Annotated in this window: 50 protein-coding genes and 2 pseudogenes; 47 read left to right on the top strand and 5 right to left on the bottom strand. The window is 37.8% G+C overall.

Translation table 11 applies throughout. The features are described 5' to 3' along the window. Positions 1-129 precede the first annotated feature (129 nt). The 6 genes from trmFO to ADH31_RS05780 all read left to right on the top strand — a co-directional run bounded on the left by trmFO (position 130) and on the right by ADH31_RS05780 (position 5,187). Positions 130-1,464 (top strand): methylenetetrahydrofolate--tRNA-(uracil(54)-C(5))-methyltransferase (FADH(2)-oxidizing) TrmFO, encoded by a 1,335-nt coding sequence (gene trmFO, locus ADH31_RS05805; protein ID WP_049509504.1) that lies wholly within the window; start codon positions 130-132, stop codon positions 1,462-1,464. 86 nt (positions 1,465-1,550) lie between these two features. Beyond that, on the top strand, positions 1,551-2,285 hold the full coding sequence (pyrH, locus tag ADH31_RS05800) for a UMP kinase (protein ID WP_000433488.1): 735 nt from the start codon (positions 1,551-1,553) through the stop codon (positions 2,283-2,285). 9 nt (positions 2,286-2,294) lie between these two features. Then, entirely contained in the window at positions 2,295-2,852 is a 558-nt protein-coding gene (frr, locus tag ADH31_RS05795; RefSeq protein WP_049509501.1) for a ribosome recycling factor, read from the top strand. A gap of 60 nt (positions 2,853-2,912) precedes the next feature. Then, complete coding sequence (gene cvfB / locus ADH31_RS05790; protein WP_049509499.1) at positions 2,913-3,767, top strand: RNA-binding virulence regulatory protein CvfB; 855 nt, start codon at positions 2,913-2,915, stop codon at positions 3,765-3,767. Between the two features lie 7 nt (positions 3,768-3,774). Beyond that, on the top strand, positions 3,775-3,990 hold the full coding sequence (locus ADH31_RS05785) for a YozE family protein (protein ID WP_016465707.1): 216 nt from the start codon (positions 3,775-3,777) through the stop codon (positions 3,988-3,990). 210 nt (positions 3,991-4,200) lie between these two features. Beyond that, positions 4,201-5,187 (top strand): PhoH family protein, encoded by a 987-nt coding sequence (locus ADH31_RS05780; protein ID WP_049509524.1) that lies wholly within the window; start codon positions 4,201-4,203, stop codon positions 5,185-5,187. On the opposite strand, the pseudogene ADH31_RS05775 reads toward ADH31_RS05780, so the two are convergent. Next, a pseudogene (locus ADH31_RS05775) lies at positions 5,153-6,139 on the bottom strand (transposase). The gene ADH31_RS05780 and the pseudogene ADH31_RS05775 sit on opposite strands and share 35 nt — an antisense overlap. 272 nt (positions 6,140-6,411) lie before the next feature. Here ADH31_RS05775 and ADH31_RS05770 point away from each other — a divergent pair. Beyond that, positions 6,412-12,915, top strand: coding sequence for a S8 family serine peptidase (locus tag ADH31_RS05770; protein WP_049509492.1), 6,504 nt, complete (start codon positions 6,412-6,414; stop codon positions 12,913-12,915). Between the two features lie 352 nt (positions 12,916-13,267). Here ADH31_RS05770 and ald read toward each other — a convergent pair whose 3' ends face one another. Beyond that, positions 13,268-14,380, bottom strand: a complete 1,113-nt coding sequence (gene ald, locus ADH31_RS05765; RefSeq protein WP_049509490.1) for an alanine dehydrogenase — start codon at positions 14,378-14,380, stop codon at positions 13,268-13,270. Positions 14,381-14,548: 168 nt separating this feature from the next. On the opposite strand from ald, the gene ADH31_RS05760 reads away from it, so the two are divergent. From ADH31_RS05760 to ADH31_RS05700, 13 genes are all read left to right on the top strand, one after another. Continuing rightward, positions 14,549-15,118 (top strand): GNAT family N-acetyltransferase, encoded by a 570-nt coding sequence (locus tag ADH31_RS05760; RefSeq protein ID WP_049509488.1) that lies wholly within the window; start codon positions 14,549-14,551, stop codon positions 15,116-15,118. A 65-nt stretch (positions 15,119-15,183) separates the two neighbouring features. Beyond that, on the top strand, positions 15,184-15,825 hold the full coding sequence (locus tag ADH31_RS05755) for a helix-hairpin-helix domain-containing protein (protein WP_049509486.1): 642 nt from the start codon (positions 15,184-15,186) through the stop codon (positions 15,823-15,825). Next, positions 15,809-18,028 (top strand): ComEC/Rec2 family competence protein, encoded by a 2,220-nt coding sequence (locus ADH31_RS05750; protein WP_049509484.1) that lies wholly within the window; start codon positions 15,809-15,811, stop codon positions 18,026-18,028. The genes ADH31_RS05755 and ADH31_RS05750 overlap by 17 nt, the downstream gene beginning before the upstream one ends. A 125-nt stretch (positions 18,029-18,153) precedes the next feature. Beyond that, positions 18,154-19,440: a peptidase U32 family protein gene (locus tag ADH31_RS05745; protein ID WP_000169115.1), complete on the top strand. Its 1,287-nt coding sequence runs from the start codon at positions 18,154-18,156 to the stop codon at positions 19,438-19,440. Positions 19,441-19,453: 13 nt separating this feature from the next. Then, positions 19,454-19,765, top strand: coding sequence for a CHY zinc finger protein (locus tag ADH31_RS05740; RefSeq protein WP_006148664.1), 312 nt, complete (start codon positions 19,454-19,456; stop codon positions 19,763-19,765). A 229-nt stretch (positions 19,766-19,994) separates the two neighbouring features. Continuing rightward, entirely contained in the window at positions 19,995-20,195 is a 201-nt protein-coding gene (locus tag ADH31_RS05735) for a F0F1 ATP synthase subunit C (RefSeq protein ID WP_001054551.1), read from the top strand. A 32-nt stretch (positions 20,196-20,227) separates the two neighbouring features. Continuing rightward, a complete protein-coding gene (gene atpB, locus ADH31_RS05730) occupies positions 20,228-20,944 on the top strand; it encodes a F0F1 ATP synthase subunit A (RefSeq protein WP_000392935.1) in 717 nt (238 codons plus the stop codon). 18 nt (positions 20,945-20,962) lie between these two features. Then, entirely contained in the window at positions 20,963-21,457 is a 495-nt protein-coding gene (atpF, locus tag ADH31_RS05725) for a F0F1 ATP synthase subunit B (protein WP_000366310.1), read from the top strand. Beyond that, a complete protein-coding gene (locus ADH31_RS05720) occupies positions 21,457-21,993 on the top strand; it encodes a F0F1 ATP synthase subunit delta (RefSeq protein WP_049509479.1) in 537 nt (178 codons plus the stop codon). Before atpF ends, ADH31_RS05720 begins: the two co-directional genes overlap by 1 nt. A gap of 14 nt (positions 21,994-22,007) precedes the next feature. After that, positions 22,008-23,513, top strand: a complete 1,506-nt coding sequence (gene atpA / locus ADH31_RS05715) for a F0F1 ATP synthase subunit alpha (RefSeq protein ID WP_049503616.1) — start codon at positions 22,008-22,010, stop codon at positions 23,511-23,513. 15 nt (positions 23,514-23,528) lie between these two features. Beyond that, positions 23,529-24,407, top strand: a complete 879-nt coding sequence (locus ADH31_RS05710) for a F0F1 ATP synthase subunit gamma (protein ID WP_049509476.1) — start codon at positions 23,529-23,531, stop codon at positions 24,405-24,407. Positions 24,408-24,488: 81 nt separating this feature from the next. Next, on the top strand, positions 24,489-25,895 hold the full coding sequence (gene atpD, locus ADH31_RS05705) for a F0F1 ATP synthase subunit beta (protein ID WP_000094353.1): 1,407 nt from the start codon (positions 24,489-24,491) through the stop codon (positions 25,893-25,895). Positions 25,896-25,905: 10 nt separating this feature from the next. Beyond that, positions 25,906-26,325, top strand: coding sequence for a F0F1 ATP synthase subunit epsilon (locus ADH31_RS05700; RefSeq protein ID WP_049503620.1), 420 nt, complete (start codon positions 25,906-25,908; stop codon positions 26,323-26,325). A 188-nt stretch (positions 26,326-26,513) separates the two neighbouring features. Here the strand turns inward: ADH31_RS05700 and ADH31_RS05695 are convergent, their stop codons facing one another. Next, the gene (locus ADH31_RS05695) at positions 26,514-27,521 is read right to left on the bottom strand and encodes a lactonase family protein (RefSeq protein ID WP_049509474.1); all 1,008 of its coding nucleotides are present in this window, start codon (positions 27,519-27,521) and stop codon (positions 26,514-26,516) included. Positions 27,522-27,730: 209 nt separating this feature from the next. Between ADH31_RS05695 and ADH31_RS05690 the strand changes: the two genes are divergently transcribed. The 5 genes from ADH31_RS05690 (at position 27,731) to ADH31_RS05670 (ending at position 32,164) form a co-directional block, all read left to right on the top strand. Continuing rightward, a complete protein-coding gene (locus ADH31_RS05690; protein WP_049503623.1) occupies positions 27,731-28,894 on the top strand; it encodes an AI-2E family transporter in 1,164 nt (387 codons plus the stop codon). Then, positions 28,884-30,113 carry a tetratricopeptide repeat protein gene (locus ADH31_RS05685; RefSeq protein WP_049509471.1) on the top strand — a complete coding sequence of 410 codons (1,230 nt, stop codon included), beginning with the start codon at positions 28,884-28,886 and terminating at the stop codon, positions 30,111-30,113. The genes ADH31_RS05690 and ADH31_RS05685 overlap by 11 nt, the downstream gene beginning before the upstream one ends. A 182-nt stretch (positions 30,114-30,295) precedes the next feature. Beyond that, positions 30,296-31,132, top strand: coding sequence for a DegV family protein (locus ADH31_RS05680; RefSeq protein WP_049509469.1), 837 nt, complete (start codon positions 30,296-30,298; stop codon positions 31,130-31,132). 106 nt (positions 31,133-31,238) lie between these two features. Beyond that, positions 31,239-31,514 carry an HU family DNA-binding protein gene (locus ADH31_RS05675; RefSeq protein ID WP_001284633.1) on the top strand — a complete coding sequence of 92 codons (276 nt, stop codon included), beginning with the start codon at positions 31,239-31,241 and terminating at the stop codon, positions 31,512-31,514. Positions 31,515-31,843: 329 nt separating this feature from the next. Beyond that, positions 31,844-32,164, top strand: coding sequence for a heavy metal-binding domain-containing protein (locus tag ADH31_RS05670; protein WP_049509467.1), 321 nt, complete (start codon positions 31,844-31,846; stop codon positions 32,162-32,164). Positions 32,165-32,209: 45 nt separating this feature from the next. Here the strand turns inward: ADH31_RS05670 and ADH31_RS05665 are convergent, their stop codons facing one another. After that, entirely contained in the window at positions 32,210-32,452 is a 243-nt protein-coding gene (locus tag ADH31_RS05665) for a type B 50S ribosomal protein L31 (protein WP_000710764.1), read from the bottom strand. A 96-nt stretch (positions 32,453-32,548) separates the two neighbouring features. Beyond that, positions 32,549-33,484 carry a DHH family phosphoesterase gene (locus ADH31_RS05660; RefSeq protein ID WP_049509465.1) on the bottom strand — a complete coding sequence of 312 codons (936 nt, stop codon included), beginning with the start codon at positions 33,482-33,484 and terminating at the stop codon, positions 32,549-32,551. 103 nt (positions 33,485-33,587) lie between these two features. Here ADH31_RS05660 and ADH31_RS05655 point away from each other — a divergent pair, with 103 nt between their 5' ends. The 22 genes and pseudogenes from ADH31_RS05655 to ADH31_RS05550 all read left to right on the top strand — a co-directional run. Beyond that, entirely contained in the window at positions 33,588-34,031 is a 444-nt protein-coding gene (locus ADH31_RS05655; protein WP_001162134.1) for a flavodoxin, read from the top strand. 115 nt (positions 34,032-34,146) lie between these two features. Continuing rightward, entirely contained in the window at positions 34,147-34,413 is a 267-nt protein-coding gene (locus ADH31_RS05650; protein ID WP_049509463.1) for a chorismate mutase, read from the top strand. Continuing rightward, the gene (gene crcB, locus ADH31_RS05645; RefSeq protein WP_049509462.1) at positions 34,410-34,784 is read left to right on the top strand and encodes a fluoride efflux transporter CrcB; all 375 of its coding nucleotides are present in this window, start codon (positions 34,410-34,412) and stop codon (positions 34,782-34,784) included. The genes ADH31_RS05650 and crcB (ADH31_RS05645) overlap by 4 nt, the downstream gene beginning before the upstream one ends. Further along, positions 34,778-35,125, top strand: coding sequence for a fluoride efflux transporter CrcB (gene crcB / locus ADH31_RS05640; RefSeq protein ID WP_049509459.1), 348 nt, complete (start codon positions 34,778-34,780; stop codon positions 35,123-35,125). Before crcB (ADH31_RS05645) ends, crcB (ADH31_RS05640) begins: the two co-directional genes overlap by 7 nt. A 69-nt stretch (positions 35,126-35,194) precedes the next feature. Then, positions 35,195-35,362, top strand: a complete 168-nt coding sequence (locus tag ADH31_RS10100) for a hypothetical protein (protein ID WP_049509457.1) — start codon at positions 35,195-35,197, stop codon at positions 35,360-35,362. A gap of 3 nt (positions 35,363-35,365) precedes the next feature. Continuing rightward, positions 35,366-36,232 (top strand): replication initiator protein A, encoded by an 867-nt coding sequence (locus ADH31_RS05630; protein ID WP_049509455.1) that lies wholly within the window; start codon positions 35,366-35,368, stop codon positions 36,230-36,232. A gap of 321 nt (positions 36,233-36,553) precedes the next feature. Next, the gene (locus ADH31_RS05625; RefSeq protein WP_049509453.1) at positions 36,554-36,871 is read left to right on the top strand and encodes a hypothetical protein; all 318 of its coding nucleotides are present in this window, start codon (positions 36,554-36,556) and stop codon (positions 36,869-36,871) included. A gap of 253 nt (positions 36,872-37,124) precedes the next feature. Beyond that, complete coding sequence (locus ADH31_RS05620) at positions 37,125-39,710, top strand: SEC10/PgrA surface exclusion domain-containing protein (RefSeq protein WP_049509451.1); 2,586 nt, start codon at positions 37,125-37,127, stop codon at positions 39,708-39,710. Positions 39,711-39,845: 135 nt separating this feature from the next. Further along, positions 39,846-42,044 carry a MucBP domain-containing protein gene (locus ADH31_RS05615; protein ID WP_049509449.1) on the top strand — a complete coding sequence of 733 codons (2,199 nt, stop codon included), beginning with the start codon at positions 39,846-39,848 and terminating at the stop codon, positions 42,042-42,044. 16 nt (positions 42,045-42,060) lie between these two features. Then, positions 42,061-46,050, top strand: coding sequence for an SspB-related isopeptide-forming adhesin (locus ADH31_RS05610; RefSeq protein WP_049509447.1), 3,990 nt, complete (start codon positions 42,061-42,063; stop codon positions 46,048-46,050). Positions 46,051-46,121: 71 nt separating this feature from the next. Next, the gene (locus ADH31_RS05605) at positions 46,122-46,541 is read left to right on the top strand and encodes a hypothetical protein (RefSeq protein WP_049509446.1); all 420 of its coding nucleotides are present in this window, start codon (positions 46,122-46,124) and stop codon (positions 46,539-46,541) included. Positions 46,542-46,623: 82 nt separating this feature from the next. Continuing rightward, on the top strand, positions 46,624-46,851 hold the full coding sequence (locus ADH31_RS05600; RefSeq protein WP_049503652.1) for a hypothetical protein: 228 nt from the start codon (positions 46,624-46,626) through the stop codon (positions 46,849-46,851). Positions 46,852-46,860: 9 nt separating this feature from the next. Further along, complete coding sequence (locus ADH31_RS05595) at positions 46,861-47,610, top strand: hypothetical protein (protein ID WP_049509444.1); 750 nt, start codon at positions 46,861-46,863, stop codon at positions 47,608-47,610. A 56-nt stretch (positions 47,611-47,666) separates the two neighbouring features. Beyond that, positions 47,667-48,041: a hypothetical protein gene (locus ADH31_RS05590; RefSeq protein WP_049509442.1), complete on the top strand. Its 375-nt coding sequence runs from the start codon at positions 47,667-47,669 to the stop codon at positions 48,039-48,041. Continuing rightward, positions 47,983-50,346 (top strand): VirB4-like conjugal transfer ATPase, CD1110 family, encoded by a 2,364-nt coding sequence (locus ADH31_RS05585; protein WP_049509440.1) that lies wholly within the window; start codon positions 47,983-47,985, stop codon positions 50,344-50,346. Before ADH31_RS05590 ends, ADH31_RS05585 begins: the two co-directional genes overlap by 59 nt. A 10-nt stretch (positions 50,347-50,356) precedes the next feature. Continuing rightward, a complete protein-coding gene (locus ADH31_RS05580) occupies positions 50,357-53,125 on the top strand; it encodes a phage tail tip lysozyme (protein ID WP_049509438.1) in 2,769 nt (922 codons plus the stop codon). Between the two features lie 12 nt (positions 53,126-53,137). Beyond that, on the top strand, positions 53,138-53,818 hold the full coding sequence (locus ADH31_RS05575; protein ID WP_049509436.1) for a hypothetical protein: 681 nt from the start codon (positions 53,138-53,140) through the stop codon (positions 53,816-53,818). A 10-nt stretch (positions 53,819-53,828) separates the two neighbouring features. Further along, on the top strand, positions 53,829-54,068 hold the full coding sequence (locus tag ADH31_RS05570; RefSeq protein WP_049509434.1) for a hypothetical protein: 240 nt from the start codon (positions 53,829-53,831) through the stop codon (positions 54,066-54,068). After that, positions 54,061-54,963, top strand: a complete 903-nt coding sequence (locus ADH31_RS05565) for a hypothetical protein (protein ID WP_049509432.1) — start codon at positions 54,061-54,063, stop codon at positions 54,961-54,963. The genes ADH31_RS05570 and ADH31_RS05565 overlap by 8 nt, the downstream gene beginning before the upstream one ends. 1 nt (position 54,964) lies before the next feature. Next, entirely contained in the window at positions 54,965-55,513 is a 549-nt protein-coding gene (locus ADH31_RS05560) for a DUF3801 domain-containing protein (RefSeq protein ID WP_049509430.1), read from the top strand. Further along, positions 55,510-57,345: a VirD4-like conjugal transfer protein, CD1115 family gene (locus tag ADH31_RS05555; RefSeq protein WP_049509428.1), complete on the top strand. Its 1,836-nt coding sequence runs from the start codon at positions 55,510-55,512 to the stop codon at positions 57,343-57,345. The genes ADH31_RS05560 and ADH31_RS05555 overlap by 4 nt, the downstream gene beginning before the upstream one ends. 12 nt (positions 57,346-57,357) lie before the next feature. Then, a pseudogene (locus ADH31_RS05550) lies at positions 57,358-57,671 on the top strand (hypothetical protein); the annotation flags it as partial.

The raw sequence follows: 57,671 nt of genomic DNA, 5'->3' as shown, positions 1-57,671 counted from the left end.
AGATTTGTGGGAGTGAAAAAGTCCGGGGGACTTTTTCAGCCTGAGCCTGAAAACTCGAAAGCGAGAAAAGTTCGGTTGGCTTTTTTTATGTGAATCTTTACTTCGCACTCCCAAAGAGGTATTAGTGTCGTGTCTCAATCTTATATCAATGTTATCGGTGCGGGCTTGGCGGGTTCTGAAGCAGCCTACCAAATCGCAGAGCGTGGTATTCCAGTTAAACTTTATGAAATGCGTGGTGTCAAGTCAACACCGCAACACAAAACTGACAATTTTGCAGAATTAGTGTGTTCTAATTCCTTGCGTGGAGATGCTCTTACAAATGCTGTCGGCCTCCTCAAGGAAGAAATGCGTCGCCTAGGTTCTCTTATCTTGGAATCTGCTGAAGCAACTCGTGTTCCTGCTGGTGGTGCCCTTGCGGTGGACCGCGATGGTTTCTCTCAAATGGTTACTGAAAAGATTGCCAACCATCCCTTGATTGAGGTCGTTCGTGACGAAATTACAGAATTGCCAACGGATGCTATTACAGTTGTAGCGACTGGACCTTTGACTAGTGATACCCTTGCTGAGAAAATTCACGCTCTTAATGGCGGTGACGGTTTTTATTTCTACGATGCTGCAGCGCCTATTGTGGATGTCAACACCATTGATATGAGCAAGGTTTATCTCAAATCTCGTTATGATAAGGGAGAAGCAGCTTATCTCAATGCTCCGATGACCAAACAAGAGTTTATGGATTTCCATGAAGCCTTGGTCAATGCAGAAGAAGCTCCGTTGAATTCTTTCGAAAAAGAAAAATACTTCGAAGGCTGTATGCCAATCGAAGTCATGGCTAAACGGGGTATCAAAACCATGCTCTATGGTCCTATGAAACCAGTTGGTTTGGAGTATCCAGACGATTACACAGGTCCTCGTGATGGAGACTTTAAAACTCCTTATGCGGTCGTTCAGCTTCGTCAGGACAATGCTGCAGGTAGTCTTTATAACATCGTTGGTTTCCAAACTCACCTTAAATGGGGAGAGCAGAAGCGTGTTTTCCAAATGATTCCAGGTCTCGAAAACGCTGAGTTTGTTCGCTATGGAGTCATGCACCGCAATTCATATATGGATTCACCAAATCTTCTTGAACAGACTTATCGTTCTAAGAAACAACCAAATCTCTTCTTTGCTGGTCAAATGACGGGTGTGGAAGGCTATGTTGAGTCAGCGGCATCAGGTCTAGTAGCTGGTATTAACGCAGCTCGTCTTTTCAAGGGAGAAAGTCCTGCTATTTTCCCAGAAACGACTGCAATTGGCAGTCTAGCCCATTACATCACCCATGCGGACAGTAAACACTTCCAACCAATGAACGTCAATTTCGGAATTATCAAGGAATTGGAAGGCGACCGCATTCGTGATAAGAAGGCTCGTTATGAAAAAATCGCAGAGCGTGCCTTGGCTGATTTGGAAAACTTTTTATCCGTTTAAAATTTTCAAAAGAATAACTCATGAGACTATAAAATTCTCAAAAAATGTGATAAAATAGTTTGAATAAAATAAAGGAGCGAAGTCAGGTGGAACCCAAATATAAACGTATTTTGATTAAGTTATCAGGTGAGGCCCTTGCTGGCGAACGTGGTGTCGGAATTGATATCAAAACAGTTCAAGCAATGGCTCAAGAAATTCAAGAAGTACATAACTTAGGTATTGAGATTGCCCTCGTTATTGGTGGAGGAAATCTCTGGCGTGGAGAACCTGCTGCAGAAGCTGGAATGGATCGTGTACAAGCAGACTATACAGGAATGCTTGGAACCGTTATGAATGCTCTTGTTATGGCAGATTCATTGCAACAAGTTGGTGTGGATACACGTGTTCAAACAGCCATTGCTATGCAACAAGTAGCAGAACCTTACGTTCGTGGTCGTGCCCTTCGTCATCTTGAAAAAGGACGCATTGTTATCTTTGGTGCGGGAATTGGTTCACCATACTTCTCAACAGATACAACAGCGGCTCTTCGTGCAGCTGAGATTGAAGCGGATGCTATCTTGATGGCTAAGAATGGTGTCGACGGCGTCTACAATGCTGATCCTAAAAAGGATAAGACAGCTGTTAAATTTGAAGAGTTGACTCACCGTGACGTGATTAATAAAGGTCTCCGTATCATGGACTCAACAGCTTCAACACTTTCAATGGACAATGATATTGACTTGGTAGTTTTCAACATGAACCAACCAGGAAATATTAAACGTGTTGTATTTGGTGAAAATATCGGAACTACAGTTTCAAATAATATCGAAGAAAAGGAATAAGAAATCATTATGGCAAACGCAATCGTAGAAAAAGCAAAAGAGAGAATGACCCAATCTCACCACTCACTTGCTCGTGAGTTTGGAAGTATTCGTGCTGGCCGTGCTAATGCTAGCTTGCTTGACCGCATCCAAGTTGAGTACTATGGTGTTGAAACACCACTTAACCAAATTGCTTCTATCACAATCCCAGAAGCGCGTGTCTTGTTGGTAACACCATTTGACAAATCATCTTTGAAAGATATCGAACGTGCTTTGAATGCTTCAGACCTAGGTATTACACCAGCTAACGATGGTTCTGTTATTCGCTTGGTAATCCCAGCTCTTACAGAAGAAACTCGTCGCGACCTTGCTAAAGAAGTGAAAAAAGTCGGTGAAAATGCTAAAGTTGCTATCCGTAATATCCGTCGTGATGCTATGGACGAGGCTAAGAAACAAGAAAAAGCAAAAGAAATCACTGAAGACGAATTGAAGACTCTTGAAAAAGATATTCAAAAAGCAACAGACGATGCTGTTAAACACATCGACGAAATGACTGCCAACAAAGAAAAAGAAATCTTGGAAGTCTAAGAAATAAACAGAAAAACTCAGTTGGCATTGCTGGCTGAGTTTTATTCGAAAGAAGGAAATATGAATACAAATCTTGCAAGTTTTATCGTTGGACTCATCATCGATGAAAATGACCGTTTTTACTTTGTTCAAAAGGATGGTCAAACATATGCCCTAGCTAAAGAAGAAGGTCAGCATACAGTTGGTGATACGGTCAAAGGTTTTGCTTACACAGACATGAAGCCAAAACTACGTTTGACAACTATAGAAGTGACTGCTACTCAGGAACAATTTGGTTGGGGAACAGTAACAGAGGTTCGTAAGGACCTGGGTGTTTTTGTTGATACAGGATTACCAGACAAGGAAATCGTTGTGTCACTAGATATTCTCCCTGAACTTAAAGAACTCTGGCCAAAGAAAGGTGATCGACTTTATATTCGTCTAGAAGTGGATAAGAAGGACCGTATCTGGGGAATCTTAGCTTATCAGGAAGATTTCCAACGATTGGCACGTCCTGCCTACAATAACATGCAGAATCAAAATTGGCCTGCCATTGTTTACCGTCTCAAATTATCAGGAACCTTCGTCTATTTACCAGAGAACAACATGCTTGGATTTATCCATCCAAGTGAGCGCTATGCAGAACCACGTTTGGGCCAAGTGCTAGATGCGCGTGTCATTGGTTTCCGTGAGGTTGACCGAACGCTTAATCTCTCTTTAAAACCACGTTCTTTTGAGATGTTGGAAAATGATGCGCAGATGATCTTGACTTATTTGGAAATCAATGGTGGCTTCATGACCTTGAATGATAAGTCATCACCAGATGATATCAAGGCTACTTTCGGTATTTCAAAAGGTCAATTTAAAAAAGCACTCGGTGGTTTGATGAAGGCTGGCAAAATCAAGCAAGATCAGTTCGGCACAGAGTTGATTTAGGAGGCTTATGAGAAAATCATTTTATACTTGGCTCATGACCGAGCGCAACCCTAAAAGCAATAGTCCCAAAGCAATTTTAGCGGACTTGGCCTTTCAGGAATCAGCTTTCCCAAAACATACGGATGATTTTGATGAAGTCAGTCGTTTTTTAGAGGAACATGCTAGTTTTTCCTTTAACTTAGGAGATTTTGACCGTATCTGGCAGGAATATTTAGAACATTAAGGCTACTAGATGGGGTTGGGGATAGTAATTTCTCAGCCTCTTTGCTATAATATAGTCATTCAGTTTATCTTTTATGAGGATTTTCCTTATTTTGACAAGTATCGTTTACCATTACGAATTGTCAGAGTGATAGGATTTTTGAAAGTTATTTCATACTTAAAAGAAAACAAAATGATAAAACGAAATAAGAGAATTAGAGAGGTTCTTTGTTTGAAGGAACATTCAATAGATATTCAACTGAGTCATCCAGATGACCTATTTCATCTTTTTGGGTCCAATGAGCGCCACCTTAGATTGATGGAGGATGAATTAGATGTCATCATCCATGCTCGTACAGAGATTGTTCAAGTCTTGGGAGCAGAGAATGCTTGTGAGGAAGCCCGCCAAGTTATCCAAGCCTTAATGGTCTTGGTCAATCGCGGAATGACTGTTGGAACTCCGGATGTGGTGACAGCCATTACCATGGTTAAGAATAATGAAATCGATAAGTTTGTCGCCCTCTATGAAGAAGAGATTATCAAGGATAATACAGGTAAGCCAATCCGTGTTAAAACCTTGGGTCAAAAGCTTTATGTGGATAGTGTCAAACAACACGATGTGACCTTTGGGATTGGGCCGGCAGGAACAGGTAAGACCTTCTTAGCAGTGACTTTGGCCGTAACAGCCCTCAAGCGTGGACAAGTCAAGCGAATCATATTGACACGTCCAGCAGTGGAAGCAGGAGAGAGCTTAGGATTTCTTCCAGGTGATCTCAAGGAAAAGGTCGATCCTTATTTACGACCAGTTTATGACGCCTTGTACCAGATTCTTGGGAAAGATCAAACAACCCGTCTTATGGAACGTGAAATTATTGAAATTGCTCCTCTGGCCTATATGCGTGGGCGTACCTTGGATGATGCCTTTGTCATTCTCGATGAGGCGCAAAATACGACCATCATGCAGATGAAGATGTTCTTGACCCGTCTTGGATTTAACTCGAAAATGATTGTCAATGGGGATATTAGCCAGATTGACCTACCTCGTAATGTCAAGTCAGGTTTGATTGATGCTCAAGAAAAACTCAAGAATATTCATCAAATTGACTTTGTTCATTTCTCAGCCAAGGATGTGGTTCGCCACCCAGTTGTAGCTCAAATTATCAGAGCCTATGAACCTCTACCTGTCAAAGCTGAAGAAAGTGAAGAAGAAACAGAATAAAGAAAAAGGTTGGGCAAAAACTAGCTTTCCAATAAAACCACACAGTGATTCCAGTCTTGAATCAAATCAAGCTGAAAGAAACACTGTGTGGTTTTTGAATAGTGGATGTTTTAGAGGCTAGATTCTTGGCCAATTTGGTGAGATACGTGAACATAAAGATGAAATCCTATTTCTGTTGCGACAGCTTGTTTACCTCTGACATGCACTCTGCGCACGCCAAAAACACTCTTCAATCTACCAAAACGAGTTCAACATCAATTTTCCGTTTGGCATAGATTCGAGAGCCTTCTTCACTATGTAATGTTTGCTTAAGGAGTTCCTTAAAGTAATTCCAAGTTGGATTATAATGGATTTGTTTCTGATTCCCACTATCTGTTTTAGCCAACTGTTCTAACTCAGGAGTATCTTGAACTTTATCCGTCTCATAAATCTTGAAATCACGTTGAAAATCATACTTATCGGTTTGACTAGAGTAGTTCTTAAAGGAATAAACTATGCCATCGGGCTTTATAAACTGGTCCGTGTCCTCAAGATATTCCCAGTTCATTGGGTTATCTGTGCTCGTTTAGTACTTTTTAGTCAATTTTGATTAGGTTGTTGGCATGTTTACTGGAGTGGAAGTTATTAATCGTTTTATAGCTAACATAGGTATCTTGCCTCAACCATTTCATAGGAATGACTTCTTCGTTCATTTGAACGATTTTACGTCCAGAGAACACTTGACGAGCATAAGCGAACAGGGTCATCTTCATGAGCATGGCTGGATGAAAGGCAGGGCGGCCAGTGTAGGAGGTCTCTTCCAATAGAACTTGACTAGGAATACTGTCCACATAGAGGCTAATCATTCTCGTTCGTGAATTAGTGGAATATCGTAGGCAAGATTCACTTCCAAACTTAACTGAGTTTTTAGTGGTTTTAGTAGTGGTTCAACTTGATTCCTACTATTCTTGATGGTGTGAATGTGCTTATAATGTATTCCAGTTAACCACGAAAGCTTTGGATTTCATAAAATTAACACAGGTTAAAAAACAAATTAATGTGTATTAATTTTTTCTTGACTTAAATTTTTTTAATTGATATACTATTTTTCAGAGAGCTAACAATTATATATAAATGTACTACTCTATTTCCTAGATAATACTTCATAAAACTTTTTATAACAAAGGCTAGCAAAGTTAAAGTTTTCTATCTTTAGGAAGTTAAATAAATATGTAAGGAATTAAAATGAAAAAAAGTACAGTATTGTCATTAACCACAGCTGCAGTTATTTTAGCAGCATATGTCCCTAACGAGGTAGTCTTAGCAGAAACATCTAGTTCTGAAGATGCTGTAACTATCTCTGATAAAGAAAAAGTAGCAGTAGATAAGGAAACAGAAAATAAAGAGAAACATGAAGATATTCATAATGCTATAGAAACTTTAAAGCATACTGAAGAGAAGCAAACAACAATTATTGAGGAAAAAGAAGTTGTTAGTAAAAATCCTGTGATAGACAATAACACTAGCAATGAAGAAGCAAAAATCAAAGAAGAAAATTCCAATCAATCCCAAGGAGATCATGCGGACTCATTTGTAAATAAAAACACAGAAAATCTCAATAAAGAAGATAAAGTTGTATATATTGCCGAATTTAAAGATAAAGAATCTGGTGAAAAAGCAATCAAGCAACTATCCAATCTTAAGGATACAAAAGTTTTATATACTTATGATAGGATTTTTAATGGTAGTGCGATTGAAACTACCCAAGATAATCTGGACAAAATTAAACTAATAGAAGGTATTTCATCTGTTGAAAGATCACAAAAGGTCCAACCCATGATGAATCATGCTAGAAAGGAAATTGGAGTTGAAGAGGCAATTGATTACCTAAAGTCTATCAATGCTCCATTTGGTAAAAATTTTGATGGTAGAGGCATGGTCATTTCAAATATCGATACGGGAACGGATTATAGGCATAAGGCCATGAGAATCGATGATGATGCTAAAGGCTCAATGAGATTTAAAAAAGAAGACTTAAAAGGTACTGATAAAAATTTCTGGTTGAGTGATAAAATCCCTCATGCTTTCAATTATTATAATGGTGGTAAAATTACTGTAGAAAAAGCTGATGATGGAAGCGATTATTTTGATCCACATGGGATGCATATTGCAGGGATTCTTGCGGGAAATGATACTGAAAAAGACATCAAGAACTTTAATGGAATAGATGGAATTGCTCCTAATGCACAGATATTCTCTTATAAAATGTACTCTGACGCAGGATCTGGCTTCGCAGGAGATGAAACAATGTTTCATGCTATTGAAGATTCCATCAAACACAACGTCGATGTTGTTTCGGTATCATCTGGCTTTACAGGAACAGGTCTTGTAGGTGAGAAATATTGGCAAGCTATTAGAGCGTTAAGAAAAGCAGGCATTCCAATGGTTGTAGCTACTGGTAACTATGCGACTTCTGCTTCAAGTTCTTCATGGGATTTGGTGGCAAATAATAATCTGAAAATGACCGACACTGGAAATGTAACACGAACTGCAGCACATGAAGATGCGATAGCCGTTGCTTCTGCTAAAAATCAAACAGTTGAGTTTGATAAAGTTAAGATTGGAGGAGAAAGTTTTAAATATAGAAATATAGGAGCCTTTTTCGATAAGAATAAAATCATAACAAATGAAGATGGTTCAAAAGCTCCTAGTAAATTGAAATTTGTATATATAGGCAAAGGTCAAGACCAAGATTTGATAGGATTGGATCTTAAGGGCAAAATTGCAGTAATGGATCGAATTTATACCAAGGATTTGAAAAATGCTTTTAAAAGAGCTACGGATAAGGGCGCACGCGCCATTATGGTTGTAAATACTGTAAATTACTACAATAGAGATAATTGGACAGAGCTTCCAGCTATGGGATATGAAGCGGATGAAGGAACTACTAGTCAAGTATTTTCAATTTCAGGAGATGATGGTGTAAAGCTATGGAACATAATTAATCCTGATAAAAAAACTGAAGTTAAAAGAAATAATAAGGAAGATTTCAAAGATAAATTGGAGCAATACTATCCAATTGATATGGCAAGCTATAATTCTAATAAACCGAATGTAGGTGACGAAAAAGAGATTGACTTTAAGTTTGCATCTGACACAGACAAAGAACTGTATAAAGAAGATATCATAGTACCAGCAGGATCCACATCTTGGGGGCCAAGAATAGATTTACTTTTAAAACCTGATGTTTCAGCACCAGGTAAAAATATTAAATCTACTCTCAATGTCATTAATGGGAAATCAACTTATGGTTATATGTCAGGGACTAGTATGGCAACTCCAATCGTTGCAGCTTCTACTGTTTTGATTAGGCCCAAGTTAAAGGAAATGCTTGAAAGACCTGTGTTGAAAAATCTTAAGGGAGATGACAAAATAGATCTTACAAGTCTTACAAAAATAGCCCTACAAAATACTGCACGGCCTATGATGGATGCGACTTCTTGGAAAGAAAAAAGTCAATACTTTGCATCACCTAGACAACAGGGAGCAGGTCTAATTAATGTTGCCAATGCTTTGAGAAATGAGGTTGTAGCGACTTTCAAAAACACAGATTCTAAAGGTTTGGTAAACTCTTATGGTTCTATTTCTCTTAAAGAAATAAAAGGAGATAAAAAATATTTTACAATTAAGCTTCACAATACATCAAACAGACCTTTGACCTTTAAAGTTTCAGCATCAGCGATAACTACAGATGCTCTAACTGATAGACTAAAACTGGATGAAACATACAAAGATGAAAAATCTCCAGATGGTAAGCAAATTGTTCCAGAAATCCACCCAGAAAAAATCAAAGGAGCAAATATTACATTTGAGCATGACACTTTCACTATAGGCCCAAATTCTAGCTTTGATTTAAATGCGGTTATAAATGTTGGGGAGGCTAAAAACAAAAATAAATTTGTAGAATCATTTATTCATTTTGAGTCAGTGGAAGAAATGGAAGCTCTAAACTCCAATGGGAAGAAAACAAATTTCCAACCTTCTTTATCGATGCCTCTAATGGGATTTGCTGGGGATTGGAATAAGGAACCAATCCTTGATAAATGGGCCTGGGAGGAAGGTTCAAAATCAAAAACAATGGAAGGTTATGATGATGATGGTAAACCAAAAATTCCAGGAACCTTAAATAAGGGAATTGGTGGGGAACATGGTATAGATAAATTTAATCCAGCAGGAGTTATACAAAATAGAAAAGATAAAAATACAACATCCCTAGATCAAAATCCAGAATTATTTGCTTTCAATAACGAAGGGATCAACGCACCATCATCAAGTGGTTCTAATATTGCTAAAATTTATCCTTTAGATTCAAATGGAAATCCTCAAGATGCTCAACTTGAGAGAGGATTAACACCTTCTCCACTTGTATTAAGAAGTGCAGAAGAAGGATTGATTTCAATAGTAAATACAAATAAAGAGGGAGAAAATCAAATCGACTTAAAAGTCATTTCGAGAGAACACTTTATTAAAGGAATTTTAAACTCTAAGAGAAATGATGCAAAGGGAATCAAATCTTCTAAGCTAAAAGTTTGGGGTGACTTGAAATGGGATGGACTCATTTATAACCCTAGAGGTAGAGAAGAAAATGCACCAGAAAGCAAGGATACCAAAGATCCTGCTACTAATATAAGAGGACAATTTGAACCGATTGCAGAAGGTCAATATTTCTATAAATTTAAATATAGATTAACTAAAGATTATCCATGGCAGGTTTCCTATATTCCTGTAAAAATTGATAACACAGCCCCTAAGATTGTTTCAATTGATTTTTCAAACCCTGAAAAAATTAAGTTGATTACAAAGGATACTTATCACAAGGTAAAAGAGCAATACAAGAATGAAACGCTATTTGCTAGAGATCAGAAAGAACATCCTGAAAAATTTGACGAGATTGCCAACGAAGTTTGGTATGCAGGAGCCGCTCTTGTTAATGAAGATGGAGAGGTTGAGAAAAATCTTGAAGTAACTTATGCAGGTGAGGGTCAAGGAAGAAATAGAAAACTTGACAAAGACGGAAATACCATTTATGAAATTAGTGGGGCAGGAGATTTAAGAGGAAAAATCATTGAAGTCATTGCATTAGATGGCTCTAGCAATTTCACAAAGATTCATAGAATTAAATTTGATGATCATGCTGATGAAAAGGGGATGATTTCCTATTATCTAGTAGATCCTGATCAAGATTCATCTAAATACCAAAAGCTTGGCGAGATTGCCGAATCTAAATTTAAAAATTTAGAAAATAGAAAAGAGGATAGTCTTAAAAAAGATACAACTGAAGTAGAACATCATCAAGAAAATGAAGAGGCTACCGAAGAAAAATCTAGCTTTACTATCAATAAAGCCATTTCAACAATTAGAGATTTTGAAAGTAAAGACTTGAAGAAACTCATTAAAAAGAAATTTAGAGAAGTTGATGACTTTACAAGTGAAACTGGTAAGAGGACAGAAGAATACGATTATAAATACGATGATAAGGGAAATATCATTGCTTATGACGATGGTAGTGCCTTAGAATATGAAACTGAAAAACTTGACGAAATAAAATCAAAAATTTATGGTGTTTTAAGCCCATCTAAAGATGGACACTTTGAAATTCTCGGAAAGATAAGTAATGTTTCTAAAAATGCCAAGGTATATTATGGTAATAACTATAAATCGATAGAAATCAAAACGACTAAGTATGATTCACGTTCAAAAACGATGACATTTGATTTATACGCTAATATTAATGATATTGTGGATGGATTAGCTTTTGCAGGAGATATGAGATTATTTGTTAAAGATGATGATCGAATAAAAGCTGAAACTAAAATTAGAATGCCTAAAAAAAATAAGGAAACTAAAACAGAATATCCGTATGCATCAAGTTATGGGAATGTAATAGAATTAGGAGAAGGAGATCTTTCAAAGAATAAACCAAACAATTTAACTGAAATGGAATCTGGTAAAATCTATTCTGATTCAGAAAAACAACAATATCTATTAAAGGATAACATCATTCTAAGAAAAGGCTATGCACTAAAAGTGACTACCTATAATCCTGGAAAGACGGATATGTTAGAAGGAAATGGAGTCTATAGCCAGGAAGATATAGCAAAAATCCAAAAGGCCAATCCTAATATAAGAGTCTTATCAGAAAAAATAATTTATGCTGATAGTAGAAATGTTGAAGATGGAAGAAGTACTCAATCAGTATTAATGTCGGCTTTGGACGGCTTTAACATTGTAAGGTATCAAGTTTTTACATTTAAAATGAATGATAAAGGGGAAGCAATCGATAAAGATGGAAATCTGGTAACAGATTCTTCTAAACTTGTATTATTTGGTAAGGATGGTAAAGAGTACACAGGAGAGGATAAGTCCAATGTAGAAGCTATAAAAGAAGATGGCTCTACGTTATTTATTGATGCAAAACCAGTAAATCTTTCAATGGACAAGAACTACTTTAATCCATCTAAGTCTAATAAAATTTATGTACGAAATCCAGAATTCTATTTAAGAGGTAAGATTTCTGATAAGGGTGGTTTTAACTGGGAGTTGAGAGTTAATGAATCAGTTGTAGATAATTATTTAATCTATGGAGATTTACACATTGATAACACTAGAGATTTTAACATTAAGCTTAATGTTAAAGATGGTGACATCATGGACTGGGGGATGAAAGACTATAAAGCAAACGGATTTCCAGATAAGGTAACAGACATGGATGGAAATGTTTACCTTCAAACTGGCTATAGTGATTTAAATGCGAAAGCGGTTGGAGTACACTATCAATTTTTATATGATAATGTTAAACCAGAAGTAAGCATTGATCCTAAGGGAAATACAAGTATCGAATATGCTGACGGAAAATCTGTAGTCTTTAATATCAATGATAAGAGAAATAATGGATTCGATGGTGAGATTCAAGAACAACATATTTATGTAAATGGAAAAGAATACAAATCATTTGATGATATTAAACAACTAACAGATAAGACACTAAACATTAAGATTGTTGTAAAAGATTTTGCAAGAAATACGACCGTAAAAGAATTCATTTTAAACAAAGATACGGGAGAGGTGAGCGAACTAAAACCTCAGAAGGTAACTGTGACCATTCAAAATGGAAAAGAAATGAGTTCTAAGATAGTGTCGGAAGAAGATTTCATTTTACCTGCCTATAAGGGTGAATTAGAAAAAGGATATCAATTTGATGGCTGGGAAATTTCTGGTGTCGAAGGGAAAAAAGACGCTGGCTATGTTATTAATCTATCAAAAGATACCCTTATAAAACCTGTATTCAAGAAAATAGAGGAGAAAAAGGAGGAGGAAAATAAACCTACTTTTGATGTATCGAAAAAGAAAGATAACCCACAGGTAAATCATAGTCAATTAGATGGAAATCACAGAAAGGAGGATTTGCAAAGAGAAAATCAATCACAAAAATCTGATTCAACTAAGGATGTCACAACTACAGTTCCTGATAGAAATGATAAAAACTTTGAAAATAAGACTGAAGTTTATCTTAATGAACAAAACAGCATAACTAATAAACAGACTAATATCGATAGTAAATCAACTATTAGCAATCCTAATAAGTTACCAAAAACCGGAACAGTTAGCAGAGTCTTTACATTATTTGTTGCTGGAATAATGTTTACCGTAGGCGCATTTCTTGGATTGAAAAAAAAAGATCAAGATTAAGACAAAAGGCATGGATAAAAAATGGTTTATGTATTGAGATTAGATAGTGTGATGATGAAACAGTTTTGTGTAAATAGCCATTTATAACTCAATTATTTAGTTTGCTTTGATAGTGATACTCTTTTTGGATTTATTAATGGACTTAGTTTAGATAACTAATGAATTGATTGAAAGGGTTAATATTGACAAATAGTGATCACATTGATTAGAAACTAGAGTCTATCAAAATTTAAATTATAAACCATGACATGAGAAAACGAGCATCTCCAAGAACGGAAATGCTCGTTTTTGAGATTTAGAAGCTAGTTTTTATGTAGCTTCTTATTTTTGTAGTTTAAATTTATAAATCATTTTAGACAAGTTCACTGATTGAAGTGAAGTCACGATTCAAGCCTTCTGCAACTGGCTGGCTGGTGAGGTATCCTTGATAGGTTGTCACACCTTCAAGCAAGCCTGCGTCTTCAAGGATAGCTTTCTTAAATCCTTTTCCTGCCAAGGCTTCGATATATGGAAGAGTCACATTTGTAAGGGCAATCGTAGATGTGCGAGCAACTGCTCCAGGAATGTTAGCAACGGCATAGTGAAGAACACCGTGTTTTTCATAGACAGGTTCATCGTGAGTTGTTACACGGTCAGCTGTAGCGATAACGCCACCTTGGTCTACAGCAACGTCAACGATGACAGAACCAGGACGCATTTGTTGAACCATGTCATCTGTTACCAATTTTGGTGCTTTGGCACCAGGAATCAATACTGCACCGATCACAACGTCTGCTTCACGTACACTTGCTTCGATATTAAATGGATTAGACATGAGGGTTTGGATTTGGTGACCAAAGACGTCTTCAAGGACAGAGAGACGTTTAGCACTGATATCAAGAATGGTTACTTGAGCTCCCAAACCAAGAGCGATGCGAGCTGCGTGTGTACCAACGACACCACCACCGATAATGGTTACTTTTCCTTTAGGAACACCAGGAACCCCACCGAGTAGAACTCCTGAACCGCCAGCTTGTTTCGTCAAGAAGTGGGCTCCGATTTGGACTGCCATACGACCAGCAACCTCACTCATTGGGACGAGGAGAGGAAGTTGTCCTTGAGTATCACGGACTGTCTCATAAGCAACACCCGTTGTTTTAGCTGCAAGCATAGCATCAGCCAATTCTGGAGCGGCAGCCATGTGCAAGTAGGTGAAGAGAAGTAAGTCTTCACGCAAGAACTGGTACTCACTAGCAAGCGGTTCCTTGACTTTAACAACCAATTCTGCAGACCAGGCTTCAGCAGCAGTTGCGACAATTTCTGCTCCTTGTTTTTCATAGTCAGCATCAGTAAAACCAGATCCAAGTCCAGCATTTGTTTCGATGAGGACACGGTGGCCACGACCAACGAGACTTTGTACACCAGCAGGTGTCAGAGCAACACGATTTTCATTATTTTTAATTTCCTTTGGAATTCCAATTAACATAGGATAACTCACTTTCTATTAAGCTGTTTCAATTTATGTATCACATCATTCTTCAGAGTTTTTGTGATGACTTTATTGTATATGAAACCGTTTTAAATTGCAAGAAAAACTTGTAAACCTATTTCTTTTATGTTATTCTTTTAGCAATCTATTTTGAGAGGTGCAATCATGGAATCACTATTTATCAAACTAGCCAAGCATCAAATTATCGAAACAGAACGCTTAGTTCTTAGACCTGTGACACTTGATGATGCAGAAGCCATGTTTGAATATGCTTCAGACAAGGAAAATACGCGATTTACTTTTCCAACCAATCAAAGTCTAGAGGAAACTAAGAACAATATTGCCCAGTTTTATCTAGCCAATCCATTGGGCCGATGGGGAATTGAACTAAAAAGTACTGGAGAGTTTATCGGAACTATTGACCTGCACAAGATGGATACTGTTCTTAAGAAGGCAGCCATTGGTTACATTATCAATCAAAAATATTGGAATCAAGGTTTGACAACTGAAGCCAATCGAGCCGTGATTGAACTAGCTTTTGAAAAGATAGGAATGAATAAGTTGACGGCTTTTCATGATAAGGATAATCCTGCATCAGGAAAAGTCATGGAGAAATCAGGTATGCACTTCTCCTACGAAGAACCATATGCTAGAATGGACTATAAAGAACCAGGACGAATTGTAACACGTGTACATTACATTTTAACCAAGGAAGATTATTTTGCAAATAAGTAAGCAGTTGAAAAGATTTTTCAGCTGTTTTTTCTTTCTCTTACGAATAAGCTAAGAGAGGAGAAAATATGGAAGAACTTATTGAGAAAATCAAAGAATATAAAATCATTGTTATCTGTGCTATTTTGGGTTTAGTCTTGGGTGGATTTTTCCTCCTAAAGCCATTCGCTCAAACACCTGCCAAGGAAAGTAATTTGCAAACGGAAGTTGCAGTTATTTCTAAGGATTCGACGGATGAAAAGGAAGATAAAAATCAGAAGGAAGAAGTGGTGGAGCAAGATTTGATTACTGTAGATGTCAAAGGTGCCGTCAAATCACCTGGAATCTATGATTTACCAGTTGGAAGTCGTATCAATGATGCTGTTCAAAAAGCTGGTGGACTGACAGATAATGCCGATAGTAAGTCTATCAATCTTGCCCAGAGAATTAGCGATGAAGCACTTGTCTATGTTTCGACTAAGGAAGAAGCTACTAGTCAAGAGGCGCAGTCAAAAGCTTCCAGCACCAAAGAAAATAAGAAAGTCAATCTCAATAAAGCCAGTTTAGAGGAACTGAAACAAGTCAAAGGCTTAGGTGCGAAACGTGCGCAAGATATTATTGATCATCGTGAGTCTAATGGTAAGTTCAAGTCAGTTGATGATCTCAAAAAGGTTTCTGGTATTGGTGCAAAAACGATAGAAAAGTTAAAAGAGTATGTCACAGTGGATTAATCGTTTTCCCATCCCCAAAATATATCTTAGTTTTCTTTTGCTATGGCTCTACTATGCAATTTTTTCAGCAAGTGTATTAGCACTTTTGGGCTTTGCCTTTTTACTAGTCTGCCTCTTTTTCCAATTTCCATGGAAAACTGTGACCAAGGTTCTCTTGATTTGTGGACTTTTTGGGAGTTGGTTTATTTTTCAAAAATGGCAGCAAGACGAAGCCAGTCTGAATCTTGTAGACACGGTTGATACAGTGAAAATATTACCTGACACCATCAAGGTGAATGGTGATAGCTTATCTTTTCGTGGCAAGGCTGATGGTAGACTCTTTCAGGTCTATTATAAACTTCAATCAGAAGTTGAAAAGGAAAAATTTCAGCAGTTGTCTGATCTGTATGAAATGGTTGTGAAAGGCAAGTTAGCTAGTCCTCAAGGAGCCAGTAATTTTGCGGGTTTTGATTATCGAAACTATCTCAAAACGCAGGGAATTTATCAGACCTTGACTATATCAGAAATTGTTGAATTAAGGAAAACGAGTAGTTGGGATATTGAAGAAAATCTATCAAGTTTGCGGAGAAAAGCAGTTGTTTGGATTAAACGGAATTTTCCCAATCCCATGCGCAATTATATGACAGGTCTTTTATTGGGACATTTAGATACAGACTTTGAGGAAATGAATGAACTCTACTCGAGTCTAGGGATTATTCATCTTTTTGCTTTGTCTGGGATGCAGGTTGGATTCTTCATGGATTCTTTTAAAAAGTTACTCTTGCGATTGGGCTTGACACAAGAGAAGTTCAAATGGCTAGCTTATCCCTTTTCTTTGTTTTATGCAGGCTTGACAGGATTTTCAGCTTCAGTTATTCGTAGTCTTCTACAAAAGCTATTGGCTCAGCATGGCTTTAAGTCACTGGATAATTTTGCTTTGACAATTCTTATTCTATTTTTAATCATGCCGAACTTTTTCTTAACTGCTGGGGGAGTTCTTTCCTGTGCTTATGCCTTTATCCTGACAATGACTGGTGAGGAAGTAGCAGGGGTAAAAGGTCTGGTTAGAGAGAGTTGCATTATTTCCTTGGGAATTCTGCCAATTTTATCTTTTTACTTTTCTGAATTCCAACCGTTGTCCATTCTCTTGACATTTGTCTTTTCATTCTTGTTTGACATGGTCCTATTGCCACTTTTATCGATTATCTTCTGTCTGTCATTTATATATCCCATCACCCAGTTCAACTTTCTCTTTGAATGGCTTGAAAACATCATTCGCTATATTTCTCAGCTATCTACGAGGCCACTTGTTTTTGGACAGCCGAGTCTTTGGATTTTAATCCTTCTTTTGATTACTTTAGCTCTCATCTATGACTATCGAAAGAATTTGAAAAAAATATCTATGCTTGTCATAGTTGCCATCTCATTCTTTTTAGTAACCAAACATCCACTGGAAAATGAAATCACAGTCCTAGATATGGAACAGGGGCGAAGCATTTTCCTAAGAGACATGACAGGAAAGACCATACTACTGGATGTTGGTGAAAAACTAGCAGTTGAAAAGAAAGAAGTCTGGCAGGAGAAAGCTATTACCAGCAATGCCAAACGTAGTTTAATTCCTTATCTGAAAAGTCGAGGAGTGGCCAAGATTGATCAGTTGGTTCTGACGACTAGTGATACTAAGCAGTTAGATCATGTGTTAGAAATCAGTAAAGCCTTCCAGCTTAGAGAGATTCTAGTAACTGAAGAAACTCTATCACAGAGAGAATTCATGGATAAGTTGAAGGAAAGCAAAGTCAACCTACGTTCAATTAAAAAAGGAGACAGCTTATTTGTTTTTGGGAGTAGTTTGGAAGTAATCGAAACTCAAAATAAGGATAAAAATGATTCAATTACAATGTATGGAAAGTTACTAAATCAAACCTTTCTAGTTACTGGAAATATAGAGGAGAAGTTATTAACCAAGTCTTATCCAAAAATCCAAGCAGATGTAGTGCTAACTCATCAGCAAGCATCGAAGAAAAAGACAGATGGTGAGGTCTTCAAAACTGTACACCCTAAAATCACGGTCATTTCAATAGACAAGAAAAAATCATTTAAAGTTAAAAATGGGGAGAATAACCAAGAAGATAAAGAACTTGAGAATTTGGTATTAAAAACTGACAAAAAGGGTGCTATACGTTTTAAAGGCTGGACTACTTGGAATGTTGAAACTGTTCAATAAGGTTTTCAGAGAAAACTAAACATTAAAATTGTCTAAACAATCATTCAAGGCTTGATTTTGAATCCTGTTTACTATAAAATAGTTAAGATTGGTGTCAAACTTTTATATTGCAAATAGGAGAAAAAATGACAAAAACTTTGAAACGTCCTGAGGTTCTATCACCTGCAGGAACACTAGAAAAACTAAAAGTAGCTGTTCAATACGGAGCAGATGCAGTCTTTATTGGTGGTCAGGCCTATGGTCTACGTAGTCGTGCAGGAAACTTCACTTTCGAACAAATGGAAGAAGGAGTACAGTTCGCGGCTAAGTATGGAGCTAAGGTTTATGTGGCTGCCAATATGGTTATGCACGAGGGAAATGAAGAAGGTGCTGGAGAATGGTTCCGTAAATTGCGTGATATCGGTATTGCAGCGGTTATCGTTTCTGACCCTGCCTTAATCATGATTGCAGCAACAGAAGCACCAGGACTTGAAATCCACCTTTCAACACAAGCTAGTGCGACCAACTATGAAACTCTTGAATTCTGGAAAGAACTTGGATTGACTCGTGTCGTTTTGGCGCGTGAGGTTTCTATGGAAGAATTGGCAGAAATTCGCAAACGTACAGACGTTGAGATTGAAGCTTTTGTACATGGAGCTATGTGTATCTCATATTCTGGCCGTTGTACCCTTTCTAACCACATGAGTATGCGTGATGCCAACCGTGGTGGATGTTCACAATCTTGCCGTTGGAAATATGACCTTTACGATATGCCATTTGGTAAAGAGCGTAAGAGTCTTAAGGGAGAAATTCCTGAAGAGTTCTCCATGTCTGCGGTTGATATGTCTATGATTGACCATATCCCAGATATGATTGAAAATGGTGTGGACAGTCTTAAAATTGAAGGACGTATGAAGTCCATCCACTATGTTTCAACAGTGACAAACTGCTACAAGGCTGCTGTTGATGCCTACCTTGAAAGTCCTGAAAAGTTTGAAGCTATCAAGCAAGACTTGATTGATGAAATGTGGAAGGTTGCCCAACGTGAATTGGCTACAGGTTTCTATTACGGAACACCATCTGAAAACGAACAACTATTCGGTGCTCGTCGTAAGATTCCAGAATACAAGTTTGTTGCTGAAGTAGTAGCTTATGATGATGCAACGCAAACAGCAACTATTCGCCAACGTAACGTTATCAACGAAGGAGACCAAGTTGAGTTTTATGGCCCAGGTTTCCGCCATTTTGAAACTTATATCGAAGACCTTCATGATGCCAAAGGTAACAAGATTGACCGTGCACCAAATCCAATGGAACTTTTAACTATCAAGGTTCCACAACCAGTACAAGCAGGTGATATGGTCCGTGCTTTGAAAGAAGGTTTGATTAATCTTTACAAAGAAGATGGAACAAGCGTTACAGTTCGTGCCTAGATAAGGAAAGTCAATGGTTCAAGCTCATGGATTACTAGTAGATGATGAAAGCAGATGTGTTCATTACCATAGTGATAAAGATATCGTAGCGCTCCAGTGTAATGAGTGTAAGAAATACTATGCCTGTTATCAGTGTCACAATACGCTAGAGGAGCACACATTTTCTCCCTATCCTTTAAGACTTAAACAGAATAAACCTATCTTATGTGGTTCCTGTAAGACGACCCTAACTTATGAGGAATATACAGAGAAAGGAAACTGTCCTCACTGTAAAGCTGCATTCAATCCAGCTTGCCAGAGCCACCATTTATATTATTTTAAATAAGAAACGATAAATCCAAGTTGTAAAACTTGGATTTTTCTTTTCAGAAAAATAGGAAAGATAAGGAAAATAACCTGAAAAGACATTAAAATTTTCTATATGATTGTCTTGAAAATCGTAAAATTAGAAATAAATGATTTGAAACGCTTTCAATGCTAGTAAAGAGTTGACAAAAGCAAATTTTAGGACTAAACTAGGGAAGTAAATTTAATTTAAAAAAGGAGAATTCGTCATGAATTTAACATTTTTCGGTCTATGTCTTGCCTGTATGGGTGTATCTCTTGCAGAAGGATTTTTGATGAACGGTTTGTTCAAATCTGCAGCACGCCAACCAGATATCATTCCACAATTGCGTAGTTTGATGATCATGGGGATTGCCTTTATCGAAGGAACTTTCTTTGTAACCTTGGCGATGTCATTCGTTATCAAATAGACAACTCTATTTAGAAATGGAGGTGTCAAACCATGGAAGAAAGTTTGAATCCAACCGTTAATATTGGACCAATATCCTTTGATTTGACCCTGCTTGCCATGTCTCTTGTAACTGTTTTGATGGTTTTTGCCTTTGTCTACTGGGCAAGTCGTAAAATGGCCATCCGTCCAAAGGGCAAACAGAATGCTCTTGAGATGATTTATGACTTTGTGATTGGTTTTACAAAACCAAACATTGGAGATTCATATATCAAGGATTATTCCTTGTTCTTGTTCTCTCTATTTCTGTTTATCTTGGTTGCCAACAATATTGGCTTAATGGCAAAAGTACAAACAACAAACGGTTATAACTTGTGGACTTCCCCAACAGCCAACCTTGGATACGATTTATCCCTCTCCTTATTGATCACTTTGATCGCCCATGTAGAAGGAATTCGTCGTAGAGGCGTTAAAGAATATTTGAGAGCATTTGTTACTCCTGGCTTTATGACTCCGATGAACGTTTTAGAAGAGTTCACCAATTTTGCCTCCTTGGCGATTCGGATTTACGGAAATATTTTCGCCGGTGAGGTCTTGGCAGGATTGTTATTAGCCTTGTCACAATATGCCTTTTATTGGTATCCTTTTGCCTTTATTGCAAACATGTTATGGACAGCCTTTTCAATTTTCATTTCATGTATTCAAGCGTATGTATTTACCATGTTGTCTTCTATGTACATTGGTAAAAAGGTAAATGGTGAGGAAGAGTAAGTAGAGGAGGATTAGAAGATGGATTTAACTATTAGTACCATTATCGGTGACTTTATTCTTATCGCTGGTTCCTTCCTTTTATTAATTTTTTTAGTTAAGAAATATGCTTGGGGAAATATTACCAGTATTTTGGATCAACGTGCTGAAAAGATTTCTTCAGATATTGATGGTGCTGAGGAAGCTCGTAAAAAGGCTGAGGAACTAGCAAGTAAGCGAGAGGCTGAGCTAGCAGGTAGCCGTACCGAAGCTAAAACGATTATCGAGAATGCAAAGGAAACAGCTGAAAAGAGCAAATCAGATATTCTGGCTGAAGCTAAGCTAGAAGCTGGTCGCTTGAAAGAAAAAGCTAACCAAGAAATTGCGCAAAACAAAGCAGAGGCTTTACAAAGCGTTAAAGGTGAGGTAGCAGATTTGACAGTTAGTCTAGCTGGAAAAATTATCTCACAAAACCTTGACGGTCATGCCCACAAAGAACTCATTGATCAGTATATTGATCAGCTAGGAGAAGCTTAATGGACAAAAAGACAGTAAAGGTAATTGAAAAATACAGCATGCCTTTTGTCCAATTGGTGATTGAAAAAGGAGAAGAAGATTCTATCTTCTCAGACTTGACCCAAATTAAGCAAGTTGCTGAAGAAACAGACTTGCCTTCTTTTTTGGCTCAGGTGGATGTGGATGAGTCTGACAAGGAAAAAACAGTCAGTTATTTCCAAGATTCTGCATCGCCATTATTACAAAACTTCATTCAAGTTCTGTTGTACAATCATCGATCAAATCTTTTTTATGATGTGATTGTAGATTGTTTAAACAGTCTTGAGAGAGAAACGAATCGTTTTGAAGTAACGATTATGTCTGCTCATCCTCTAACAGATGAACAAAAAGAACGTTTGCTTCCAATTATAGAGAAAAAGATGTCTTTAAAAGTGCGTAGCATTAAAGAAGAAATCGACGATAGTTTAATCGGTGGTTTTGTTATTATCGCCAATCACAAGACAATTGATGTTAGTATTAAACAACAACTTAAAGTTGTTAAGGAAAATTTGAAATAGAAAGTGGTGTTCTTTTGGCAATTAACGCACAAGAAATCAGCGCTTTAATTAAGCAACAAATTGAAAATTTCAAACCCAATTTTGATGTGACTGAAACTGGTGTTGTAACCTACATCGGTGACGGAATTGCGCGTGCTCATGGCCTAGAAAATGCCATGAGTGGAGAGTTGTTGATTTTTGAAAACGGCTCTTATGGTATGGCGCAAAACTTAGAATCAACTGATGTTGGTATTATTATCCTTGGAGACTTTACAGATATCCGCGAAGGCGATACTATTCGTCGTACAGGAAAAATCATGGAAGTTCCTGTTGGTGATAGCTTAATTGGACGTGTCGTGGATCCACTTGGTCGTCCAGTAGATGGGCTTGGTCCAATCGACACAAACAAAACTCGTCCAGTTGAAGCGCCAGCTCCTGGGGTTATGCAACGTAAATCAGTATCACAACCATTGCAAACTGGTTTGAAAGCTATTGATGCCCTTGTTCCAATCGGTCGTGGACAACGTGAGTTGATCATCGGTGACCGTCAAACAGGGAAAACTACCATTGCTATCGATGCAATCTTGAATCAAAAAGGTCAAGATATGATTTGTATCTATGTAGCGATTGGTCAAAAAGAATCAACAGTTCGTACACAAGTAGAAACACTTCGTCAGTACGGAGCCTTGGATTACACAATCGTTGTGACAGCGTCAGCTTCACAACCTTCTCCATTGCTTTTCCTTGCACCTTATGCAGGGGTTGCTATGGCCGAAGAATTTATGTACCAAGGTAAGCATGTCTTGATCGTTTATGATGACTTATCTAAACAAGCGGTAGCTTATCGTGAACTTTCTCTCTTGCTCCGTCGTCCACCAGGTCGTGAAGCCTTCCCAGGGGATGTATTCTACCTTCACAGTCGTCTGCTTGAACGTTCTGCTAAAGTTTCTGATGAACTTGGTGGTGGATCTATCACAGCTCTTCCATTTATCGAAACACAAGCAGGAGATATTTCAGCCTATATCGCTACAAACGTAATCTCTATTACAGATGGACAAATCTTCTTAAGCGATAGTCTCTTTAATGCTGGTATCCGTCCGGCTATTGATGCGGGTTCTTCTGTATCTCGTGTTGGTGGTTCTGCTCAGATTAAAGCCATGAAGAAAGTTGCTGGTACACTCCGTATCGACCTTGCTTCATACCGTGAGTTGGAAGCCTTCACTAAATTTGGTTCGGACTTGGATGCAGCTACTCAGGCTAAATTGAACCGTGGTCGTCGTACTGTAGAAGTATTGAAACAACCTGTTCACAAACCATTACCTGTTGAGAAACAAGTTACTATTCTCTATGCTTTGACCCATGGTTTCTTGGATACAATTCCTGTAGACGATATCGTTCGTTTCGAAGAAGAGTTCCATATGTTCTTTGATGCTCAACATCCTGAGATTTTGGAAACCATTCGTGAAACAAAAGACTTGCCAGATGAAGCAGTCTTGGATGCTGCGATTACTGAGTTTCTCAATCAATCAAGCTTCCAATAAGAATAGAGGTGTCAGATGGCAGTATCTCTAAATGATATTAAAACAAAAATCGCCTCAACAAAAAATACTAGTCAAATTACTAACGCTATGCAGATGGTTTCTGCAGCTAAGTTAGGTCGTTCTGAAGAAGCAGCTCGTAACTTCCAAGTGTATGCACAAAAAGTGCGTAAACTAGTTACAGATATCCTCCACGGAGATGGTGCAGGCGGATCAACTAACCCTATGTTGATCAGTCGCCCCGTCAAAAAAACAGGCTATATCGTCATTACATCTGACCGTGGTCTTGTTGGAGGATATAATTCTTCAATCTTAAAAGCTGTCATGGAAATTCAGCAAGAATACCATCCTTCAGGTGATGATTTTGAAGTCATCTGTATTGGTGGTATGGGAGCCGATTTCTTCAAATCACGTGGTATTCAACCTATCTATGAATTGCGTGGACTTGCAAGCCAACCAAGCTTTGATGAAGTTCGTAAGATTATTACAAAAACGATTGAAATGTATCAAAACGAACTTTTCGATGAGCTCTACGTTTGCTACAACCACCACGTGAATACATTGACAAGTCAAATGCGTGTAGAACAGATGCTTCCAATCGTGGACTTGGATCCAAATGAAGCAGATGATAACTATAGCTTGACATTTGAGCTTGAAACAAGTCGTGAAGAAATCTTGAATCAATTGCTGCCACAGTTTGCAGAAAGTATGATTTATGGTGCTATTATTGATGCCAAGACAGCTGAAAATGCTGCTGGTATGACAGCTATGCAAACAGCGACAGATAATGCCAAAAAAGTGATTAATGATTTGACAATCCAGTATAACCGTGCCAGACAGGCGGCGATTACACAAGAAATCACAGAAATCGTGGCAGGAGCTAGCGCTTTAGAATAAAGCCATCTTGCTCATATCAATGAACTTAGGACCTAGCAAAACTAGGAACCGACAGTATCTTATATAGAATAGGAGAAGGAGATGAGTTCAGGTAAAATTGCTCAGGTTATCGGACCCGTTGTAGACGTTTTGTTTGCAGCAGGGGAAAAACTTCCTGAGATTAACAATGCACTTGTCGTCTACAAAAATGACGAAAAGAAAACAAAAATCGTCCTTGAAGTAGCCTTAGAGTTGGGGGATGGTATGATTCGTACCATCGCCATGGAATCAACAGATGGTTTGACTCGTGGAATGGAAGTATTGGACACAGGTCGTCCAATCTCTGTACCAGTAGGTAAAGAAACCTTGGGACGTGTCTTCAACGTTTTGGGAGACACTATTGACTTGGAAGCTCCTTTTGGAGAAGATGCAGAGCGTCAGCCAATTCATAAAAAAGCACCTACTTTTGATGAGTTATCTACCTCTTCAGAAATTTTAGAAACAGGGATTAAGGTTATCGACCTTCTTGCCCCATATCTTAAAGGTGGTAAGGTCGGGCTCTTCGGTGGTGCCGGAGTTGGTAAGACTGTCTTGATTCAAGAGTTGATTCACAACATTGCCCAAGAACACGGTGGGATCTCAGTATTTACTGGTGTTGGGGAACGTACTCGTGAAGGGAATGACCTTTACTGGGAAATGAAAGAATCAGGCGTTATCGAGAAAACAGCCATGGTATTTGGTCAGATGAATGAACCACCAGGAGCACGTATGCGTGTTGCCCTTACTGGTTTGACAATCGCTGAATACTTCCGTGATGTAGAAGGTCAAGACGTTCTTCTCTTTATTGACAACATTTTCCGTTTCACACAAGCTGGTTCAGAAGTATCTGCCCTTTTAGGTCGTATGCCATCAGCCGTTGGTTACCAACCAACCCTCGCAACAGAAATGGGTCAATTGCAAGAACGTATCACTTCAACTAAGAAAGGTTCTGTAACCTCTATCCAGGCTATCTACGTGCCAGCGGATGACTATACTGACCCAGCGCCAGCAACAGCTTTCGCCCACTTGGATTCTACAACCAACTTGGAACGTAAATTGGTTCAATTGGGTATCTACCCAGCCGTTGATCCACTTGCTTCGAGCTCTCGTGCTTTAGCGCCTGAAATCGTTGGAGAAGAGCATTATGCAGTAGCTGCTGAAGTTAAACGTGTCCTTCAACGTTACCATGAATTGCAAGATATCATTGCGATCCTTGGTATGGATGAACTTTCTGATGAAGAAAAAACTTTGGTTGCTCGTGCCCGTCGTATTCAGTTCTTCCTTTCACAAAACTTCAACGTTGCGGAACAATTTACTGGTCAACCAGGTTCTTATGTTCCAGTAGCGGAAACAGTTCGTGGATTTAAGGAAATTCTTGACGGAAAACACGATCATCTCCCAGAAGATGCCTTCCGTGGAGTAGGTTCAATCGAAGATGTTATTGCTAAGGCTGAAAAAATGGGATTTTAAGAGGTGATCTATGGCTCAGTTAACTGTCCAGATCGTGACACCAGATGGCCTCGTCTATGATCACCATGCCAGCTTTGTATCAGTTCGAACTCTGGATGGTGAGATGGGGATCTTGCCACGACATCAAAATATGATTGCGGTATTAGCAGTTGATGAAGTTAAAGTCAAACGTATTGATGATGATTCGCATGTCAACTGGATAGCAGTAAATGGAGGAATCATCGAGATTGCAAATGATGTGATTACTATCATTGCAGACTCAGCTGAGCGTGCTCGTGATATCGATATTAGCCGTGCAGAACGTGCCAAACTTCGTGCAGAACGTGAAATTGAAGAAGCACAAGACAAACACTTGATTGACCAAGAGCGTCGTGCTAAAATTGCATTACAACGTGCTATTAACCGAATCAATGTCGGAAATAAACTATAAAAAAATGAGGTTGGGACAAAAAGATCCTGACCTCACTTTTTATTAGCAATCAAACTTTGACGTGGTAGCTGATTGACTTTTTATTCGTCTTTTAGACTCCAAAAAGCTCCTAATCATTCTCGCGGGTCTGGGACTACGAAATCGAGACTTTGTCTATAGATTTCTGTCCCACCGCCATTTTTCTATGTTTAAAAGGTGACGCAAACCGCTTCAGGTACGTGAAAGTCATTGGAAAGTTCTGCAAGACGACCAGTTTCTGGATTGCGTTTAAATACTGTTGCATTATCAGAATCCTGATGAACAGCGATGAGAAATTCTTGGTCTGGTGAGAGAATAAAATCTCGAGGAGTTTTTCCGTTTGTAGGAACGAATTCCAACAATTCTAAACTGCCATCAGCTAGAATAGTGTAGACTACAATAGAATCGTGACCACGGTTTGATGCGTAAAGGTATTTTCCATCTTTTGAGAGACGAATTGCAGCAGTTCCATTAAAGTCATTAAATCCTTCAGGTAGTGTAGAAATAACTTGCATTTTTTCAAATGCACCAACACCATCATAAATCAAAACTTCAATTGTACTATTGAGTTCACAGATGAGATAAGCAATCTTGTAGTGGTTATGAAAAACAAGGTGACGTGCACCAGCACCGGGACTACAGTTGTAAGTAGCTAGCTTATTTAGTTTTCCTTCTGGATTGACATCATAAGTAGTAACCTCATCAGTACCTAAATCGCAAGTGACTAAATACTGATCTGGTGTTAAATCTGTAAAGTGTACATGTGGAGAAGCTTGGTTTTCATGAGGACCATGACCGCTATGTTGAACTATATCAGCCAATTCTAGACTACCATCTTCTTTACGTTTATAGACCAGAACTTGTCCCTTATGATAGTTAGCACCGTATACTAGGCCACGTTTTTCATCAACAGCAACATAACAGTGAGGGGCTCCTTCTGTTACAACATGGTTAAGTAAAGTACCATCAGTTTGATAGGCAGCAATTCCCCCTTGTCCGTCTTTGCTACCGACTGTGTAGAGGTGATTTTCTTGATCAAATGCAAGATAGGTAGGACTTGGTTCAGTAGCGAATAGTTTAAGATTTGATAATTGCCCAGTCTCTGTATCAAAATCAGCTTGATAAATCCCTTGGGATAAGCGACGAGTGTAGGTTCCGAAATAAATTGTTTCAATCATATCTATACCTCTAAATAAAGATGTTTCTATTATATCATAAATTAGGAGACCTGAAGAAAATAGTGAAAAAAGTATGAAATATCTAAGTATAAAATTAGTAAAAAGCAAGGTCGCTTTGTTAAAGTTTTCAATCGTCACTTCAACACTTTAAAAACAGTTTATTCCCTGTAAAAATGGTATAATGAAAAGACAAAGGAAAGGAAGTAGATATGGAACAAAAGGAGAAACATTTTAATTTATCTTGGTTTTTTAAATGGTTTTTAGATAATAAGGCTGTTACTGTATTTTTGGTAGCCTTGTTACTAGGTCTCAATATTTTTATTTTAAGTAAGATTAGTTTTTTATTTATCCCTGTTGTGGATTTTTTATCGGTTGTCATGTTACCTGTTATTTTATCAGGATTGCTTTTTTATTTGTTAAATCCACTGGTGGATTTGATGGAGAAGTACAAGATAAATCGTGTCTTAGCCATTAGTATTATCTTTGTCATTATTGCTATACTTCTGATTATTGGTCTGGCTGTTGCGATTCCAAATCTTCAACGTCAAGTAGTTATTTTTGCGCAAAATGTACCAAATTATCTCGAAGATGCTGATAGAGTTATTGATGATCTTGTAACTAAGCGTTTGCCAGATGACTTTAGACCTCAACTGGAACAGGTTCTGGCTCAGTTTTCAACACAAGCAACTGCTTGGGCAAGTAATATATCTTCTAAGGCTGTGAACTGGGTGAGTGCTCTTATCAGTGGAACGTCTCAAGTCATTGTCGCTCTAATTATCATGCCGTTTATGCTCTTTTATCTCCTTAGAGATGGAAAAGGCTTGAGAGATCATATCACTCAATTCTTACCAAATAAATTGAGAGAACCAGTAGGTAAGGTTCTAACGGATGTGAACCAACAACTTTCTAACTATGTTAGAGGACAAATTACTGTTGCTATTATCGTGGCAATTATGTTTATCATCTTCTTTAAAATTATTGGTTTGAGATATGCGGTGACTCTTGGTATTACTGCTGGGGTCTTAAATCTTATCCCTTATCTTGGAAGTTTCCTTGCTATGATACCAGCTCTGGTCTTAGGGTTAATTGCTGGACCAGTTATGCTCTTGAAAGTTATTATCGTTTTTATCGTAGAGCAGACAATTGAAGGTCGTTTTGTGTCTCCATTGATTTTAGGTAGTCAGCTAAACATCCATCCAATCACTATTCTATTCGTTTTGTTGACGTCTGGTTCTATGTTTGGTGTTTGGGGAGTCCTATTGGGAATTCCTGTTTATGCTTCAGCCAAAGTTGTTATTTCAGCGATTTTTGAATGGTATAAAAAAGTTAGTGGTCTGTATGAGTTAGAAGAGGAGGTTGAAGGTGAGCAATAGTCAAGAAATGCTTGAAGCTTTGGATCAGCAAGATTTAACAAAAGCTGATCACTATTTTCAAAAAGCCTTGGTAGAAGACCCTGATGATCTTCTTCTGGAACTGGCTTATTATCTAGAAGGTATTGGTTTTTATCCACAAGCTCGTCAAATCTATGAAAAACTAGCTCCAATATTTCCAGAAGTAAATCTCAATCTAGCTAGTATCGCAAGCGAAGATGGACAAATCGAAGAAGCGTTTGCCTATCTAGAAGAAATTCAACCCAATAGCGATTCTTATGTATCTGCGCTTGTTTTAAAGGCTGATTTCTATCAAATGGAAGGATTGACGGATGTAGCTCGTGAGAAGCTCTTAGAAGCTCTTAATTACTCTGATGATCCTCTATTGATTTTTGGGCTAGCAGAGTTAGATAGTGAACTTGGAAATGATTTAGAAGCGATTAAGGGCTATGCTCAACTGGATAATCGTGAAATATATGAGCAGACAGGGATTTCGACCTATCAACGAATTGGTACTGCCTATGCTCGACTTGGAAAGTTTGAATCAGCCATAGAGTTTTTAGAAAAAGCTTTAGAGTTAGAGTATGAAGATCAGACTGCATTTGAATTAGCAAGTCTTTACTTTGATCAAGAGGAATATCAAAAGGCAGTTTTATATTTTAAACAGCTGGATACTATTTCTCCAGATTTTGAAGGGTATGAATATGGTTATAGTCAGGCTCTACATAAGGAACATCAGACTGAGCAAGCCTTACTGATAGCTCAACAAGGTTTGGAAAAAAATCCATTCGAAACACGTTTACTACTCATTGCTTCACAATTATCTTATGAATTGCATCAACCTGAGCAGGCGGAAGCTTATCTGCTTCAAGCCCAAGAAGATGCGGAAGACCAAGAAGAAATCCTCTTGCGACTAGCAACCATGTATCAGGAGCAAGAAAGGTATGAGGATATTCTAGCCTTAGAAGTATATGAGCCAGAAAATCTCTTGACTAAGTGGATGATTGCACGGAGTTACCAAGAAACTGAAGATTTGGATGCTGCCTATGAATCTTATCAGGCATTGGTTCCAGAACTCAAGGAAAATCCTGAGTTTTTAGAGCAATACATTCATCTATTACGCGAACTTGGAAGGTTTGAAGAAGCAAAAGAACAGATCCAACACTATCTCAAGTTGGTTCCTGATGACATACAAATGCAAGATTTGTATGAACGTTTATGATAAATGAACAGTAGTCGTCTTAGCAGGCGACTATTTTTATAAAAATAAAGATTTAAAAATCTATAAATTCCATCATAAAAATGAATAGATACAGTATGAATTTTTATCTTTTTTTTGATATAATTGTTATAGTTAAATTGAAAAAACTCACTCAAAAAGTGAAACATAGAAAGATTTGAATTATGACACAAGTAAAAATCGTAACAGATTCTTCTGTTACCATTGAACCAGAAGTGGTCAAAGAATTAAATATTACCGTCGTTCCGCTCTCTGTAATGATTGATAGTGTTCTTTATTCGGATGCTGATCTTGAAGAAGGGGAATTTCTTCGCTTGATGAAAGAGAGTAAAAATCTGCCTAAAACAAGTCAACCTCCTGTTGGACTCTTTGCTGAGATCTTTGATGAGTTGAGTAAAGACGGGAGTCAAATTTTAGCCATTCATATGTCTCATGCCTTATCAGGAACTGTCGAAGCAGCTCGTCAGGGTGCAAGTTTGTCAACAGCTAATGTGACTGTATTGGATAGTTCCTTTACAGATCAAGCCCTAAAATTTCAAGTAGTTGAAGCAGCTAAGTTAGCTCAAGAAGGACAAGACATTGAGACAATTGTGGCTCATGTTGAAGAAGTAAAGAAGAACACAGAGCTCTATATTGGTGTTTCTACCTTGGAAAACCTTGTTAAAGGTGGTCGTATTGGTCGAGTGACAGGTCTTTTAAGCTCTCTATTAAATATCCGCGTAGTCATGCAGATGAAAGATGATGAATTGCAACCAATCGTTAAAGGACGTGGAGCTAAAACCTTTAAGAAATGGTTGGATGAACTGGTTTCAAAACTGTCAGAGCGTTCTGTTGCAGAAATTGGTATTTCCTATTCTGGAACTCGGGACTGGGCAGAAGAGATGAAAGAAATCCTACAACCATTCGTTGAAAAACCAATCTCTGTACTTGAAACAGGTTCTATTATTCAGACCCATACAGGTGAAAATGCTTGGGCTATTTTGGTCAGATACGAGTCCTAAAAAAATAAAGAAAATAGCAAGAAATAGCGTTTTTGACTTGACCTACAAGAGAATTTAGGATATGATTGTAATTGTTAATTAGAAAATATTTGGAGGAATTATTAACATGGCAAACAAACAAGATTTGATCGCTAAAGTAGCAGAAGCTACAGAATTGACAAAGAAAGACTCAGCAGCAGCAGTTGATGCTGTATTTGCAGCAGTAGCTGATTACCTTGCAGCTGGTGAAAAAGTTCAATTGATCGGTTTTGGTAATTTCGAAGTTCGTGAGCGTGCAGCACGTAAAGGTCGCAACCCACAAACTGGTAAAGAAATCACTATCGCAGCTTCAAAAGTTCCAGCATTCAAAGCTGGTAAAGCTCTTAAAGACGCTGTTAAATAATGAATTTAGAAAAAGCCTATTGTATCAAGCTTTCTAGCTTGGTCAATAGGCTTTTTTTGTAGTTTTGGGGCAAAAAAGGGGCAGGAAAGAACAGTATTTTCTATACCAGTCATTGATTTTAAGCTCTACTATTGGTAAGAATAGTGAGGCTGAGAAGCCTATCTCAAGTTAGGCTTGCAGACTCTCATCTATACAATTGGCACTAAATGGATAGCAAACAAGGATGGTGAGCAGAGTTTCCTTTCAAGCACTGATCCCTTTATAGAATTTCTTGACAGAGCTAGTGAAAGGGTTTACAATTATATAAAAGAAGTTAGGAGGAAAGGAAGATGATTATTTCAACTACGGGAATTGAAGGGAAAAAAATCCTATCCTACAAAGGAATCGTCTTTGGTGAAGTGGTTGCTGGCGTTAATATGTTCAAAGATATGGCTGCTGGCTTCCGTAATGTTTTTGGAGGACGAGCTAGTAGTTATGAAGGCGAGTTGACTCAAGCAAGAGAAGAAGCTCTAGCAGAAATGATGGAGCGTGCAAGTGAACGTGGAGCAAATGCTATTATAGGTATAAAAATGGACTATGAAACTTTAGGTGCTGAAAATGGTATGCTAATGGTCACTTGTAGTGGTACAGCAGTTGTGGTTGACTCCTAATTTGAAGAAACAAAAAAAGAACAGTCGGAACTGTTCTTTTTATGATTATTTGAGACCGTATTTTTTGTTGAAACGATCCACGCGTCCATCTGCTTGAGTGAACTTTTGACGTCCAGTGTAGAATGGGTGTGAGTCTGATGAAATTTCCACACGGATCAATGGGTAAGTTTCGCCTTCGAACTCAACAGTTTCGTTAGAGCGTTTTGTTGAACCGCTAAGGAATTGGTAACCAGTAGTTGTGTCCATGAAGACAACTGGGCGATATTCTGGATGGATATCTTTTTTCATTTTGCAATATTTCCTTTCTGCCATGGTCTCTTTGCGAGCCATAGATTGTTACCATACTAGTCTATCAGATTCTGATAAGTTTGGCAAGCTTTTTATCTATTTTTTCAGTAAGTTTTTTAATTTTTGATAGATGACTTCATTTTCCTCTAGGCTATAGGAGTTAGCACCACTTGCAAGTGGGTGACCTCCACCATCATGTTCTTTTGCAACACCATTGATTGGAACGAATTTACTGCGAAGACGTACGCGGTAGTGGCCATCTGCTTGTTCTACAAAAATTCCCCATAGATTGACATCCTCAATACGACCTGGAGCTCCAACAATAGCAGCTGTTTCAGAATCAGTTATTTGGTAAGACTGGAGAAGTTCTTGGCTTAGAATGACACGGGCAACTCCATTTTCATCGACTTCTAGGTGATCATAGACATAACCTTGTAGTTTGGCAATTTTGAAACTAATCGTGTCCATTTTACGAGTTAATTCAGCATAGTCAAAGTTATGTTCTCTAAGTTGACTTGCTATACGAAGAGTACGTGCAGAAGTTGATGGATAAAGGAAACGGCCTGTATCACCAATAATTCCAGCACAGAGCATTTTAGCAGCGTAGTCAGATAATTCTAGGTTAGTTGCTTCAGCAAAGAGAGCAATCATCTCACTGGCACTGCTAGAGTTGGTATCTACCCAAACAAGATCTCCATAGACTTCGTCATTTGGATGGTGATCAATTTTAATAATGATTTCAGCATTAGTATAACGTTTATCATCGATACGAGCGGTATTTGCTGTATCACAGATGATAGCAAGCGCACCTTGATAATCCTTGTCTTCTACCTGATCCATCTTTGTAAGCCATGTTAGGGTTGGCTCATCATAACCAACTACCTTGATATTTTTTTCTGGGAAATGGTGTTCCAGAAGGGCTTTGAGTCCAACTTGACTTCCTAAGGCATCAGGATCCGGTTTCATGTGACGGTGAATGATAATGGTATCATATGCTTTAATTTTTTCTAAAATTTGATGGCAAATTTCCATAAGTGACCTCAATTCTTTCTTATTTCATTGTAGCACAAGAGTTTTTATTTTTAAAATGAAAAAGATGTGATATAATGGAGAAAGATAAATTGAGGAGGACGATATGGCATTAGCAAAAATTGTATTTGCCAGTATGACCGGTAATACCGAAGAAATTGCAGATATTGTAGCAGATAAATTGCGTGAATTGGGCTTAGAGGTGGATGTTGATGAGTGTACAACTGTTGACGCATCTGACTTTCTTGAAGCAGATATCGCGATCGTTGCAACCTACACTTACGGTGATGGAGAGTTACCAGATGAGATGATGGACTTCTACGAAGACCTAGCAGATCTTAACTTGAGTGGTAAAATCTACGGTGTGGTAGGATCAGGCGATACTTTCTATGATGAGTTCTGTAAAGCTGTTGATGACTTTGATCGTGTATTTGTGGCAACAGGAGCTGAAAAGGGATCAGAGTGTGTCAAAGTGGATCTCTCTGCAGAAGAAGAAGATATCGAACGCTTGGAACAATTTGCAGAAGAATTAGCTGCTAAAGTAGGATAAGCATGAAGTTGCACTGATGAAAGTTGTCAGTGCAGTTTTTGTTAGTTTTCCCTAGGAATGAACTAGCCCATTTAGAAGCTTTTTATAAATTGATTCAAATTAAGAAGGAGGATCTATGGATTTAGATATTATTAGACAAGAAATCGATCAAATTGATGACCAAATCGTAAAACTCTTAGAAGAAAGAATGCATCTAGTTGAGGGGGTAGTTGCTTATAAAAAAGCTTCAGGAAAAGCTATTCTAGATACTAAAAGAGAGGAAGCTATCTTTGAGAAGGTCAGAAATCACGTCAGCAATAAAAAATACGAAGAGACAATCGTTGAGACTTTTTCTGATATTCTCAAACGTTCGCGCGATTATCAGGATAAAAACATCAAATGAAAAAAGAACAATTTTACCCACTAGGAATCTTTCTATCTGCCATGCTGGGAGGACTTGTCCGATATCAGATTTCGAGATGGTTTCCAGCCAGTCCAGACTTTCCATGGGGAACTCTCTTTGCTAACTATCTAGGAATTTTCTGCTTAGTCTATCTTGTCAAAGGTTATTTGGTTTATAAGGGAAGCAGTAAAGGTGTCATTTTAGCGCTTGGAACTGGCTTCTGTGGAGGATTAACGACTTTTTCAAGCCTCATGTTAGATGGCGTGAAATTGCTGGATACAGGTTCTTACCTAAGTCTACTAATCTATCTAGTTCTGAGCATTGGTGGTGGACTTTTATTGGCTTATTGTTTAGGGAGGAAGAAATGGTAGTATTATATCTAGCACTTGCTTGTGGACTAGGTGCCCTCGTGCGTTATTTCTTTTCACGTTATAATCAGGGGTCTGTACTGCCTCTAGGAACTCTCATAGCTAATCTACTGGGCTGTTTTTTGATCGGCTTATTTTACAATCATGTGGAGTCTAAAGAAGTCTATCTTATCCTTGCCACAGGATTTTGTGGAGGTCTAACCACTTTTTCAACCTTGAATGATGAACTCCAAAAACTCTTGGCTGATAAGAAGGTCTTTTACAGTTATTTTCTCTTGACCTACTTAGGTGGTTTGCTTGTTATTTTTTTAGGAATTTTACTGTGTAAGTGTCTAGTGTTTTGAGATAAATAGAAAATATTGAACTAACGGAAAAATCCGTTAGTTCTTTTTTGTATTTTGGGAGGAAAAATTATGAGACGAAAAAGTAAGGAGAGAATTTCAAGAGAGATGATAATCCAGTTTTTGATGAAGGAAACAGGTTCCACACGAAAAGAAATAATAGCAAGTATAGGAGAACTTGAGGCCTTTGGGTTGATAGGATTTACCATGAATGGTGACTTTAGACTGAAAGAGGTGTAATTTATGAAACAAATTCAGTTTATTAGTGCTAGCCATTATCAGACATCTGATCGCTTTTATGCCTTACCAAAGGTTTTGTTTGAAAATCCTATTTATGAGGATATGAGGTTAGATGCAAAAGTCGCTTATGCCATGCTTAAAGATAGACTAGATCTTTCTTTCAAGAATAATTGGATTGATGAGAATGGAAATATTTATCTGGTTTATTCCAACTCTAATTTGATGAAGATACTAAGTTGCTCGAAATCTACCCTATTAAGAATTAAGAAGCAACTCACAGAGTATGGATTAATTCATGAGGTTCAACAATCTACAAGTAAATCAGGAAATCTAGCTAACCGAATTTACCTTGGTCTCTTGCAAGATGACACAGTTGCTAGAATGGTTGATAAATCAGGTGATTCCAAATCTGATACTAGGGGGGTGTCAGATTTAGACCAGGGGGGTGTCAAAAAAACACCAGGGGGGTGTCAGATTTATACGGACCTGGTGTCAAATTTAGACCCTAACGATACTGAATATAGTGAGACTAATAATAAAGACACTGAATTAGTTATTTCTGAGGAGGACGAGGAGAGGTTTCCTAGAAATTCCCCAAATAATAAACAAGACAGACTTTCCAGAAAAGTTGATAAAGCTAGCAAGTATGATAAGGATTATATTTATGATTTAGTTTATTCTCAACTTTTAGAAGAAAATTACTCAGATACGATGGCAGCCTATATCATGATGCCATTTGAAGAACGCTATCGATATGCTTTAGAAAATATGCGATTTGCCCGTTCATCAGAAGTAATTGCTGAATATGTTTTTAATGGGTTACTTGCGATTTACAATAGTAACGCTCGAAAGTGTATTGAAAATCATTAAAAAAATTATTCAGAAAGTAATTTTTATATGTGATATCTGACCTGAGCAAGTCCTAAAACTACTCTTGTTCTTTGAAAATTGAATATCCCCACTGTCCCGATTAGCGCAGTCTAGGCATAAAAAGAAGAACAGGGGCGGTGTGTATCTAGAAAGTATATCTAGTGCTGACTGCATTATGTAAAGTCACGGTTGACTTGTCCCGTAAGACGAAAGAGTTTGCGATTTCTAAACTATAAATCGTGCGTAAAAAACACAGTAGAGATGTACGGCATCAACTCGGCATGGCTGTAAATCAGCCTTTGATTCAAAAAGGAGGACAATATGAATCAAATAAAATCAACTAGTGAGGTTACACTCACTGACTTAAGACGACTAGGTTTGCAAGGTGATGCAACTGCACGGCTTGCAAGTGGTGAAGAAATGAAATTAACTAGTAAGTATGGTCTTATTCCCAAAAAAGGGTATGTGGCAGGAAAACTTCAAACCGTTGAAATGATTGCAGAATACTCTAAAATCTATAGAGATATACGCACCATTAAACGTGGAGATATTTTAGTTGCCAGACGAATTAAGCAAGGTAATAAAACTATCTTACAGCTAACCGGTAAAGGTTATCACAGACCTAGCGGTAAAATTTAACAGATAGAGTCCTCATCTATCTGTTTTGGGGAGCAAGGAATTGTTTCTTTGTTGCTGAAAGCAGATAGGTGATGTTATGAAAAGGTGAAGAAATGAGTATTATACAGATAATATTTACAGTTATTCTTTTAGCCTCTGGGATTCTAGTATATATGACTTTTATCCCAAATAAATTGTCTGATAAAATCTCACGAGAACTAAAAGACTATTCAAATAAGCATTGTTTTAAGTAATATCAAAAAGGAGAAATCAAATGGAAATGATGAAAGAAGTAAAAAAAGTTTTATTAGCTAGCGCAATCGCAACAGCAGCAGTTGGAGCAACAACTCAAGCTTCCGCAGAAGAAGTAAAGCCTTCAGAGCCAAATTCAGGTAATCAACAGAAGACAGCAACTAAAAAAACAGTTACAGAAACTGATGTTGCTATCTCCCAAGCAGATGTGGTTCAGGCAAATACAGTTGTAAAAAAACATGAGGAGATTGTAAACACAGCTCAAAATGAGGTGAACAATGCTAAGAAAGCAGTTGATGAAGCTACAGAAACTGTTACTCAAGCGGAGAAAGTAGTCAAGGAAGCTACTCCAAAAAATATCCAGGATGCAAAAGAAGATGTCTCTACAAAAGAAATTGCTGAGAAGAAGGCTAAAGAAGAACTGACCTCTGCTGAAAAGGAACAAAAGCTAGCTGAAAAGAATGTTACTGATCAGGAAGCAAATGTCAAAGAAGCTACGAGAAAGCTTGATGACAAAACAAAAGAAGTTACAGATGCAGAACAAATTGTAGCCGAAAAACAAGCTATTTTAGACGGAACTGGAGTTGCGGGTATTGTTGCTAATGCTGAAGCTGCTGGGCGAAACTTGGAAATGAGTGAAAAAGCTGAATCACAAGCTCGACAAGAGTTGGAACTTGCTAAAAAAGCAGATGAACAACGTGATTCTAAGTTGAAACAGGCAGAAGAAGAGGTAACGAGTACAGAAGCAACTAGGTTGGTGAAAGCGCAGGAACTAGTTCAAGCAACCACTCAAGCTACTAACGCTGAAAATCAGTATCAAGTAGCTAAAGAGAATCTATCTAAGGCTCAAAGTGTTCTGGACAGTTTGACAACGACTTCGATCACTTATCCTGCTGGCTATGTAGAAGCATTAAAGGCTTACTTCAATAATCCCACTGAAGAAAATTCAAATAAGTTACAAGAAATTGCCAAGAGAGGTATGACTGCTGCTGGATTTAGCTCACCAGATGGTGGTGAGACTTATTACAGTAATCCAACTTCTCCATTTAAGCAGAGTGAGGCCGATAAAAAGACGGTTATTGCTGATGTCAACCATTTATCTGCTGAAATTCAAGATGAACTTGCCATTTTCAATGCACATTTGATTAATGATTTCCGTCAATTGATGGGAACCGATGATATTCCAGTTTTAGTGAATCGAGATATGCAGAAAGTGGCACAGAAAGCAACTCAGCTATCAACTAATCAGTATGGGCATGACCTAGATGCTTTGAACACCGTAGCGAAAGAAGTTGGTTTGAATCAAGGGAATCAAGGTCTACTTGCTGAAAATATTGGCTTTCAAAATGCAGATGATGTAGTCACATTAGCTGATCTGAAACAACAGGCATACAACAACATGGTTATGATGCTGTTTTATGATAAGCACGCTGATTGGGGCCATGCTTTAAACTTTTCAGGGCTTGATCGTAAGTCAGTCACGCTTCAATATATAGGTGTAGCAACCCGAAAGACAGATCTTGGTTTAGTTGCGATGCACTATGTTGGAACAGATTCTAAAACAATTGATTTGCTGAAAAATGGTTTCCATCAAGAAGTTAAAATTGATACTAAGAACAATCTAGCTAGTCTTCAGGAAAGAATTCAAGTAGCTAGAAATTCTGTGGCACAGGCTCAGGATACTTATGATACTGCGGAAACGAATCGTAAGGATGCACAAGCTAGAAAAGAACAAGCACAGACAGAATATACTCAAGCAGAAGTTACTGCGCAAAATGCAGTGACTAATCGTAATGATATTCAGAATATTGCTTTAAAAACTCCTGAAGCAGAAGCTAAATTAAAGCAGGCGGAAGCAAACCTTAAAAAAGCTAGTTTAGAAAATAAACAAGCGCAAGAGGCTTTGGAACAGTTGAATGCGGACGTACAAAATAAACGTGAAGTACTTGCGTTAGCTAAAGATAAACTAGCTGAAAAACAAACTGAATGGAAATCACTGAATGAAGCTTTGACTGCGGAGAAAGAGGCATTATTAGCTAAACAAGGTGAACTTACTCGAATTAAAGAACTTGTTCTCAATCGTCAAGCTTTACTTTCAGAATCAGCTGAAGCCTTGAAAGCATCAAAAGAGCGAGTGGAAGTTTTGAAGAATGCCCCACAACTCTTAGAAAAGGCAAAAGTTAATCTTGAAGCTGCTCAAGAAGTTTTGAAAGAAAAGAAATCCGTTCTTGAGTTAGCACTAGAAAAACTAGAAATTGCAAAGGCAGAACAAAGAAAGGTATTAGAGGCTCATAAAGAGTTGTTGTCGGCTTATCGTGATTATCTAGAAGCACAACAAGAAATTGAGCATCAAAAAGAGTTGACTGTTCAAAAAGCAAGTATTGAACAAGAAGGAACCCAATCTACTCCAGTTCTTCAAAATGGTAAAACTGCGAAGTATGTACATGAACAAGTGGCAAAAGTCAAAGATCCAGTTTATCAAGCACCAGCTGCAACATACGAATTACCTAAGACGGGAGAAAAATCTTCTAGTCTCTGGTTATTGGGAATGGTAACTGTTTCACTTTTAAGTCTGTTGAAAATCAAACGAGAATCTAAGGAAAATTAAATTTATTAAAGTCATCAAGGTTTCTTGGTGACTTTTTGGTTGGAGGAAAAATGATAATTGTATATTTTAGAGCAAGAGATCCATCAATTATATTCGTTAGAAAATATTCCAATGAACATTTAGAAAGGCGATACTATGAAAAAAACATTTAGCTATAGAAAATATGGAAAACGTCTATGTTCTGTAGCACTAGGACTCGTTGCAGTTGGGCTTGTCGGTTCGGCAATAGCTCAAGCAGATGAATCCAAAAGTGAATCTTCAGTAAAATCAGCTACGACTGAAAAAACAGAGCAGAAGGATACAGAATCCTCTGGGGGTGACGAAAAAAAGGTTAGCAATAATAAATCCGACAAATTCAAGGATTTGGAAAAGACCAAAATTGAAATTGAAAAGGTCAAGAAAGATGCGCCTAAGGTTAAAAATCCTAATCCAGAACCAGTTGATCCTAAACAACCTGATTTTTCTCCAGAACAAAAAACTACTGAAAATACAGTAGTAACTGGTGAAGATAAAGCAGGATCTAATGAGCTTCAGTTTAAGACAAAAGCTCCTACAAATACGAGCACAACAAATGAAATTGCTCCTCTTACGACTGTCCATGTATATGACTACTCTAGTTCGTATGCCGGTAAAGTAAAAGATTCACTTCGTTTGAGTAAGAAGATTATCGAAGCCAATAAGAACCCAGATAGTCGTCATATCATCCAATTATATCCTGACAATTACGGACAAAGTTCGTATCATGCCAGTACTAAAAAGGTTATGAACGACACTAAAGGAATTTCTTCAACTCTTCTAACAAAACAAGAAGCACTTGAAATTATTGATAACTTGTTGAAAATTAACGCACCATCAGAAAAAGATCCTACTTACCAAAACTATGGTCAATACTTCCAAGGCTTGGCAAATGCAATGGGTGCACATCGTTACATTGATGAATCTGTAGATGTGGTTGTTCCTTTTGAAGAAATTGTAGAGAAAATCACTAAATCTTCTGATACAGTCTCAGTTATCCAATACACTGATGGTTGGATGGATAAAGGTAAACCAGAAGAAATGGACAAATCTTTCGCAGAGTGGGCAAAACGACGGGCTAAGACCTTTATGTCAGTTGTAAACCGTAATCAGGTTACAGATAACGACACTAACTCTATGCGTTCAATTGAGCAAATGAAAGAATTGGGTCATCCTAATATCTACGATATGACTGGTAAAGACAAGTCAATTGTAGATGCTGAAGTGGTTAAACAGTTCATGGAAACTGCAACTATTAAAGTACAAACCTCTAAGGGCGCAGATCAAACAGCTCAAGTTGCCATCGGTGGAGATGGAATAAAAATCACTAAGGCTTTGTTAAAAGGTGGTAAAGTCAATAAAGAATTACCGGTCAAAGATGGGAAGGTTGATTTTTCAGAAAAACTACCTGATGGTGATTACTCAATCGTTTATAGCTTTACTGGAGAAGGTACTGCAACAGGTACAGTGTCACTAGATGGAAAAGAGGTAGCTAAGAAATCTGATTCTATCAAAAACGAAGGTGGAGCTGTTACTGCTGATTTCCGAACAGCGGACGGAAAAGAAATTCCTGGGCAAAGCGATATCACAATTATCGAAGCTGGTAAGGAAATTGGTAGTGAATGGAAGGCAACTGAAGTTAAGAAGGAATTGACCGTTGATGGTGAAACCTATGTATTGACTGGTGAGCCTAAAGAATCTTCTGGAAAAGTTACTAAGGACACTGTTAAACTACATTATCTGTATGAAAAGAAACCAGCAGATAAAAAGGTTTATTCTTTAACAGTCAAGGTTCTGAATGCTTTAACGAATGAGCAGATTGATCAGGATATTCTTGTAGCTAAGGGATTCTCTGGAGATGATTATGATATCAAAGCTCCGACTGTTGATGGATTTGAAGTTACCCTTAAAGAAGGCGAAGAGAAAGGGAAGTTTGCTGAAAATGACCTTTTGCTGACTTACTTGGCACATGAAAAAGGCGAGGAAGTTAAAGCTATCTTTGTCAACGAAAAGGGCGAGGAAATCAAGAATTCTGAAGTTATTTCCAAAGCTGGAGAGCTTGTAGGTAAAGACTGGAAATTTGATCGTGATGTTGAAACAGAAATTACAGTTAAAGATACAACTTATGTTTTGAAGGCAGTTCCAGAAGAGTTGGAAGGGAAGGTTTCTTCGGATAAACAGACACTTAAGTTTGTTTATAAAGAAAAAGAGAAACCGGCTGAGCCAAAGAAAACGGAAGAAAAAACTGCTGAACCAAAGAAGGAAGAACCTAAAAAACTTCCTAAAACTAGTGCTGTAAAGGATGTATTGAATGGATAATAAAAAAGGAGAATGAATGAAATTTAATAACGAGACACAAGCAATCGGTTCAATCCGAAAAACAAGACGATGGGGAACGTGTGGAGTAATTCTTGGTCTAGCTGCCTTGGGCTTGATGACTAGTCCGGTTAGAGCAGATGAACGAACTGAAAATCCAGCCACAAATGCTCCCTATGCACAGACGAATCCAAGTAGTATTTCTACAGATAACCAAGGAAAGAGTGAAGAAAAAACAGGTTCATTAGAAGTTTCTATTTCACATTCAGGTTTAGATGAAACTGTTAAAAAGGCACAGGAAGCTGGGGTGAATGTAGAATTTGATTCTGTAGTAGATAAAGGTACAGCGAGTTCGGCTTCTGAGTTGGATCAAAAGCAAAAGGAAGTCGAAAGCGATTATCGAACACAAGCGGATAGTATTGCGGAAACTACTAAAAAATATCTCGAAGATAAAAAACAGAATCAAGCGGAACGTAAGAAAATCCAAGAAGAAAATGCTGCAACGAAAGAAAAATATCAAAATGATTTAGCTTCTTATCAAGCTGAAGTTGAGCGTATCAATCAGAATAATTCGAAAATTCGTGAAGAGAATGAAAAAAATCAGCAGGCTAATCAGGCAGAAATTGATCGTATCAATCAAGAAAATGCAGAAATCCGAAAACGAAACGCAGCTAAGAAAGAAGCTTATGAAACTTCTTTGACAGATTATAAAAATAAGTTAGCAGCTGTTAAAGCTGAGAAAGAGGCAATTCAAACAAGTAAGCCTTTATTCGGATCTGATACGGGTTTCAAAGTCTATGGAGGCTTTAACTCATCTGGTCGTGGTAGCTTGGCATATTATAATGACTTTACAGTAGTACCAGACGATGACCTCAGGGTAGAAAGTATGGAAGGATTTTTGGGATATCATGCAGATACTTATGTAACGGGAGCTACTGGAACTCGAGTTACTAAAGATGGTGCAGGAGAGTTTGATGTGATCCAAAATCCTACTGTTGGAACTACATTTTATATTCATAATATCGGCACACTTACAGATGGTAGAAAAATCATGGCAAAAGTTAGGATTTCTGATTTAGGCGACTATCAAGGTGAGGTGCGAAATGGTATTCCTGTAACAGATCCAAATATCTACCTCAAGAGTGGAGATGGTGGTAGTTTTTATGTAAAATATAACAATCATACCCGTCTGGAGTTAACTTATGATTTTTATGTAGAGGAAACATCAACGCCAATTTCTCTTTTAATCGGAACAGTTATCACAGATGTAGATTGGGGACAAGGTTCAAATCTGAGTTATGGTTCATCTGGTCGTGGGGTAGTTATTAATTCAAGAGATTCTGGGCTTAATTTTGATGGTCGAGTTATGAAAGGAGTAGAAGATGCAGTTGATGCTTCTTCAGATATTCCAAGAGGATCTTTTGCTTCGGTAGGATATGGCTCTAGTATGACCTACCTCCATACTTCTTCTCCAGGCTCAACAGAGGGAAGAACACCATACGAATGGGATCAGGTGAATGCGAGTGGAAATAATCAGGGTGTTGTTTTTACTATTCTGGGAGAAGGAACAGAGTTGAAAAAGATTTCTTTCGTGCCAAAACCTGCTGCCGTAACATACGAGAAGGAGACTCCTCTACCAAGTTCCCCAAAAGGAAAAGTAGAGGAAGCACTACCACCAAAACCGAAGGAGCCAAAGGAAAAAGAGATCCCGTCTTCGTTGCCAGCTCCAACTGTTAGAGTTAGATATGCACGTCTCCAAGCAGTGCCTGACCTAGAGAAGTTTGTAAAGAATTCTGCAGGTGAATCTATTGATAAAAGCTATGTGCCTAAGCTTTCAACAGTACAGTGGGAATTAACAACTAAGCCTCTTCCAGCTAATCGTGAAGCTATTACAGACTTTGAAATTGTAGATGCATTACCTTCAGGTTTTGTACTAGATGTAGAAGCTTCAAAGAAGGCTAGTTCAGATTTTGAATTAACTTATGACGAATCAAGCCATGTTGTTCGGATGAAAGGCTTAGAAAGTTTGAAATCTAAGCTTAATCAAGATTTAAGTAAAGAAGTGCTAGTTCCAGCTCCAATTTTAGTAGGTAAGGTTACGAATGATGGGGCAACTTATAAGAACAATTTCCAATTAAAGATCAACAATAAGTACGAAAGTTATTCAAATATTGTTCAGGTTTCAACACCAGGTAAACCGAATGATCCTGACAATCCAAATAACAACTTAATCAAGCCTCTCAAACACAATCATAATAAGGATGGTGTTATCATTGATGGTAAAACAGTTCTAGCTGGTTCAACTAATTATTACCATATAACTTTGGATTATGATCAGTACAAGGGGATTAAGGCAGATCCATCTGCTATTCTAAAAGGCTTTGGTGCAATTGATGATTATCCAGAAGAGGCAGTGACTATTAATCAATCAGGTATTCGTTACATTGATAGCGAAGGAAATGAAGTTTCTGGAATTTCAGTGTATCAGTACGATTCTATCGAAGCTGTTGATAATGATAAGGTTAAAGCCTTTCTAGATAATTCTGAAATTAAGCCTAAGGGAGCTTTCCAAGTATTTTTAGTGGATGATCCAGAAGCCTACTATAACCAATATATCAAAGCAGGAAAATCTGTTACAATTATTGATCCAATGGTAACTAAGGAAGAACTACGAAATACAGGAAAATCTTTTGAGAATACGGCTTACCAAGTTGATTTTGGTAACGGATATCAAACTGATACAGTTGTAAATAATGTTCCTACTGTTAAACCAAGCAAGAAGAATCTGAACAAGGCAGGTGTCGATATCGATGGGAAACAAGTCTTGGCAGGATCTGTAAACTACTACAAGGTAACTGCAGATTATAGCCAATACAAGGGCATTGAAGTAGATAAAGAACGTATTGGTAAAGGCTTCTACATTGTTGATGATTATCCAGAAGAAGCTGTTACGATCAATCAAGATGGTGTTCAAGTGACTGATTCTAAAGGTCAAGTGGTTAAAGGTTTGAAAATGGCTCTTTATGAAAGCCTAGAAAAGGCCCCATCAGGTGTACAAGAAGCCTTGAAGTCTAGCAATTTCACTCCGAAAGGAGCGATTCAAGTATTTGAGGCTGAGAATCCAGAGGAATTCTACAAGACCTACGTTCAAACTGGAGAAGTTCTGACGATTACTAATCCAATGACTGTTAAGAAGGAATTGGGTCAAACAGGTGGTAAGTATGAGAATACAGCCTACCAAATTGATTTTGGGATGGCCTATGTAACTGAAACAGTAGTCAATAATGTTCCAAAGATTGAACCGAAGAAAGATGTAGTGATTGACCATCTAAGCAAAGAAAGTTTGGATGGAAAAGAGGTCAAGATGAATCAAACATTTAATTATAAATTAGTTGGTTCCTTGATTCCAAAAGATCGCTCAGAACAGTTGTTTGAGTATAAATTTAGCGATGATTACGATGAAACACATGATGATTATCAGAGTGTTTATCAAGTGTTTGCGGCTGTAGATTTTGAAACAAGTGATGGCCAAAAATTCAAAGCTGGTGATGAATTAACTAAGTTCACAAGTCAAGTAGTAGACAAGGCTAAAGGTAAAGTAGATATTAGCTTTGATGATACTTTCTTGAAGTCAATTTTAGAGACATCAGAGTTTCAAGCAGAAGTATATCTACAAATGACACGTATTCAGTCAGGAACAGTAGAAAATACTTACTATCATACAGTTAACGGTGTGGAAGTTGTTTCCAATACGGTTGTGACTCATACTCCAGAAGAACCAAAACCGGAAGAACCGAAAAATGAAGAGCCAAAACCGGAACCAAAACCGGAACCAAAACCAGAGCCAAAAACTCCTGAAGAACATCCGCAACAACCAGTAACTCAGCCAGAACGAAGCTTACCTTCAACAGGGGAGAAGGATTCTGCAGATTTACTATTAGCTGCTCTAGCAATGGGAAGTGTTGCTACAGGCTTGCTCTACAGCAAGCGCAAGAAAAAAGAGGCTTAGAATAGTCTAGGAACCTTTGAAATCAGCTATTTTTATGGTATAATAACGGTAAATTATGGAGGAGTAGGATTATGAAATTTGGGAATGATTTTTCCTGGTTATGGGTAGCTATCATTAGAATTTTTACAGCTCCATTTTATATCGTTCTTTGGTGTATTAATGTTGTAAAATCCACTATTGGTATGTTTATTCTGTGGGTTATAGCTAAAATATGTATAACAATCGTATTGATTGGGGGAATGGCAATCATTCATCATCTATTCAATTTCCCAAGCGAAAACATAATTGATAATATTTTTGGATGGTATACACCGCATATTTTAGGAATGCCCCATGATTCACTTATTACTGCTGGTCAAGTGGTTGATGCACCAAAAGGAGGAGGGTTATTTTTCCCATATCCGAATTTTGAAGTTCCAATTATTATTGGCCTCAGTATTCTAGTAGCTACTGTTCGGACGATTTATCGTGAAGAATTTGAAGAATTATAAAAATAGTATTGTGTTTGGCACTGTAGAAATCTCTGCAGTGCCTTTTGTTATAAAAAAATGAAATTAAAAGAGGTAAAACAAAATGGAAATCATTACAAAAATTATTACTGGTCTAGGCGTAGTTGGAACAATTACAGGTCTTATTTGGATCTGGAATGGTTCAGTTGACTATATCCAAGGAAGAAAGAATAAAGATAAGCAAAGACAAGATGATGGTTCTGATTCTATGATTAATGGTGCATTTTTGGCCGTGGCTTCTGCAGGTATTGCTGCAGCAGTCGTTGCATCACTATCCCAACTAAAATTTTAGGAGTAGCCTATGAATTTAGATATTAGAGAGCTAACAAGCTCTCTTTCTAGTTATAGCTCTGCTACAAATCAAGCTGTAAATATGATGGCTGATGCCGTCAGACCTATTGGGTATATCCTTTTAGGTCTTTTTTTCTGGTTTGAAATGGCATCATGGTCACAAATGGTCAAGTCGAGGGGAGGTGCATTAACACAGAAGATTTGGTTAGAGGCTTTAATGAAATACTTATTTGCTTTCATTATGATCTCTGCCTCATCTCAAATTTGTGATGCGATTCTGGAATTGCTTAATATTGTTGTAAAAGTGATTGCTCATGTAACACCTACTGTTAAAACAACCATTGATTCTAATATTTCTGGTGGGAAAGGAATATTTGAAAAAACTATCATTACTTTAGTCGGGAAAGCTGTAAGTGGAGTGGCTAACATTATTCTAGGAATTATTGTTTTCCTACGTTACTTGGATTTGTATATGCTTAAAGCTATAGCTCCATTGTTAGTAGCGTTCTTTATGATGGACTCGTTACGATCTGTTACGATTAATTTCTTGAAATACTTTGCGGCCTCTGCCCTTATTGGTGTCATCCTGATTATTGTTTCTGTTGTATATGATTCGATTGTTGCAGCAGATATCCTAAAGGTTACGACCGGTTCCAGTGATTCCTGGGGAACAGCCTTTGCTTCAATTGCTAAGGGGGTTATCTATATTTTTGTAATGGTTGGATCTAGTCGAAAAGCTAAGCAACTTTTAGGAGTGTAATCCATGTCTAGAATAATTAGAATTGATCGATCTTATTTTATATGAAAGGAAAATAATTGAAAAAAATTGGATCAGAATTTTTAAGAGAATTTGAAACAGAGGACAGACCGATTTTATTTGGATTAACAGGTAGAATGATTGTTCTCTACGTATGTTTGCTAATAGCTGTTTCAGGGACAATTACGATATATTTCTTTGGTTTACCTGATTGGTACATTTATCTTTGGGATGCTATATTTGTAGTTCCTGGGGCAATGTACGGTACGGGTATGACTAAGCGAATGCGGATTAAAGAAAAAATCAATTTCTTTTTCCGGATCCAACAAAGAAGCTATGAGACAGAGTTTGGAAAGGTAGGAATTTATACGAAAGATGAGTTTATTCAAAAGCAAAAGAGAAAAACTAGAAAACGCAGAAAAGAAAAGAATTGAGCGCTTGCGTCGTCAGATGAAGCCAACGACACAAAATACAATCAATTATACACTTCTACATGAAGATGGATTGATGCACATTGCACGTGAAAAGTATTCTCGTAGCTTCATGCTGGGGGATGCTTCTTACTCAACTGCTCAACAAGATGAAAAAGAGAGCATCATCGATACAACGATGGATGCTCTTAATTCACTGGATGAGGGCAGTAACTATCAACTCTTAGTAATTAACCGTAGAGTATCGGATAACTCCTTACAGAATATCTTGTTTGAAGAAACAAACGATGGCTACGATGACTATCGTGAAGAGCTAAATGAGATGATTAAGGAGCGATTTACGACACACGCTAACAACTTCGAGGTACATAAGTATGTGACCATTTCAACGAACGCTGATGATCGAAAACAGGCGCAGTTGTTACTACAAGATATTGGAGTTTCCCTGGGAACACAATTTCAGGAAGCTGATATTACATTTAAGGAAATGAATGGTCTGGATCGTCTGAAGGTCTTCTCAGAACTATTACGAGGAAACCCGTATGTCAATTTTGATTATCGAGAAATTGCTCTATCTGGATTATCAACGAAATCATTTATCGCTCCGAACCGAATTGAGTTTCAAGAAAAACGTATGATTATTGATGATAGTTGGGCCAAGGTACTCTATGCCCACCGATATCCTAACTGGATGTCTGATCGTCTCATTCGTGATTTAACGACACTGGGATTTGAACTAGCCATTACTATCCATGCAGAACCCTATGAGAATGTTGAAATCTTAGAGAAGATTGACGATGCAGAAACAGATGCTGAAATTGGGAAGCTACGTTCTAAACGTAAGGCTGCTCAATCTGGTATTTTTGATGATGCAGTGGTTGCTGGTCGTGACCAAGAAATCTCAGAAGCTACCAAGAAGTGGCGAGATGAGATTACTGAGTATGATCAGAAAATCTTTTCTGGTTTGATTGCAGTGTATTTTAAGGCAGATAGCCAGGAGGAACTACAACGTAATGAGCAGAAGATTAAGCGTGCTGGACGGAAGCTAGGGGTAGAATTTGAAGACCTCTATTATTACCAGGAAGAGGCTTTAAATACGATTCTACCTATCGGTGAGTGCTTCGTAAATGTGAAGAAGAATTTCATGAGAAAGATGACAACAGCTAATATTGCTACGCAAGTTCCATTTACTAACGTGGATTTAAAGTCTGACAGCTCACTTGCTCGCTACTACGGCCAAAATCAGTTATCAAACAATATCATTACACTGGATCGAAAACGTGATTTGAATACGGGTTCAGGTGTTGTGCTTGGTTCCTCTGGTTCTGGTAAATCTACTACGATTAAGGGTGGAGAAGTCATTCCAACTTTGCTGAAATATCCAGAAGATCGAGTAATCATTGTGGATCCCGAAGATGAATATTCTGATATTGGTCGTGCTTTCGGTGCTCAGATGGTGGATATTTCGATTGGTTCTAAAACACATATCAATCTCTTAGATCTACCAGATCTGGATCGTTTGGACGATGAGGATGACGATCCGATTGGAGATAAAGCAAACTTGTTGATGGGATTATTTGAATCGATTCTATCTGAGGTAACAGATGCACAGATTGGGATTATTGACCGGGTAACAGGTGTGACTTATGAGCGCTATTTGACAGATGATTCCACTCCAACGCTGAAAGAGTGGCACCAGGTATTGATGGAACAACCAGAGCCAGAAGCTCAAGATTTAGCTTTGGCGGTAGAAACCTATACAAAAGGTTCTCAAGATATTTTTGCTCACAATACAAACGTGGATCTTAATCATCGCTTTGTTATCTTTAATCTGAAAAAGTTGTCGCACAAATTGAAGCCGTTCGCATTGATGGTTATTCAGGATTATATCTGGAATCAAATTGTAGAGAATCAAGGGAAATGTACTACATGGGTTTACTTTGATGAGATGCAGATTCTATTTAAAAATAAGGCTCAAGCAGACTTCTTTACTACGTTATATTCACGTATTCGGAAATACGGTGCGATTCCAACAGGAATTACCCAGAACGTAGAAACGTTAGCTGCTGTTGAAGAAGGTCGAAAATTGCTCTCAAACAGCGAGTTCATGATTTTACTTAAACAAAAACCCCAGGATTTGGCTATCTTAAAAGAGATTGTTAACTTGACTGACAAACAGATTCGCTACTTGGCTCGACCAAAAGCTAAAGGTACTGGCTTAATTGTAGCAGGGCCAGTTGTAGTGCCATTTGAAAATCCAATACCTAAGAATACTAAGTTATATAACTTAGTTGCAACAGACGCTTAGGAGTCTCACTATGGATCAGGAGAAAGGCAGACCAAAAACAATCGGTCATAAGATAGATCAGAAGCTGGAAACAGTCCGGAAGAATTACCGCACTGTTCAACAAGATAGTGCTATGCGAATGAAAGAGCTAAAGTCACAATCACGTTCTACGAATCGCATCGTTAAGAATAGTCATAAACAATTTAGAGCTTCAAGAGCCAAAGTCAAAAAAATCCAAAAAGAGTATAAGAATATCCAGAAACAGGGAAGAGAGCTTCGGAAAGAAGGGAAGGGCCTTCGTCCAGAAGAAATCAAGAAGCAGGCTTTTCTTAAGCAGAAATTGGATAAGAACAATAAAAAACAAGCCTTCCTTAAGCAGGAATTAGATAAGGCGAAACTGGAGAAAAAAACTTCTAAAAGAACTTTTAAAGTCGCTCAAGAGGCTAATGGTGGATCACGGAAGAAGAAGTTTCTTCGTGCAGCCAAACAATCTGTAGAACGAGTTGCTAATCAACAGGCTAGTTCTACGGCTCATCAGGATGATACCCTTTCAGATATAGCACGAACTAAGAATCAGTATCAGGATATTCAGATTCAAGGAAAACGTATTAAAACGATTGGGAAATATAGTGGTAAGCTTGGTCAAGGAGTTGTTAAATCAAGCTATAGCCTAGGAAATAGATTCTATAATAAGGCTAATGGAAGAGGCTTCACTCGAACCCCAAAAGAGTTTTCTTGGGAAGGGAAGTTATCCCGACAGATACAGGCTTATAGAAATCGCTTAGCTGCTTCTAAGACAGGGAAGGCTGCTAAGAAGGCTAGAAAGGTCTATCGTTTTGGATCTAAACCGATTAAAGCTATTATCAAAAATCCGCTTGGCTTTAAGGCTTATCTGATTGCTTTTGGTCTGCTTTTGTTTCTGGCAATACTTGGTATTGGTAGTTCAGGAATTACCCGTCAGGATGAGTTTGATATGAATGATACCTGGTTGTATCTTTCAAAATTGGATCGTGAAAAATCTAATGATAAGGTAGATTATTGGACAAAAATTGATGATCCGCTTTTGTACTTGAATTATAAGTATGATGATATTTCAGATAAACTTCGTATAGACGGGAACAAGTATTTTTCGCAAAATACTCGTGGGAAACTATACTTAGATACCTTATGGAAGAATTTGAATGGGGATAAAGATAATCTTAAAACAATGGAAGATCTTTATACTAAAAATGACCTTTACAAGTTGAGTGAGGATGAGTTAGAAGAGTATAAAGAACTCTTAGAAATTGCTCGAGATAGCGGAAAATATATGTTGCTACAAGAGCTAGACAATCCATTTTATACAGAAGATCAGCCTGAATCAGAAGCTCCCCTTCAGATTATTGAGCGTTTTGGTTATAAAACTACGAAGGAAATCTTTAATGGTTCTGTTTTGCAGGCCACAGGTGGACAGGCTTTACTAGCTGTTTTAGATGGGAAAGTCGAAGTCAATGGTAATGATCTAGAAATCAGTGATGAGAATTCCAAGTTTCTGTATAAGAACGTAGATACGATTCGTTACAAAACAGGAGATCATGTTAAATCTGGAGATATCATTGGAAAGGTCGCATCTGAAGGTAATCAAACGGTCTATTATCAAAAACTAGAACCTGATCGATCAAATAAGAAAGATAAAGATGGTAATGTTGAAAAGAGTTGGACTTATGTCAATGTCGGCTTTTACTTCCAGCGTGTAGAGTACACACAAGCAACGTCTGTCGTTAGCAGTATTGAAACATCTGGAGAGAAAGGAAAACGTGCGAGAGCTTTTGCAGATGCGATTAAAAAGAATATACCGGAGGCAACCGATGAAGGGATTGCAGCCGTTTTGGGAGGATTTGATATTGAGAGTTCCATCACTTTTAAACGCTATGAAACAGACTTTCTAACCAATAATCAATTTGATAAGGTTGCTAAAGAGCCAACTGCAGAAAATCTAGTTGGTAACTGGGATGCCTTCCAAGCTATGTATCCGAATCTGCGTTTAAATAAAGGAGGATACATGGTCAATGGTTTACACTATATTGGAATTGGGATTGGTCAATTTACTGGCCCTCGTGCTCTTGCATTGTGGAATTTTGCAAAAGAGATGAATGGAGATATTTGGTCTGCGGAAGTTCAAACTAAATTTCTATTAGAAGCAGATGATCCAATTAGACGAGAAGCTTTTAAAAGAATTGTAACCTCAACAGGTTCCGTAGAAGCTCTTGCAGAGGACTTTTTGAATGCTTGGCTAGGAGTACCAGGTAATAAGCTTCTAGAGCGACAAACTGCAGCTCGTCAATGGTTAAATTTCTTAAAAAATAAAGGAGGAGGTTCAACAGGAGTTTCGAGTCAACAAGTTCCAGCAGAGTATAAGGATAAACTTCCGTATGGACTCCCTACCGATCAAGCAATTCTAGAGGGTCAAGGTTATCCAGGTAATGCCTATGCACTAGGAAATTGTACTTGGTATGTCTATAACCGTTTTGCTCAGATTGGAACTGGAATTTATCCATATTTAGGAAATGCCAATCAATGGGTTGATAGTGGTCAAGCTCAAGGATATGAAATTTCAACAACCCCTAAACCAGGTTCTGCAGTTGTATTCATGAATGGTGTAGCTGGAGCATCACCAATCTATGGTCACGTTGGATTCTGTGAGTACGTCAATAGTGATGGTAGCTTCTTAATGTCAGAAATGAACTTTGCTGGTTTATACCTAACGACTTGGCGAACCTTGACACCACAATCAGGCATCTATTTTGTTACCCCTAAATAAGAAAGGAAAAGAATGTATAATCAAAAGTTAATCAAAATGGTAAAGGGACTCCTTATCGGAGTCGCTGCCGTTTTATGTATTATCCTGGGCTATTCTATTGCTCAAGTACAACAGAATTTGAGACAGAATAGTCAAGTTCAGGAAGAGGCAAAGCAGAAACCAGAAGAGAAACAACAGGAACAACTATCTCTTACTGAACAGCAGGTCGAGGACTTTCTAATTGCTTACTATACCAAAAAGGATTTAGAAGAGAATCGTCCACGCTATAAGCCTTTCATGACGGATTCTATGTATCAGGAAACTGTTCAAGAGGAACAGAAACCAGTCAATCAGACCTATAAGGGGTATGTGGTTGACCAATCTTATGAATCAGGCTCTATCTACATTGATAAAACACATAAAGTTGCTTTAGCCCAGATTCAATATTCTAGCACAACCTTAGCAGAAAAAGATAATCGAGATTCTAAGGGCCTTGCTGGTATCACTAAGGCTACAATTCGATTGACCTATGTAGAACAATCAGGGAAACTATTGGTCAATAAAATTGAGCCTATTGTCTTGACTGAGGCAAAGGGGCAAAGTATAGGCACCTATTCAGATACTAGCAGTTCAAGCTCGACTCAAGTATCTTCTTCATCAACCACAACACCTACATCCTCTGAACAAACAACCGCAACCAGTAGTAACCAATAAGGAGAATTGAATGAATAAAAAAATAGAACAACTTGAAGGTAAGCTTGAGAAAGTGAGGAAAGACAAGGAAAAAGCGCAACGACAAAAAGAAGCAGCAGATGAAAAAATCAAGAATTACATAAATCAAGAAAAAGATTTGGAAGCGCAGCTTTTTGTGGCACTATCAGAAGAAAGTGGCTTATCCTATCAGGAAATGAAGGAACTTATTCTTCCAGCACAATCAAGTAACCAAGGAGTGAACCATGTATAAAATTATCAATCAACTGACTAATCAAGAGGAAACTTTTGAGTACCGAGATGAGTTATTATCAAGGCTAGAAATCATCAACGAGCGAATGAAGAGTAATAGAATAACCGGAACCTATCGGCTTTATTCTCTCAATTCTGAAGGTGAGATCCTACAAGAAGATAGACTCGAAATACCTTTTGTTGGAATTATTGATCAGTTGCTGGAAAATTTTGGTACGAGTGGTGGGAAGAAAAAAAGAGGTTTTCTACATTTTTTAGCAAAACATAAAGAAAAGAACTCCTCATTAGGAACACCAGAACCTCAACCACAACCCGAAATCCAACCGGAACCAGATCCTGAACTAGAAGATCTTACGGTAAAGAAAGAGGCAAATATAGCTCGTCAAAGAATTGCTGAGCTAGTTTCTCAGAAGCCTAAAGATGAGGTTAGAGAGGAAGTGACTTTGGAAGATAAAATTACCTATTCTTCTAGTGAATGGACTACAGATCATTTCAGTAGATTAGATGAAAATGAGGAAGAACGAGTAGAACCTTCACAAGATGAAAATACACAGGATGCAGCTACAGAAGAAGTAGCACCAGTTGTTGCTACATTTAGTCAGAAAGAGAATAAAACGCTTCCTAATCAAAAGGCTGAATCTTCCTTCTCTCTTTCTCATGCGACTACAGTAAATGTGACTTCAGAGGTTATTGATAGCTTTGAGGCTCAGACGGTTACTTATAAGCAATCTATTAAAAATAAAATCAAATCTAACGAAGATTTTATCAAGGAAGCAAATGAGGAAATTGCTCAGTGCCAAAAAAGGATCGATGAGTTGCAACAACAGATTATTGCGAAAGACTCTCAAGCTACTCAATTGAAGGATCTTTATTTCAAAATTGAAGAGGTGAGCTAAAATGGAACAAGAACAAGTTGTAGCCCAATTAGGACGGGCAACTCTTGTGACAGGAGAAGTAATCTTAAAAGGACTCTTCCTGGTGAGCTCTAAAGCAGTTGAAATGTATCAAGCCAGAGGAGAGAATGTAGTCTTTACTGGTGATACAGACTGGAATAAATTCATGGCAACAGCAGATGCAAAAGAAGTCCAGCAATTACTACATAATGAAGTCAATCTCGAGGCAGTTCGAAAAGAACTAGGCCAATACGGGATTGGCTTTTCTTTTTATACTCATCCAGATGGAAAGACAACCCTTGCTTTTAATGCAAAAGATAAAGGTGTTGTTGAACAAGCATTTAAGGATGTCCTAGAAGGCATCACAAGAGATCCTAAAGGATTCAATGAGCGAAACCTTAAAAATGGGAAAACAACTTCTTTTGAGGAGAAATTGCAACATTTCAAAGCTGTGGAACAAGAGAAAATCAATTCCCTCCAGGTAAACATTCATACGAAGGAGTTTGTTCTTCCGGAAAATATCGAACCACAGATTGGAGGGAAAATGAAGTGATTACAGAAAAGAAGAAACGGAGACTTAGACCATATTTGTTGTTAGGATTAGGCCTATTTTATCTCTTTCATTGGCTTTTTAAACTGTGGCTGTTAGCACCAGATACCGATTCAGTAACGGATGTATTTGGTCTTGGAAAGCTTAACTGGATGAGCGACCATCTGGGCGATAAATCTTGGTTTGATTTTCAATTCACACCAACTTCTTTATTGATTGGTATGAGTGGATTTCTGATTGCTTTTTTGCTGTATCTGAGAGTAACAGATACAGGTACGTACAGGTATGGGGAGGAACATGGATCAGCTCGCTTTGCAACTAAGGAAGAGTTGATGAGATTCCGAGATGAAGATCCTGAAAAGAATATGATCTTTACTCAAAATAGCCAGATGGGACTATTTAATAACCGATTGAGCTTTGAAAATCAGATTAATAAAAATATTTTGGTGTATGGTGGTACAGGGGATTCAAAGACACGTAGTGCTGTAAAACCAAATATTTTACAAGGAAATTCTAGTTTTGTAACCACAGATACCAAAGGAATTTTGATTCATGAAACAGGGAAGTCTCTTATAGAAAAAGGCTATAAGATGAAGATTTTTGATTTGATTACTTTCTTGAATTCAGATGGTTTCAATGTTTTTAGATATATTCATAATGAAATGGATATAGACCGAGTGGCAGAGGCTATTACAGAGTCTCTCAACAGAAATGGTCATGAGGGAGATCCTTTTTGGCCAGCAGCCAATAAACTCCTGATGCGTTCTCTAATTGGCTATCTTTATTTTGATGGTAAACTCGATCACTATCTGCCTAATTTAGGGCAGGTTACAGATATGATTCGAGAATTGAGAAGAAATCATCCAGAAGCGGAGAGTCCTGTTGAATTGATGTTTGAAGACCTGGAGAGAAGGAGCCCAGGGAATTATGCTAGTAGGCAGTGGGATCTATTCAATAAAAACTTTGATGGCCAAACACGGGCTTCTGTTTATGCTATCTTTGCAACAACCTTCTCAGTATTTGATCATGAGCAACTAAGAAAGATTATTGAAAAGGATACACTCGAGATTGAAAAATGGAATATTGAGAAAACAGCAGTTTTTATTCATATTCCAGAAGTGGATCCAGCTTACCAGTTCTTATCTGCCCTTCTCTTTAGTACCATTTTTGATGTGCTAATAAAAACTGCAGATGCAGTTATATTAGGTGAGCATCCAACAAAGACCAAGGAAGACTTATTGCATCTACAGGTGTGGGCGGATGAGTTTGGTCAGATTGGGAAGATTCCTAATTTACCACCAATTATCTCAGTTATTCGTTCTCGAGAGATTTCTATCAAGATGATGGTACAATCTCAAAGCCAGATTGAAGTATTATATGGTAAAGAAAATACTAAGACGATTATCAATAACTGTGGTGCTATTCTTTATTTAGGTTCAAATGACTTAGACACGCTTAAGTACCTATCTGAGCGATCAGGGAAGCAAACTCTGAATGATCAGAATTATAGTGAGAGCAGAGGAAGAAATGCCAGCAGCTCTAAGCAGAACTCTAAAATTGGTCGAGAACTGTTGACACCGCATGAGGTGGCCACGATTGGAACAACAGAAGCCCTACTCTTCCTATCCAAACAAAATGTCTTTCGAGATCAAAAATTTAACCTGGATACGCATCCAAGAGCCAATCTCCTAAGCAATGGCCCAAACGATGACAATTGGTATAGATATAAGCGCTATCTGAGCGATATTGATGAGTGGAAAGACCAGGTTGGGGAAGAAAATGTTATTCATATTGGAATTAAGGAAGTTGAGGAAGTTCCTCTCAGAGTTAGTTAGAAAGGATAAAGAATGAATACATTACCACAAAAACAATTTAAACGAATGAAGCGTGAAGTTGAGGAGGAGACTGCACGAGGGATTGGTTATTTTGAGGGGATTTTAGAACATATTCCTTCTTATCCCCTATCTGAAGCAGTAAAAGAATTGGCTTTAGCTGGTTGGATTACACCTCATACAGATGTCGTTGATGTCCAAAATATGATTGTTACAGAATCCATAAAATGGATGAATTATCAAGATTTCAAAAAAGTTGCTCCCTATTTATTTTCATATCCTCGAGAGCAAAGGGAGAAAGATTTATTGGTTCGACCAGTGAAGATTTC

Source organism: Streptococcus pseudopneumoniae (assembly GCF_001072375.1).
Classification (GTDB): Bacteria; Bacillota; Bacilli; order Lactobacillales; family Streptococcaceae; genus Streptococcus; species Streptococcus pseudopneumoniae_L.
Note: the sequence above shows the minus strand (reverse complement) of the source record. Positions and strands in the feature narration are given on the sequence as shown.

What these genes read in the sequence shown, in the direction of transcription:
- ADH31_RS05605 (WP_049509446.1), top strand. Translation starts at nt 46,122, where the DNA reads ATGAAATTTGGGAATGATTTTTCCTGGTTATGGGTAGCTATCATTAGA.
- ADH31_RS05700 (WP_049503620.1), top strand. Translation starts at nt 25,906, where the DNA reads ATGGCTCAGTTAACTGTCCAGATCGTGACACCAGATGGCCTCGTCTAT.
- ADH31_RS05750 (WP_049509484.1), top strand. Translation starts at nt 15,809, where the DNA reads ATGTCACAGTGGATTAATCGTTTTCCCATCCCCAAAATATATCTTAGT.
- atpB (WP_000392935.1), top strand. Translation starts at nt 20,228, where the DNA reads ATGGAAGAAAGTTTGAATCCAACCGTTAATATTGGACCAATATCCTTT.
- ADH31_RS05690 (WP_049503623.1), top strand. Translation starts at nt 27,731, where the DNA reads ATGGAACAAAAGGAGAAACATTTTAATTTATCTTGGTTTTTTAAATGG.
- ADH31_RS05575 (WP_049509436.1), top strand. Translation starts at nt 53,138, where the DNA reads ATGTATAATCAAAAGTTAATCAAAATGGTAAAGGGACTCCTTATCGGA.
- ADH31_RS05570 (WP_049509434.1), top strand. Translation starts at nt 53,829, where the DNA reads ATGAATAAAAAAATAGAACAACTTGAAGGTAAGCTTGAGAAAGTGAGG.
- ADH31_RS05710 (WP_049509476.1), top strand. Translation starts at nt 23,529, where the DNA reads ATGGCAGTATCTCTAAATGATATTAAAACAAAAATCGCCTCAACAAAA.
- ADH31_RS05610 (WP_049509447.1), top strand. Translation starts at nt 42,061, where the DNA reads ATGAAATTTAATAACGAGACACAAGCAATCGGTTCAATCCGAAAAACA.
- ADH31_RS10100 (WP_049509457.1), top strand. Translation starts at nt 35,195, where the DNA reads ATGAGACGAAAAAGTAAGGAGAGAATTTCAAGAGAGATGATAATCCAG.
- ADH31_RS05785 (WP_016465707.1), top strand. Translation starts at nt 3,775, where the DNA reads ATGAGAAAATCATTTTATACTTGGCTCATGACCGAGCGCAACCCTAAA.
- ADH31_RS05755 (WP_049509486.1), top strand. Translation starts at nt 15,184, where the DNA reads ATGGAAGAACTTATTGAGAAAATCAAAGAATATAAAATCATTGTTATC.
- atpD (WP_000094353.1), top strand. Translation starts at nt 24,489, where the DNA reads ATGAGTTCAGGTAAAATTGCTCAGGTTATCGGACCCGTTGTAGACGTT.
- ADH31_RS05620 (WP_049509451.1), top strand. Translation starts at nt 37,125, where the DNA reads ATGGAAATGATGAAAGAAGTAAAAAAAGTTTTATTAGCTAGCGCAATC.
- ald (WP_049509490.1), bottom strand. Translation starts at nt 14,380, where the DNA reads ATGTTAATTGGAATTCCAAAGGAAATTAAAAATAATGAAAATCGTGTT.
- ADH31_RS05560 (WP_049509430.1), top strand. Translation starts at nt 54,965, where the DNA reads ATGGAACAAGAACAAGTTGTAGCCCAATTAGGACGGGCAACTCTTGTG.
- ADH31_RS05600 (WP_049503652.1), top strand. Translation starts at nt 46,624, where the DNA reads ATGGAAATCATTACAAAAATTATTACTGGTCTAGGCGTAGTTGGAACA.
- ADH31_RS05675 (WP_001284633.1), top strand. Translation starts at nt 31,239, where the DNA reads ATGGCAAACAAACAAGATTTGATCGCTAAAGTAGCAGAAGCTACAGAA.
- ADH31_RS05670 (WP_049509467.1), top strand. Translation starts at nt 31,844, where the DNA reads ATGATTATTTCAACTACGGGAATTGAAGGGAAAAAAATCCTATCCTAC.
- ADH31_RS05660 (WP_049509465.1), bottom strand. Translation starts at nt 33,484, where the DNA reads ATGGAAATTTGCCATCAAATTTTAGAAAAAATTAAAGCATATGATACC.
- crcB (WP_049509462.1), top strand. Translation starts at nt 34,410, where the DNA reads ATGAAAAAAGAACAATTTTACCCACTAGGAATCTTTCTATCTGCCATG.
- ADH31_RS05630 (WP_049509455.1), top strand. Translation starts at nt 35,366, where the DNA reads ATGAAACAAATTCAGTTTATTAGTGCTAGCCATTATCAGACATCTGAT.
- ADH31_RS05680 (WP_049509469.1), top strand. Translation starts at nt 30,296, where the DNA reads ATGACACAAGTAAAAATCGTAACAGATTCTTCTGTTACCATTGAACCA.
- ADH31_RS05580 (WP_049509438.1), top strand. Translation starts at nt 50,357, where the DNA reads ATGGATCAGGAGAAAGGCAGACCAAAAACAATCGGTCATAAGATAGAT.
- ADH31_RS05625 (WP_049509453.1), top strand. Translation starts at nt 36,554, where the DNA reads ATGAATCAAATAAAATCAACTAGTGAGGTTACACTCACTGACTTAAGA.
- ADH31_RS05585 (WP_049509440.1), top strand. Translation starts at nt 47,983, where the DNA reads ATGAGTTTATTCAAAAGCAAAAGAGAAAAACTAGAAAACGCAGAAAAG.
- ADH31_RS05740 (WP_006148664.1), top strand. Translation starts at nt 19,454, where the DNA reads ATGGTTCAAGCTCATGGATTACTAGTAGATGATGAAAGCAGATGTGTT.
- ADH31_RS05760 (WP_049509488.1), top strand. Translation starts at nt 14,549, where the DNA reads ATGGAATCACTATTTATCAAACTAGCCAAGCATCAAATTATCGAAACA.
- cvfB (WP_049509499.1), top strand. Translation starts at nt 2,913, where the DNA reads ATGAATACAAATCTTGCAAGTTTTATCGTTGGACTCATCATCGATGAA.
- ADH31_RS05745 (WP_000169115.1), top strand. Translation starts at nt 18,154, where the DNA reads ATGACAAAAACTTTGAAACGTCCTGAGGTTCTATCACCTGCAGGAACA.
- ADH31_RS05650 (WP_049509463.1), top strand. Translation starts at nt 34,147, where the DNA reads ATGGATTTAGATATTATTAGACAAGAAATCGATCAAATTGATGACCAA.
- ADH31_RS05770 (WP_049509492.1), top strand. Translation starts at nt 6,412, where the DNA reads ATGAAAAAAAGTACAGTATTGTCATTAACCACAGCTGCAGTTATTTTA.
- ADH31_RS05615 (WP_049509449.1), top strand. Translation starts at nt 39,846, where the DNA reads ATGAAAAAAACATTTAGCTATAGAAAATATGGAAAACGTCTATGTTCT.
- atpF (WP_000366310.1), top strand. Translation starts at nt 20,963, where the DNA reads ATGGATTTAACTATTAGTACCATTATCGGTGACTTTATTCTTATCGCT.
- ADH31_RS05595 (WP_049509444.1), top strand. Translation starts at nt 46,861, where the DNA reads ATGAATTTAGATATTAGAGAGCTAACAAGCTCTCTTTCTAGTTATAGC.
- ADH31_RS05565 (WP_049509432.1), top strand. Translation starts at nt 54,061, where the DNA reads ATGTATAAAATTATCAATCAACTGACTAATCAAGAGGAAACTTTTGAG.
- crcB (WP_049509459.1), top strand. Translation starts at nt 34,778, where the DNA reads ATGGTAGTATTATATCTAGCACTTGCTTGTGGACTAGGTGCCCTCGTG.
- ADH31_RS05665 (WP_000710764.1), bottom strand. Translation starts at nt 32,452, where the DNA reads ATGAAAAAAGATATCCATCCAGAATATCGCCCAGTTGTCTTCATGGAC.
- ADH31_RS05720 (WP_049509479.1), top strand. Translation starts at nt 21,457, where the DNA reads ATGGACAAAAAGACAGTAAAGGTAATTGAAAAATACAGCATGCCTTTT.
- ADH31_RS05735 (WP_001054551.1), top strand. Translation starts at nt 19,995, where the DNA reads ATGAATTTAACATTTTTCGGTCTATGTCTTGCCTGTATGGGTGTATCT.
- ADH31_RS05695 (WP_049509474.1), bottom strand. Translation starts at nt 27,521, where the DNA reads ATGATTGAAACAATTTATTTCGGAACCTACACTCGTCGCTTATCCCAA.
- ADH31_RS05655 (WP_001162134.1), top strand. Translation starts at nt 33,588, where the DNA reads ATGGCATTAGCAAAAATTGTATTTGCCAGTATGACCGGTAATACCGAA.
- frr (WP_049509501.1), top strand. Translation starts at nt 2,295, where the DNA reads ATGGCAAACGCAATCGTAGAAAAAGCAAAAGAGAGAATGACCCAATCT.